Annotated in this window: 50 protein-coding genes, 1 pseudogene and 1 riboswitch (2 of these 52 only partly in view); of the genes and pseudogenes, 15 read left to right on the forward strand and 36 right to left on the reverse strand. The window is 35.8% G+C overall.

Going from position 1 to position 57,671, the window contains the following annotated elements; genetic code table 11:
* The 3 genes in view from thiM to thiE are tightly spaced (at most 13 nt apart) and all read left to right on the forward strand, a layout consistent with a single transcriptional unit that may run on beyond the window.
* Positions 1-630, forward strand: partial view of a hydroxyethylthiazole kinase gene (gene thiM, locus F5ESL0230_RS07865; RefSeq protein WP_122022306.1) — the 3' portion only. Its footprint begins 159 nt before the window's first position; 630 of the gene's 789 nt are visible here — the last part of the coding sequence; its start codon lies off the left edge, out of view; its stop codon occupies positions 628-630.
* A 13-nt stretch (positions 631-643) separates the two neighbouring features.
* On the forward strand, positions 644-1,453 hold the full coding sequence (gene thiD, locus F5ESL0230_RS07870; RefSeq protein ID WP_122022307.1) for a bifunctional hydroxymethylpyrimidine kinase/phosphomethylpyrimidine kinase: 810 nt from the start codon (positions 644-646) through the stop codon (positions 1,451-1,453).
* Positions 1,454-1,458: 5 nt separating this feature from the next.
* Positions 1,459-2,121, forward strand: coding sequence for a thiamine phosphate synthase (gene thiE, locus F5ESL0230_RS07875; protein WP_122022394.1), 663 nt, complete (start codon positions 1,459-1,461; stop codon positions 2,119-2,121).
* A gap of 182 nt (positions 2,122-2,303) precedes the next feature.
* Here the strand turns inward: thiE and F5ESL0230_RS07880 are convergent, their stop codons facing one another.
* From F5ESL0230_RS07880 to F5ESL0230_RS07890, 3 genes are all read right to left on the reverse strand, one after another.
* Positions 2,304-3,059 (reverse strand): hypothetical protein, encoded by a 756-nt coding sequence (locus F5ESL0230_RS07880; RefSeq protein WP_122022308.1) that lies wholly within the window; start codon positions 3,057-3,059, stop codon positions 2,304-2,306.
* Positions 3,056-3,514 (reverse strand): LytTR family DNA-binding domain-containing protein, encoded by a 459-nt coding sequence (locus F5ESL0230_RS07885; protein ID WP_090092622.1) that lies wholly within the window; start codon positions 3,512-3,514, stop codon positions 3,056-3,058. Before F5ESL0230_RS07885 ends, F5ESL0230_RS07880 begins: the two co-directional genes overlap by 4 nt.
* 185 nt (positions 3,515-3,699) lie before the next feature.
* The gene (locus F5ESL0230_RS07890) at positions 3,700-4,617 is read right to left on the reverse strand and encodes a helix-turn-helix domain-containing protein (protein ID WP_122025012.1); all 918 of its coding nucleotides are present in this window, start codon (positions 4,615-4,617) and stop codon (positions 3,700-3,702) included.
* Positions 4,618-4,762: 145 nt separating this feature from the next.
* Here F5ESL0230_RS07890 and F5ESL0230_RS07895 point away from each other — a divergent pair, with 145 nt between their 5' ends.
* Complete coding sequence (locus F5ESL0230_RS07895; protein WP_122022310.1) at positions 4,763-5,989, forward strand: MFS transporter; 1,227 nt, start codon at positions 4,763-4,765, stop codon at positions 5,987-5,989.
* 137 nt (positions 5,990-6,126) lie between these two features.
* Here the strand turns inward: F5ESL0230_RS07895 and F5ESL0230_RS07900 are convergent, their stop codons facing one another.
* The 8 genes from F5ESL0230_RS07900 to F5ESL0230_RS07935 form a co-directional block, all read right to left on the reverse strand.
* Positions 6,127-6,741 carry an AAA family ATPase gene (locus tag F5ESL0230_RS07900; protein ID WP_158592435.1) on the reverse strand — a complete coding sequence of 205 codons (615 nt, stop codon included), beginning with the start codon at positions 6,739-6,741 and terminating at the stop codon, positions 6,127-6,129.
* 10 nt (positions 6,742-6,751) lie between these two features.
* Positions 6,752-7,594, reverse strand: coding sequence for a class II fructose-bisphosphate aldolase (locus F5ESL0230_RS07905; protein WP_122022312.1), 843 nt, complete (start codon positions 7,592-7,594; stop codon positions 6,752-6,754).
* 32 nt (positions 7,595-7,626) lie between these two features.
* Positions 7,627-8,058, reverse strand: a complete 432-nt coding sequence (locus F5ESL0230_RS07910; protein WP_122022313.1) for a hypothetical protein — start codon at positions 8,056-8,058, stop codon at positions 7,627-7,629.
* Between the two features lie 19 nt (positions 8,059-8,077).
* The gene (locus F5ESL0230_RS07915) at positions 8,078-9,409 is read right to left on the reverse strand and encodes a PTS sugar transporter subunit IIC (protein WP_118907109.1); all 1,332 of its coding nucleotides are present in this window, start codon (positions 9,407-9,409) and stop codon (positions 8,078-8,080) included.
* Positions 9,410-9,429: 20 nt separating this feature from the next.
* The gene (locus F5ESL0230_RS07920; protein ID WP_122022314.1) at positions 9,430-9,735 is read right to left on the reverse strand and encodes a PTS sugar transporter subunit IIB; all 306 of its coding nucleotides are present in this window, start codon (positions 9,733-9,735) and stop codon (positions 9,430-9,432) included.
* A 17-nt stretch (positions 9,736-9,752) separates the two neighbouring features.
* The gene (locus tag F5ESL0230_RS07925) at positions 9,753-11,831 is read right to left on the reverse strand and encodes a PTS sugar transporter subunit IIA (RefSeq protein ID WP_158593077.1); all 2,079 of its coding nucleotides are present in this window, start codon (positions 11,829-11,831) and stop codon (positions 9,753-9,755) included.
* A 243-nt stretch (positions 11,832-12,074) separates the two neighbouring features.
* Positions 12,075-13,373 carry an adenylosuccinate lyase gene (gene purB / locus F5ESL0230_RS07930; RefSeq protein WP_122022316.1) on the reverse strand — a complete coding sequence of 433 codons (1,299 nt, stop codon included), beginning with the start codon at positions 13,371-13,373 and terminating at the stop codon, positions 12,075-12,077.
* A 3-nt stretch (positions 13,374-13,376) separates the two neighbouring features.
* Positions 13,377-14,666 (reverse strand): adenylosuccinate synthase, encoded by a 1,290-nt coding sequence (locus tag F5ESL0230_RS07935; protein WP_122022317.1) that lies wholly within the window; start codon positions 14,664-14,666, stop codon positions 13,377-13,379.
* 192 nt (positions 14,667-14,858) lie between these two features.
* On the opposite strand from F5ESL0230_RS07935, the gene F5ESL0230_RS07940 reads away from it, so the two are divergent.
* Both F5ESL0230_RS07940 and F5ESL0230_RS08590 read left to right on the forward strand, forming a co-directional pair.
* Positions 14,859-15,851, forward strand: a complete 993-nt coding sequence (locus F5ESL0230_RS07940; RefSeq protein ID WP_122022318.1) for a GMP reductase — start codon at positions 14,859-14,861, stop codon at positions 15,849-15,851.
* A gap of 257 nt (positions 15,852-16,108) precedes the next feature.
* Positions 16,109-17,107, forward strand: a complete 999-nt coding sequence (locus tag F5ESL0230_RS08590; protein WP_233551667.1) for a CAP domain-containing protein — start codon at positions 16,109-16,111, stop codon at positions 17,105-17,107.
* Between the two features lie 51 nt (positions 17,108-17,158).
* On the opposite strand, the gene F5ESL0230_RS07950 is transcribed toward F5ESL0230_RS08590, so the two are convergent.
* Genes F5ESL0230_RS07950 through lysA form a run of 7 tightly spaced genes read right to left on the reverse strand, consistent with a single transcriptional unit; the run spans position 17,159 to position 24,296 of the window.
* Positions 17,159-18,223 carry an aspartate-semialdehyde dehydrogenase gene (locus F5ESL0230_RS07950; protein ID WP_122022319.1) on the reverse strand — a complete coding sequence of 355 codons (1,065 nt, stop codon included), beginning with the start codon at positions 18,221-18,223 and terminating at the stop codon, positions 17,159-17,161.
* 1 nt (position 18,224) lies between these two features.
* The gene (locus F5ESL0230_RS07955) at positions 18,225-19,406 is read right to left on the reverse strand and encodes an aminotransferase class I/II-fold pyridoxal phosphate-dependent enzyme (protein WP_122022320.1); all 1,182 of its coding nucleotides are present in this window, start codon (positions 19,404-19,406) and stop codon (positions 18,225-18,227) included.
* Positions 19,407-19,421: 15 nt separating this feature from the next.
* A complete protein-coding gene (gene dapB / locus F5ESL0230_RS07960; RefSeq protein ID WP_122022321.1) occupies positions 19,422-20,183 on the reverse strand; it encodes a 4-hydroxy-tetrahydrodipicolinate reductase in 762 nt (253 codons plus the stop codon).
* Between the two features lie 10 nt (positions 20,184-20,193).
* The gene (gene dapA, locus F5ESL0230_RS07965) at positions 20,194-21,105 is read right to left on the reverse strand and encodes a 4-hydroxy-tetrahydrodipicolinate synthase (protein ID WP_122022322.1); all 912 of its coding nucleotides are present in this window, start codon (positions 21,103-21,105) and stop codon (positions 20,194-20,196) included.
* A gap of 22 nt (positions 21,106-21,127) precedes the next feature.
* On the reverse strand, positions 21,128-22,267 hold the full coding sequence (locus F5ESL0230_RS07970) for an N-acetyldiaminopimelate deacetylase (protein ID WP_122022323.1): 1,140 nt from the start codon (positions 22,265-22,267) through the stop codon (positions 21,128-21,130).
* 4 nt (positions 22,268-22,271) lie between these two features.
* Complete coding sequence (dapD, locus tag F5ESL0230_RS07975) at positions 22,272-22,982, reverse strand: 2,3,4,5-tetrahydropyridine-2,6-dicarboxylate N-acetyltransferase (RefSeq protein WP_122022324.1); 711 nt, start codon at positions 22,980-22,982, stop codon at positions 22,272-22,274.
* An 18-nt stretch (positions 22,983-23,000) separates the two neighbouring features.
* Entirely contained in the window at positions 23,001-24,296 is a 1,296-nt protein-coding gene (gene lysA, locus F5ESL0230_RS07980) for a diaminopimelate decarboxylase (RefSeq protein WP_122022325.1), read from the reverse strand.
* Between the two features lie 89 nt (positions 24,297-24,385).
* A riboswitch (Lysine riboswitch) is annotated at positions 24,386-24,562 on the reverse strand.
* 183 nt (positions 24,563-24,745) lie between these two features.
* On the opposite strand from lysA, the gene F5ESL0230_RS07985 reads away from it, so the two are divergent.
* From F5ESL0230_RS07985 to F5ESL0230_RS08005, 5 genes are all read left to right on the forward strand, one after another.
* The gene (locus F5ESL0230_RS07985) at positions 24,746-26,098 is read left to right on the forward strand and encodes an aspartate kinase (RefSeq protein ID WP_122022326.1); all 1,353 of its coding nucleotides are present in this window, start codon (positions 24,746-24,748) and stop codon (positions 26,096-26,098) included.
* Positions 26,099-26,115: 17 nt separating this feature from the next.
* Positions 26,116-27,096: a diaminopimelate epimerase gene (gene dapF / locus F5ESL0230_RS07990; protein ID WP_122022327.1), complete on the forward strand. Its 981-nt coding sequence runs from the start codon at positions 26,116-26,118 to the stop codon at positions 27,094-27,096.
* A 102-nt stretch (positions 27,097-27,198) separates the two neighbouring features.
* Positions 27,199-28,095, forward strand: a complete 897-nt coding sequence (locus F5ESL0230_RS07995; RefSeq protein ID WP_122022328.1) for an alpha/beta hydrolase — start codon at positions 27,199-27,201, stop codon at positions 28,093-28,095.
* Positions 28,096-28,170: 75 nt separating this feature from the next.
* Positions 28,171-29,040, forward strand: coding sequence for an AraC family transcriptional regulator (locus F5ESL0230_RS08000; RefSeq protein WP_122022329.1), 870 nt, complete (start codon positions 28,171-28,173; stop codon positions 29,038-29,040).
* Between the two features lie 51 nt (positions 29,041-29,091).
* Positions 29,092-30,273: an MFS transporter gene (locus F5ESL0230_RS08005; RefSeq protein ID WP_122022330.1), complete on the forward strand. Its 1,182-nt coding sequence runs from the start codon at positions 29,092-29,094 to the stop codon at positions 30,271-30,273.
* A gap of 160 nt (positions 30,274-30,433) precedes the next feature.
* Here F5ESL0230_RS08005 and F5ESL0230_RS08010 read toward each other — a convergent pair whose 3' ends face one another.
* The 6 genes from F5ESL0230_RS08010 to F5ESL0230_RS08035 form a co-directional block, all read right to left on the reverse strand.
* Positions 30,434-31,834 carry an APC family permease gene (locus F5ESL0230_RS08010; protein ID WP_122022331.1) on the reverse strand — a complete coding sequence of 467 codons (1,401 nt, stop codon included), beginning with the start codon at positions 31,832-31,834 and terminating at the stop codon, positions 30,434-30,436.
* Positions 31,835-31,838: 4 nt separating this feature from the next.
* Complete coding sequence (locus tag F5ESL0230_RS08015; RefSeq protein ID WP_090092647.1) at positions 31,839-32,567, reverse strand: gamma-glutamyl-gamma-aminobutyrate hydrolase family protein; 729 nt, start codon at positions 32,565-32,567, stop codon at positions 31,839-31,841.
* A gap of 107 nt (positions 32,568-32,674) precedes the next feature.
* Positions 32,675-34,225, reverse strand: coding sequence for an ATP-binding cassette domain-containing protein (locus F5ESL0230_RS08020; protein WP_122022332.1), 1,551 nt, complete (start codon positions 34,223-34,225; stop codon positions 32,675-32,677).
* A gap of 280 nt (positions 34,226-34,505) precedes the next feature.
* Positions 34,506-34,943 carry an ASCH domain-containing protein gene (locus F5ESL0230_RS08025; RefSeq protein ID WP_122022333.1) on the reverse strand — a complete coding sequence of 146 codons (438 nt, stop codon included), beginning with the start codon at positions 34,941-34,943 and terminating at the stop codon, positions 34,506-34,508.
* Positions 34,943-35,335, reverse strand: coding sequence for a cytidine deaminase (locus tag F5ESL0230_RS08030; protein ID WP_233551668.1), 393 nt, complete (start codon positions 35,333-35,335; stop codon positions 34,943-34,945). The genes F5ESL0230_RS08025 and F5ESL0230_RS08030 overlap by 1 nt, the downstream gene beginning before the upstream one ends.
* 277 nt (positions 35,336-35,612) lie before the next feature.
* Positions 35,613-36,503 (reverse strand): SDR family oxidoreductase, encoded by an 891-nt coding sequence (locus F5ESL0230_RS08035; protein WP_122022334.1) that lies wholly within the window; start codon positions 36,501-36,503, stop codon positions 35,613-35,615.
* A gap of 168 nt (positions 36,504-36,671) precedes the next feature.
* Between F5ESL0230_RS08035 and F5ESL0230_RS08595 the strand changes: the two are divergent.
* Positions 36,672-37,266, forward strand: a pseudogene (locus tag F5ESL0230_RS08595) (alcohol dehydrogenase catalytic domain-containing protein); the annotation flags it as partial.
* 416 nt (positions 37,267-37,682) lie between these two features.
* Positions 37,683-38,210 carry a hypothetical protein gene (locus tag F5ESL0230_RS08040; RefSeq protein WP_122022335.1) on the forward strand — a complete coding sequence of 176 codons (528 nt, stop codon included), beginning with the start codon at positions 37,683-37,685 and terminating at the stop codon, positions 38,208-38,210.
* Between the two features lie 49 nt (positions 38,211-38,259).
* Here F5ESL0230_RS08040 and F5ESL0230_RS08045 read toward each other — a convergent pair whose 3' ends face one another.
* From F5ESL0230_RS08045 to F5ESL0230_RS08070, 6 genes are all read right to left on the reverse strand, one after another.
* Entirely contained in the window at positions 38,260-39,450 is a 1,191-nt protein-coding gene (locus F5ESL0230_RS08045; RefSeq protein ID WP_122022336.1) for a MalY/PatB family protein, read from the reverse strand.
* Positions 39,451-40,341 carry a DUF3737 family protein gene (locus F5ESL0230_RS08050; protein WP_122022337.1) on the reverse strand — a complete coding sequence of 297 codons (891 nt, stop codon included), beginning with the start codon at positions 40,339-40,341 and terminating at the stop codon, positions 39,451-39,453. It lies immediately after the preceding gene.
* A gap of 216 nt (positions 40,342-40,557) precedes the next feature.
* Entirely contained in the window at positions 40,558-43,554 is a 2,997-nt protein-coding gene (locus tag F5ESL0230_RS08055; protein ID WP_122022338.1) for an HsdR family type I site-specific deoxyribonuclease, read from the reverse strand.
* A gap of 17 nt (positions 43,555-43,571) precedes the next feature.
* Complete coding sequence (locus F5ESL0230_RS08060) at positions 43,572-44,729, reverse strand: restriction endonuclease subunit S (protein ID WP_122022339.1); 1,158 nt, start codon at positions 44,727-44,729, stop codon at positions 43,572-43,574.
* Positions 44,730-44,747: 18 nt separating this feature from the next.
* Complete coding sequence (locus tag F5ESL0230_RS08065) at positions 44,748-46,322, reverse strand: type I restriction-modification system subunit M (protein WP_122022340.1); 1,575 nt, start codon at positions 46,320-46,322, stop codon at positions 44,748-44,750.
* Positions 46,319-46,873, reverse strand: a complete 555-nt coding sequence (locus F5ESL0230_RS08070; protein ID WP_122022341.1) for a restriction endonuclease subunit S — start codon at positions 46,871-46,873, stop codon at positions 46,319-46,321. Before F5ESL0230_RS08070 ends, F5ESL0230_RS08065 begins: the two co-directional genes overlap by 4 nt.
* A 498-nt stretch (positions 46,874-47,371) precedes the next feature.
* Here F5ESL0230_RS08070 and F5ESL0230_RS08075 point away from each other — a divergent pair, with 498 nt between their 5' ends.
* Both F5ESL0230_RS08075 and F5ESL0230_RS08080 read left to right on the forward strand, forming a co-directional pair.
* Complete coding sequence (locus tag F5ESL0230_RS08075) at positions 47,372-47,698, forward strand: PadR family transcriptional regulator (RefSeq protein ID WP_199692505.1); 327 nt, start codon at positions 47,372-47,374, stop codon at positions 47,696-47,698.
* A gap of 1 nt (position 47,699) precedes the next feature.
* The gene (locus F5ESL0230_RS08080; protein WP_158593080.1) at positions 47,700-48,221 is read left to right on the forward strand and encodes a DUF2812 domain-containing protein; all 522 of its coding nucleotides are present in this window, start codon (positions 47,700-47,702) and stop codon (positions 48,219-48,221) included.
* A gap of 328 nt (positions 48,222-48,549) precedes the next feature.
* On the opposite strand, the gene F5ESL0230_RS08090 is transcribed toward F5ESL0230_RS08080, so the two are convergent.
* From F5ESL0230_RS08090 to F5ESL0230_RS08115, 6 genes are all read right to left on the reverse strand, one after another.
* Positions 48,550-49,575 carry a branched-chain amino acid aminotransferase gene (locus F5ESL0230_RS08090; RefSeq protein WP_122022344.1) on the reverse strand — a complete coding sequence of 342 codons (1,026 nt, stop codon included), beginning with the start codon at positions 49,573-49,575 and terminating at the stop codon, positions 48,550-48,552.
* Positions 49,576-50,080: 505 nt separating this feature from the next.
* Positions 50,081-50,722, reverse strand: a complete 642-nt coding sequence (locus tag F5ESL0230_RS08095; RefSeq protein WP_122022345.1) for an SLAP domain-containing protein — start codon at positions 50,720-50,722, stop codon at positions 50,081-50,083.
* A gap of 905 nt (positions 50,723-51,627) precedes the next feature.
* A complete protein-coding gene (locus tag F5ESL0230_RS08100; protein WP_122022346.1) occupies positions 51,628-52,137 on the reverse strand; it encodes a hypothetical protein in 510 nt (169 codons plus the stop codon).
* A 241-nt stretch (positions 52,138-52,378) separates the two neighbouring features.
* On the reverse strand, positions 52,379-54,469 hold the full coding sequence (locus F5ESL0230_RS08105) for an ATP-dependent Clp protease ATP-binding subunit (protein WP_122022347.1): 2,091 nt from the start codon (positions 54,467-54,469) through the stop codon (positions 52,379-52,381).
* 198 nt (positions 54,470-54,667) lie between these two features.
* Positions 54,668-57,196: an ATP-binding cassette domain-containing protein gene (locus F5ESL0230_RS08110; RefSeq protein WP_122022348.1), complete on the reverse strand. Its 2,529-nt coding sequence runs from the start codon at positions 57,194-57,196 to the stop codon at positions 54,668-54,670.
* A 2-nt stretch (positions 57,197-57,198) separates the two neighbouring features.
* On the reverse strand, positions 57,199-57,671 hold the 3' portion of the coding sequence (locus tag F5ESL0230_RS08115; protein ID WP_122022349.1) for an alpha/beta hydrolase. The gene runs 391 nt beyond the window's last position; only the last 473 of its 864 coding nucleotides appear in the window; its start codon lies off the right edge, out of view; its stop codon occupies positions 57,199-57,201.

Consider the following 57,671-nt stretch of genomic DNA (forward strand, 5'->3'; position numbering starts at 1 on the left):
ATGGCTTCAAGCGTTACCCTTAATCTCGGCACCTTAACCCAGTTGCAAATTGCCCAAATGAAAAAAATAGGCGCTTTAGCTACCCAAGATAAAAAGCCTATCGTATTTGACCCTGTCGCTGTAGGAGCGGTTAATTATCGTCTGCAAACAGCGCAGGACCTCCTCCACAGATTTCCAGTTAGCATAATCCGTGGTAATGCTGGCGAAATTGCAGCTTTAGGGGGTTTTGAATGGAATGCCCGAGGAATTGATGCCGGTTCGGGTTCAGGTAATCTTGACCAAATCACCCAAAAAACGGCTCAAAAATTGGACTGTGTTGTTATTGCTAGTGGTGCAACAGACACAATCAGCAATGGCAAGAAGATTGCACATGTTTACAACGGCACCCCGCTATTTCAAGCCCATGTTGGCTCAGGTGATGTACTATCTAGTATTGTGGCAGCTTTTGCATCAGTTGGGGCTGATCCATTTGAAGCAGCTCAAACTGCCACCTTGGTATTTGCAGCTACTGGCGAATTACTAGCTAAAGACCATCCAAAAATTGGCCCTGGCACGTTCGGTATGCATCTGATAGACTACTTGGCTAAAGTTCAAGTTGCCGATATTGAAAAAATAGCAAAATTTGACTAAAGGACGGCTTTTTATGACTGAAAAAATTAATTCTTTCCCCCAAGTATTAACAATCGCTGGAACCGATTCTGGTGGTGGTGCTGGTATTATGGCCGATCTTAAGACTTTTCAAATGCAAAAAGTTTTTGGTACAGCAGTGGTGGTAGCTGTTACCGCACAAAATACCCTTGGTGTACAAGACTCTTTTTTAATACCATTAGAACTAATTGACGCACAATTTACTTCACTTGCCGCTGATTTTAAGATCCGTGCCTGCAAAACAGGAATGCTTGGCGATGCAGCTCACGTGCATCAAGTTGCTCTTAACCTAAAAAAGTATGATTTTGGTCCCATTACAATTGATCCCGTAATGGTAGCTAAAGGCGGTGCACCCCTGCTAAGTAAGGATGCTGTTAAAACTGTCAAAGAGGAACTTTTACCACTTGCAGATTTAGTAACACCCAACTTGCCCGAAGCTGAAGTACTGACGGGAATTAAGGCAAGCAGCGAAAAACAGTATCCCGCATTAGCTCATGCCTTACAAGAGATGGGTGTGAAAAATATTCTAATCAAAGGTGGTCATGCTGAAAATGAACTAGTACGCGACTATGCCCTCTTAGCCGATGGTACCGATTTTTGGATTAGCAGTCCACGTACCCACACCAAAAGAACTCATGGCACCGGTGACACTTTAGCTGCAACAATTACAGCTCAGCTCGCTCACGGTCAAACTTTAAGTGCTGCAATTAAACTTGGTAAACAATACGTAGCCAAAGCTATCGCAGAAACCATCCAAGTTGGCCATGGTCACGGACCACTTAATCATTGGGTAAAAATAAACTAGGAGAAATTATGCAAAAATTTGATTCCACACAGTTAACCGCATATTTTGTCTGTGGAACACAAGACCTGCCCGCAAACAAAAGTCTACCAGAATTAGTAGAAGAAGCTCTCAAAGCTGGCATTACTGCTTATCAATTCCGTGATAAGGGTCCTAAATCAACTTTGAAACAAAGTGACCGCTTATCAATGGCTGAAGAACTACATCAGCTTTGTCAAAAATATGATGTGCCATTTTTTATCGATGACGATGTTGCTTTAGCCAAAAAAGTTCACGCTGAAGGAATCCATGTTGGTCAAGATGATGAAGATATTGCCCAGGTAATAAATGAAGTAGCCGGCCAGATGATTGTGGGCTACTCGTGTTCTACTATGACAGAAATTGCCAAAGGCGACCTTATTGCTGGCATTGATTATTATGGCAGTGGTCCAATTTTTACCACACAATCAAAAGACGATGCTGATCCAGAAATAGGTCTTACTGGTTTAGCTAAACTAGTCAAGCGCACTCGTAGACCAATCGTTGCAATTGGTGGCATTAAGGTTACAGATTTACCAGCAATTGCCCAAACTAATGTAGCTGGCGCAGCGGTCATTTCAATGATTTCCCAAAGTAAAGATATTAAAAAAACGGTTGCAGCAATGCTTACCACCAATTGGCAGCGACAATAAGAACAGTTAGCTTCTTCCTCGTTATTTAAAGTCTTAGCTAACTTCAAAAAAGGCAGTACTATCTTCAGTACTGTCTTTTTTACTTCTTTAAATATACTTCATAAGAGTAGTCTTTACTTTGCTTCAAATTTTTTCAATACTAGGAGGTTTTTAATACGGCTAGGTGCATTGTTACGGCTCTTTTAAATATAATTAATCGAAATTGAGACAAATCTACTTGATCCTCGCAGAATTACCGTTGGACCATTGCCTTTTGCTGTACCATTAATTTCTACTTCACCCAAAATAGTAGCTAAATTGTCCTTAAGTTGCCATGACAATGGCAAGTAGATTGCAACCTCACTCATTAAAGCATTGACATTAATTATCACCGTATCGCCAGCCGGTTTAGCAGAATCTAGATAAACACTAGTTGTACCCATTGTTGAATTAATAGTGACCGTTTCTAAGTTTTGTGAATGAACGTAGCGCGAAATTTCCGATAATTTTTGGTTAATCACGATATGACGTTCATCATTTTCACTGTTGTCATCACCAAAATCACTTTTGGTAGAGGTGAATTCGCCCTCCGTCCAACCTCTGCTTTGACGCTTATTGAAAAAATAAGATGTGTGATAGTGATGCCAGCTTTTTGCAAAAATCAAATGTAATCCCGCATACACTAAACAAGTTGCTAAAAGTAACGTCCACGGAACAATACTAGTGATGTGTAGTGGTTCAGCATAAACAATCAATAAAAAGGCGACTGAAAATACTGTACCAAACAAATTATGATTAACGAGGCTATTGATTAAGCTTACTGCAAAAATTACTGTCCAAAAAATAGTGGCCAAGCCTAAATGAAAAGATAAAAGCTGTAATTGATTAAGAATTAAGAAAACGGCTGCTGCCACTAAACCAATGCCCCACAAAATTTCTTTAATCTTTTGTTTTCTCATGATAAGGACCTTCTCTCATTTAATTTATCACTCAAATTATGATAATAACGGCGCGAAACGTAAACAACTTTGTAAGAATCTCGAAAATGTACTTGGCAATTAGAAATTGATCTAGTCAATGCATAAACCTGTTTTAAATTTAAAATAGTCGATTTAGAAACACGCATAAACTGCCAGCTAAGCAATTTCTCTAATTCATATAATTTATAATTAACGCTAAAAGAATTACCTTTTGTATGCGCAACTACTTGACGACCTTCCGTTTCCAAAAAGAGAATATCATCTAAATTTAAATAGTATGTCAGCTCATTTTTGTAACATTCTAGTTGATTGGGTCGTTCGCTTAGTTCTTGCAGTTGCCGATAGATTTCTTCTACTTCGGCTGTTAATTCTGGTGCCTGAATAGTAACCATTGTTTCAGCAGTATCCGCATTCAAATCAATTTTAACTTTCAAAACTCTCACCTACCTCTCAATTGGTAATTTTAATTAAACCCTAATTTAAACGTAAAAGCCAGCAACATGGTGCAAGTGGTTCCTTTATCTAAGTAAGCGGTCAATTTTAATAAGTAAATATCATAGTTAGAATTTTTTCACAAGTAATTGAAAAGATTCTGCCAAGAAAGATAACCCGCTAATAATTAACCATTTTGTTTTTTAAAAAATCGTTCTAATTCTTTGCCATACTCAGGCATACCCAATAAAGAAAAATTCTCAATTGCTATTTGGCAAATTTTCAAATACTCGTTTTTAGATTCGTAATGATACTTAACCATATTTTTAAGTAGTAAAATAACATTTTTATAAAAAAACAATTCAGGTTTAGTATCGATTTGATCTGCAGCTATAATTAAAAAGTGTGTTGCATCATATTCATTCTCTTCAATACACTGAATTAATAAATTACCAATAACAGTTAGAACCATTGCCAACGTCTTCACATCATTGGATCCTTGGAATTGCTTAATTATCCTTCTAGTAATTAACATATTACTTTCAAGATCATAGAACATCATAAAATTGCAATACAGCACTAACTTAGACTTATCAAAATTAGGTCTACTAAATATTTCATCTTTTAGAGCCTTTTTTTCTGTATCATTTAAATCTTCATTATTTACATTAGCAATATAAGCATCCAGATAAAGTAAGTCAGTCTCCTTATTTGGCAAATCACTTTTATCAACAAATTTTTTTAACTTCACCAATTCGTTTTTTGAATTCCGATAATAGGCATCGTTAATCACCGTCATTAATTCACGTTCTTGATTATATTTTGATTGTTTAGAATTATTTAGTTCACCAAAAAAATCAAGTAAAGAGACAGAATTATAACTCAGTAAACTTATTAAATCTTCTGCAGAAATACGATGAATATCTTTTTCTACCTTAGAGTAATAGGAAGGACTTACAATATCCCCAATCCACTCTCGTTGAGTTTTTTCTTTATTCAGTCGAAATTTTCTTAATAAGCTACCAATAGTCATAATTTTCTCCATTCCTGTTACTTGCAATACTATATTTTTAATTTTTATTACGCCTGAATTTATTTTTCCCAATCAGTATTAATATTATATTTGTTCGGATTCACTTGCCTCTTTCTTAATTTAGCCTAAAAATTTCGAATACGACATTTTTATATTTGAAATTATAGCCTATTTATAATAAAAGTATCATCAAATTAAGAAATGAGAGGCAAATATTATGAACATCTTTTTAAAGAATAAAAACTATAGAAAATTTACTCTTGCCAGCTGGTTATCTGGTGCAGGCAACATCCTTTTCTACCTGGCCCTCATGACTTATGCCAGTAAGTTAAAAAATTATTCCTTGGCCTTATCTTTGATTGCTATTACCGAGTCACTACCAGACTTAATTCAAAGTCTCAGTGGTTACCTGGCGGATCGGACGCAAAATAAATACCGCATAATTGTCTGGCTTGCAATCTTTCGCTTTGCTTTGTACATACTGGTGGCCCTGCTCTTCGTCACCAATATTGTAGGCTGGAACCTAGTTTTAATGGTTATCGGGCTCAACTTTGTATCTGATCTATCCGGCATGTACTCTAGCGGTTTACAAACGCCTCTAATCGTTGGCCTCGTCGGTGAAAATGAAATGGCCGAAGCCCAGGGTTTTACAGGCGGCGTATCACAACTAATTACACTAGTCGCCCAGTTTGTCGGTTCCGGGCTCCTGCTCTTCATGTCATATTCAGAACTAGCCGTGGTCAATGCCCTAACTTTTTTAGCAGCCGGCTTACTCTATGCCAACATTAGTGCAAATGTTCGCAAGCAGCAGCCTGACCAGAAAGAAGAGGTCAATGACCAAAGCTTTTTTGCCACGATTGGTTCATCACTCAAGCAAGTACGGCAAGCCCACGGACTCTTAACAATTGTTTTAGTTGTAGCTATGCTTAATGGTTTGCTCAGCTCTGTTGAGCCATTAATTTCAATCGTTATTGCCGGCAATAAAAGCATGCTTATCGGCAGCTATAGTTTTACCATCGCAATTTTAGGTGCTACTGCTGCAATCGGTTTGGCTCTTGGCAGTGCAGTTGGCACCAAGCTACTTAAAAGTACTTCACTTTTTCAGTTATCTTTATTATCTACCGTTAACAGTGCTATTATGGCCATTGCAATTCTAAATAAGAGCATCATAGCTTGCCTTATCTTAATGACCACTCTTGGCTTCTTAGCTGGTACGAGCAGTCCTAAGTTAATGCAATGGTTGGTTATCTCCGTAGATCGCAAAATTTTAGCTTCTTCAGCAGGTCTTTTAAACACCATCTTAGCAATTGCTGGTCCATTAATGACTACCTTATTTACCTCTATTGCCGGTGTAATCAACGTTACCTACGCCTTATACGGTGTTTTAGCTCTTAGTGTCATAGTTTTCATTGTTACTCTAATCGTAATGACAAAAGTTAACTAATACATAACTTAAAAATATATTTTTAAACAAATAAAAAGCGAGTTCTTAATACACTCGCCTTTAATATATTTAGCTTTAATACGGTACAAAAACTTAACTAGAAATTGACTTATTGGCTTACATTTATTTAAATCCAATTAGCTGTATCCTACCCATTTTTTAATTTTATTAATTAAAGCAGGATAATTTGCATGAGTAAAATCCGATACATCAAAAACTAAAGTTTTTCCCAATTTAAATTTGGCATAACCCCGTTGATCATTAAATTTTGTAAATTCAGCTTTTGTTTTTTGAATATCCATTTTTGTTCGATCAGATAAAGTATCACCCTTATGATAATGATTCATTATAAATCCTAGTGGGCGTTCTGGATCTAGATCACGTTCTTTTTGTCGCTGATATAAAATATCTAAATCACAAATAAGAGTAATTGTTATTATTTGAAATTTATACTTATCAGCCAAAATTTTTAAAGTATCATATTGCCGATAAGAAAAAGGGTAATCTGCAATAATCGATTGCCCTTTTTGCATTGATTTTTCAATACTTTGATAAAAAAGGGTATATGCTAAATTATCTAAGTTAGTTTTTTCCTTAATATTGTCAAACCCATTTTCTTCATAAAGCTTTTCTTTAAAAAAATCTATTGAAGTTTTATTAAAAAAATCAGGAATTTCTTTACAAATTATATTTCCTAAATAAGATTTCCCTGTACCTGGACTACCTGCCAGTAGCAACATTGTCTGTTTCAAAAAAGTCTCCTTATTTTGCATTCATAAATAAGCTAAGCTTATGTTTAATAATCTTTTTTACCTCTTCATTACATGGAATAATATTGTTACGGAGCGAATTATTAACTTCTGTTCCACCAAATTTTTCTTTAGCTGTTTCAGTCCATGCAACCAATAATTCTGTACCAACATTAAACTTGCGAACACTATTTTCAGTTAAGCGGTGGTAATCTTCTTCCTTAACACCCGTTCCGCCATGGATTACCATTGGTTTGTCAAGTTTATCATGCAATGTTTCGATTAAAGGAAAATTCAATTTTGTCTTTGATTGGAATTGTCCATGGTGTGTACCAACTCCAACAGCCAAAGCATCAACATCACACTCTTTTAAAAACTTAAGTGCATCTTCTGGTCGAGTGTAGCTACCTTCTTCAACAGTATACCCTTCTTCGGTACCACCAATTGTACCAATTTCACCTTCAACCGATACACCACGATGATGTGCATATTCAACTACTCGTTTAGTTTTTTCAATATTTTCCTTAAGTGGGAGTGCTGAACCGTCAAACATCACTGAACTATAACCTGCTGCAATAGCCTCCTCAATATCTTTGATATTACGGGCATGATCCAGATGAAGAACTACATCAACTGCCTGTTTTTCTGCCATACTCTTACAGACAGCAACAAAGTTCGCCATTCCTTCTGTATTGGCTGTACTGACCGAAGTTTGAATAATAATTGGCACACCTACTTCATGAGCAGCTTCAATCATTGCTGGCATCATTTCAAGATTATGTGCATTAAATGCACCAACTGTAAAATTTAATTCTTGTGCTTCTTTTAATACTTCATTTAAAGTTTTATAAGTCATCTTTATCCTCTTATAATTAATCAAATATTTTATTACCTTGAACGCATTATTTTCTTTGATAATGCCGTTAATTCATCACTTTTATTCAACCATTTTTGAATTTCTTCATTATCTTTTTTATAAGCTGCTACTTTGCGCTTTTCATCGTATAGGCTCAGCAAGCCGTCAAAAGCTGGACCAAAATCTTCATTACATTTTAAGCTATCTTCATAAGCTTTAATTGCTGAATCAATATTATTTAGTTTTTGATAATTTTGACCTAGTTCTGTTAATAAATCAGCATTTTGTTTATTTGAATCTGGTGAAGCTGTTTTTGCCGTACTTATTTGACTAGACAGTTGTTTTATTTTAGCCTCAATTTTTTGCCTTTCTTCCTCAGAAAGATTTACTTCATTTTTTTGTTCTTCTGTTTTAGTGTTATGCACTAAATCATTCGCTTTAAAAATTTTTGACCAAAACGACATTTTTAGTTACCCCCATTAATTAGCCAAATACGTGAAATGCAGGAGTAATTACCCAAAGATACAGTAATGCCGCAACAATCGTATCCACATCTGTTGCTGTTGCATTAACAAAGCCAAATGAAGATAGAGCTCCTACTAATAAAGCTGGCAGAAGCGTGATAAATAAGCCATGAACAATTCCACCAATAATAGCTCCTCGCTTCCCACCTACTGCATTACCAAAAATACCAGCAGTACCACCTGCAAAGAAGTTTGTAGTCATTCCTGGTAAGATTACGGCTAATCCTGCTAGAGGTGATAAAAACATACCAATTACAGTACCAATTGTAGTAGTAATAAAACCGATAATTACTGCATTAGGTGAATATGGAAACAGTACTGGACAATCTAAAGCCGGAATTGAATTGGGTACAATTTTCATTGCAATGCCACGAAATGCTGGTACAATTTCACCTAACATCAGTCGAACACCAGATAGCATTACATATACGCCTACAGTAAATTGAATTGCTTGCAAAAAGGCATAAATAATATAGTTGACTCCCCCGGCTACTCCACCCGCAGCTTTAAGTGACCAATACGGGCCTGCAAAAGCCGCTGTAATAACATACAATGGAATCATTACAACCATGATTGAAAGCGAATTGTCTTGTAAAAATGACATACTTTTAGGTAATTTGACATGCTCCCAGGAATCAGTTCTTTCCTTAATATTTGTAACTTGCTGATCAACTTTACGATCTCTAACTAGCCAAGCAACGCCGGCTTCTACCAAATAACCGATTGTACAAAAATGACCTAAAGCAACAGAGTTATTACCTGTAATTTTGCGCACAATTGGTTGCGCTAAAGCTGGCATTGCTATTGCAAAAACTCCACCAACAATGCTACCGATTAATATTAACGGGAACCCTTTTAACCCCGCAAAATGACCACCAATTACTGTCATCGTTGCCATCCAGAGTAAAGCCTGTCCTGTTAAAAACACATATTTCCATTTGGTAAAGCGAGCGATTAAAATATTAACTATAAAAATTCCTAAAAGAGTCAAGGCAATACTATTACCAAGTCCCAACTTATTCATTGCCTGACCATTAATTGCTTCAATACTGGGAACTATTCCCTTAGTATGAAAGCCATAATGGAAGATTACCGCAAAATAAGCTAAGCTTTGTTGAATTATTGCCGATCCAGCAGATAAAACTTCAAATCCTAGTAGGGTCTTTAAAGTTCCGCTAATCACTGCGCCTAATTGTTTTCCTTGTAAAATCAATCCTAGCATTGCAATTAAAGAAATCAAAATTGCAGCCTGTGTTAGGATATTATCAATTATCCATTGAATAACGGTCATTTTTCTCACTCCTTAGTTACTTATTTTCCTGCCATTTGCTTTACAATCGGCAATACTTTTTTCTTAATTTCTTCTTTATCAACAATGTTATCTAAATAAACAATTTGCGTATGTGGATCAATTTGTGTATTGTCAAATTGAGACTTAAAATTACTTGCAGAAACAATTACATCAGCATTTAAAGAGGGTGCAGCTGATATTGAATCATGATTTGAATTGACATCAATCCCCGCTTCTTTAAAGGCATCATCTGCTTCCATTTGACAAGCTAAACTTGAACCTAATCCATTTCCACAAATAAAGAAAACACTTGGAACTTTGGCCATAATTGTTACCTCCCTGGTTATTTTGTTACTCCTAATAAAGTTTCTTTAAAACTTTGCTTATCATTCTTATCAAATAATTCTTCAATTTTATTTGGTTTATTAATTAAATTCACAATTGCTTTTAAAATATTTAAATGCGAATAACTATCAATTGCTGATAATACAAAAACTATCTTTACCGGATCATTAACTTCATTGCCAAAATCGATTGGTTTTTCCAACGATGCAACACTAACATCTAATTTTGAAACTCCATCTTCTGGTCTAGCATGAGCCAATGCAATTCCTGGGCCAATAACAATATAGGATCCAAATTTTTCAACCGATTCTTCCATTGCAGCAATATATTGATAACTAATAGAATGGCTATTTAAAAGAGGCTGACTAGTCTTTTCGATTGCTTCACGCCAATTAATAGCTTTAATATGGATTTGTATTTTTTCTTCAGTTAGTAAGTCTTGTAGCATCGGCTTCACCTCACTTTCTTTTATTTTAATTTGATACTTTGCAAGTATATTAATCAATTGATCCACTGTCTGTGCCGAAACATCGTGTTGGCTTTGTGACTCAATTAAAGAAATAATGTCTTTGATTAAATTACCAGTAGAATTATTATTCTGTCTCAGCAAAGACGTGTGTTGCTTAATATTCCTTTGAACCAGGAACTTCTTTAACTCTTGGTAATCATGTTGACTAGGTAGTGGCGGCATTTTAAAACTAGGCACAGAATTAGTCGGCTCATCAATGGTTTTAACAACAAAATCAATATTCAACTTTTTGAGTGAATTAATATCTTGTAGCCCTAAAACTGCAACCACCTCAACATTCATATTTCTAACAATATTAGCCGCCAGTAATTGACCAGTAGCCTCACCATAATTGCATAGAACGGCAATATAATAAAAATCCTGGTCCTTACTCTTTTCTTCATAATATGTGCTGAAATATACCGTAATGTAAGCCTTTTCGCCTTCTGAAACACTTTTGTTATAGTTAGTTCTAAAAAAATTAGCCACATCTTGATAAATCATGGAATAACTTGTTTTTAACATCTCTGTCAGTGGATTGAAAATTTCAATGTGATTGTCTTGCCTTTGCAAGAACGCAGAAATGTGATAGTTTAATTGTTCATATAGTTGTTCCGACTCATTGTAATTTATGTTTTCCACATCGCTCATGTAATCGATTATACGTAATGTGAGTAATTCTGATTCATTCCATTTATCAAGGCGGACTTCCTTTTCCCCCAAAAAGGTTTTAAGTAGAAAAACCATATAACTTAATTCATTTTTAGGAACAATTAAGTTAAACTTTTTTTGCAAATATTCGAGAGATTGCAAAAACTTTGTATCCTTTACTTCCCAGTTAAAAGCTTGACTATCATCTATATATTGCTTTTCTTGCACACGCTTAATCCAAATTGTCATTAAAATAGAAATTTCTGCTTCTCTTGCGGATACGCCTTCATAGCGACCACCATGTATTAATTGCTTAGCAACTTGGTTAGTTTCGCGCAAAATTTGCAGGTTTAAATAGCCTGCTATAATCTGATAACTATCACTTCCCTCAATGTTACTTTCTTTAGTTAGTTTTGAAATATCAATATTTTCAATAACTAATTGTTGAATCATTGTTCTAATATTTCTTTCGGCGCCTTCAATTTTAGCTCCTTGCTGTGTGCTTATAGTCAAGGAATATTGGGCAAGAAATTCTCTGACTTGTCTCATATCCTTGTCCATCGTACTTTTACTGACATGCAACTTCTCTTGCTCTTCATATATTTTTACCTGCTGCGGCGCCTTAAGAAAACTAACAATGATGTCCAACTGCCGTTTTTTGGGATCTAAAAATGGATCAGTGCCAATTTCTAAATGATGGAATAAATACTCTTTTTCTTTGGAATCAAGGTTAAAATATAGCTGACCACGCTTATTAGAAATTAGGGGGATTGCCAATTTACTTAGATACTGATTAATTTCATCAACATCATTTCTGATAGTTCTAGCTGAAACCTTTAAGACATGACTCAATTTATTAATTGCTAAATATTCTGTATCAAGCAGTTTACTTATTACTAATAACTGTCGGTCTTTCATATTCCTCACCTCAATTTTCATAATACGTCAGCGCTTACATTAAAAAAAGGGTTTATTAGTTCCACTTTAATTGGAAATTTTTGACACGTTGCACTTATTTTTTCCTAAAATTAATGAAATAATAAATACTTATACAAAAATGGATTCCTAAATTTAATAATTTAGGAATCCATTTAATATTTTTAGTTATCGTCTAATAGCTACAGCAAATAAACTAAGTTAAGGTACTTGTTTAGTTAATTACTATTTATCCAGTCCCAGCTTTTGAAAAATTTCATCGACATGACGTAAATGATAATGATAATCAAACGCATCGTTCACGTCTTCTTGTGAAAGATAATTCATAATTTGACTATCTTCAACTAGCTTTTTAAATGAAAGACCTTTATCCCAAGACTTAGCCGTCAATTTTTGCACCATGTCATAAGCTGTTTCACGTGATAATCCTGCTTCATCAATTAATTTAAGTAATAATCTTTGAGAATATATCAAGCCATAAGTTTTATCCATATTCTGACGCATAGTGTTGGGAAAAACATCCAGGTTAGTTAAGATACGATTGAATCTAGTTAGCATATAGTCAATGCCACTTGTTGCATCAGGTAAAATAATTCGCTCAGCACTAGAATGGGAGATATCACGTTCATGCCAAAGAGCAACATCTTCGTAAGCAGTAAGCATTTGCCCTCTTAAAACTCGAGCCATCCCACATAGATTTTCTGAACCAATCGGATTACGTTTATGTGGCATCGCCGAAGACCCCTTTTGACCAGCACGAAAATGTTCTTCAACTTCATGAATTTCTGATCTTTGTAAACCGCGTATTTCCGTGGCCCAATTTTCAATACTAGTTGCAATCAAGGCCAACGTTGCAATATATTCTGCATGTAAGTCACGTGGTAAAATTTGGCTTGTAATTGGTTGCTGCGTCAAATCTAACTGTTTTAAAACACTGGTCTCAACCGCAGGTAAAACATTAGCAAAAGTACCAACTGCACCAGAAATTTTCCCCGATTCAACGCCATGGGCAGCATGTTCAAAACGTTCAATATCTCGGTTAATTTCAGCATACCACCGTGCTAATTTTAAACCAAAAGTTGTCGGCTCAGCCTGAACCCCGTGAGTCCGTCCCATTTCAACTGTATTTTTATATTTAATAGCTTTTTGGGCAATTGTTTGCCGTAACAGTAGTAAATCTTGCCGGATCAATTCATCAGCTTGTTTTAAAAGGTAACCTTGAGCCGTATCTACTACATCAGTAGAGGTCAGCCCATAATGGACCCACTTTTTTTCTGGTCCAAGACTCTCGGAAACTGCCCGCGTAAAGGCAACCACATCATGATGAGTAACTTGTTCCAATTCATGCACTCGTTCAACAGTAAAATTAGCATTTTGAGCAATTTTAGTTGCCTCATTTTTAGGTATCGTACCAACTTCACTCCATGCATTAGTAGCAGCAATTTCTACCTTTAACCAGGCTGCATACTTGTTTTTAGTTGACCAAATTTTACCCATTTCTGGGCGTGTATAACGTTCTAACATAATTTATTTTTCCCAAGGATTTTGTAAAACAATAGTTTGTTCCCGCTCTGGTCCGACCGAGACTGTTACTAAAGGAACCCCCACCACTTCTGTTATCCGTTGCAAAAATTTTTGGGCATTTTCTGGCAAATCTTGCCAAGTTTTGACGTTGGTAATATCTTCTTGCCATGCTGGTAGCTCTTCATAAACTGGCTTGCAGCGCGCCAGTTCTTTTAAGCTTGCTGGATAATAGTCAATTTGCTTGCCGTCCAATTCATATGCAATAGCAATCTTAACTTTATCAAAGTCACTAAAAATATCTAATAAGTTCAAACTTAAGGCATTAATGCCCGCAACTCGCTTTGCATGACGCAAGGCAACTGCATCAAACCAGCCAATACGGCGTGGTCGACCAGTAACTGTACCATATTCATGCGCCGTTTCGCGAATACGATCACCAGTCTGGTCAAATAATTCGGTAGGAAATGGACCGGCTCCGACTCTTGTAGTGTAAGCCTTACATACACCAATTACGGTATCTAAACGATTAGCACCAACACCAATGCCACTAGTTAAACCACCTGAAATTGTATTTGAAGATGTTACAAAAGGATAGGTCCCTTCATCAAGATCAAGCATAATTCCTTGTGCTCCTTCAAAAAGGACTTTTTCATTTTGATTAAGTGCTTGATTGACTAAAACTGAGGTGTCAGTTACATATTTTTTAATTTTTTGTCCATATTCATAATAAGTAGCAAAAATATCATCAAAGTTAAGTTCTGGCTTGTGATAAATTTGCGTAAATAAGGCGTTCTTTTCCTTTAAATTAGCACTTAATTTTGTGGCAAAAGTATCTTTTTCAAGTAAATCACAGACGCGAATTCCAATTCTAGAAGCCTTATCCATATAGGCTGGACCAATTCCATTTTTAGTTGTACCAATTTTATTGGCTCCTTTTGATTCTTCTTGGTATTCATCTTGCTTAATATGATAGGGCATAATGACATGTGCACGGTTAGAAATTCGCAGTTTACCAGTATCAATGCCATTTTCAGTTAAATTTTCTAATTCTGCTAATAAAACTTCTGGATTAATAACTACCCCATTACCAATAATGGCTCCTTTATCTGCTGCAAAAATTCCGGACGGGAGTAAACGCATTTTAAAAGACTTATCATTAATTTCGATTGTATGTCCTGCATTATTGCCACCATTGGAACGAACTGCATATGAAGCTTCTTTACTTAGAAAATCCGTAATTTTCCCTTTTCCTTCATCGCCCCATTGACTACCAACTACTGCAATTGCTGTCATTTTTATCCACCTCATACAAAAATATACCAATATAACATGAATAGTTTAGCAATTTACTTTATGATAGTCAAATAAAAATACGAATTATTATAGATTATTCATTATAAATAGTTCGATTTTTAATTGACAAAATTAAATAAATTTATTATAGTTGCTTTGGTTAATAGATATTTATTTAGGAGCATATTTTTTATGAGTAATTATTTTAGCATAGAAGCCTTTGATTATGATGATATTCAGTTAGTACCAAATAAAGGAATCATCAAAAGTCGTCACGATGCTGATACTAGTGTTAAATTTGGAAACCGAACATTTAAAATACCAGTGGTTCCAGCAAATATGGAAAGTGTGATTAATGAAGATTTAGCAATCTGGCTCGCTAAAAATAACTACTATTATGTAATGCATCGCTTTCAACCAGAAAAGCGGCTTAGCTTTATTGAAATGATGCATCACATGGGCTTATTTGCATCTATTTCCGTGGGTATCAAAAAAGAAGAATATTCTTTTATTGATCAATTAGCTGAAAAAGATATTATCCCTGAATACATTACTATCGATGTCGCACATGGACATTCTAATTTTGTAATTGAAATGATTAAGTACATTAAAGCCAAATTACCAGATACCTTTTTGACTGCTGGTAATATTGCCACGCCTGAAGCTGTACGTGAACTAGAAAATGCTGGTGCTGATGCCACCAAAGTTGGCGTTGGACCTGGTCGAGCCTGTATCACCAAACTAAAGACTGGATTTGGAACTGGCGGTTGGCAACTAGCAGCGCTTAGAATGTGTAGTAAAGTTGCCAGCAAGCCAATCATTGCTGACGGCGGTATTCGTTATAATGGTGATATTGCCAAATCAATCCGCTTTGGCGCAACAATGGTCATGATTGGTTCAATGCTTGCTGGTCATGAAGAATCACCGGGCAATGTTATTAAAATTAATGGTAAAACATACAAACAATATTGGGGATCAGCTTCTGAAGTTCAAAAGGGCGCTTATCGTAACGTTGAAGGTAAGCAAATGCTAGTTCCGTTTCGCGGATCAATTACTAATACCTTGAAGGAAATGCAAGAAGATTTACAGTCCGCGATTTCTTATGCAGGTGGCAACAATCTTAATTCCATTAGATTAGTCGATTACGTTATTGTAAAAAATACAATTTTAAATGGCGATAAATAACTCTCAAAATATTTTTTTGATAAACTTTTATTTTAATGTGGTAATATAAAAAAAATTCCGTTAAAATAATATTTATCTCAGTATTGTTAGGTAGTCAGTACTGAGATTTTTTTTGCAGTTTTTAATTAAAATCTATAAATAACAACGTAGCAATAAAACCACCCTGCCAAAATTATACTTATATATGTTATTGTTTTCATTAAATTCATTTGCTAAAATATACACAACAAGTTTAAGTATAGAAAGATTTGACAGATATGAAAACTACAAAAAAAGCTTTAGAATTTTTAGCTGTTAATTTTATTTTTTTATTAACAATTGGATTAGTTGGCTTTACCCCGAAAGTAACTGCAGCTACCAAAAGTGACGTCAAGGCAAATGTAGCCAAAAAAGAAAATAAATATATAACTGATGAGCAAATTAAGAAGATATTTGATATACTAAAACCTTCATATGGTAAATATTTTGACGATTCAAAAACTAATAAGCAATCGAATAAAACTACCCCTTCTAAGTCAAAGAAAAATAAAACACCTAATAAAAAGCCAAAGCAAAATAACAATGCTACTACCTTTATGGACTTTCTTTCTACTAATAATTCACTGACTGCCGCCCAAAAAGCAGCTGCTAAAACAGCTGCTACTCTGCTCAGAACTGGTAAATTAGGTAATAAATCAGCTCCTGTTTGGTTTAAAACTTACGTTGACTTGAATAGCGCAAAAGATGCTACCAGCATTAGTAACATTCAGGCTACCCTTAAAAATTTGAGCAATGTTAATAAAGTACGCGCTCAGCTTAAAGAAAAACAATTAAGAATTTCGCCCATTTTAACCGCACTTTCAATGATTGATGCAGATTATCAAAAGCGTGGCACCTTAACTGAACCACAATATTATGAATATACGAATAATTTAGAAAACTTAGCTAGTGGAACTGATCCCGTCAAAAAATGGCTAAGTGAACAAGCTAATTGGAAAGCAAATGTCACTAAAACACCAAGCTTAGCACCTTACGAATTTTCTCCTAACTGGAAGAACAATAAATATGGATATGCCGTTTATGGCGCTAATGGTTATAAAGAGTCAGGGCATTATTTAAACTTAGTGAACAAGAATCATTGTATCATGGGCATGGCGCATATGATTCCAAACGGTAAGGGATATGTCGATGTTTTTAATGCTGCAGATACCGGAACCGCAAGTTCTTTAAAAGTTAGTGAGTATAAAAAATTAATCACTGAATGGCTACATAAGTAATTAAAAAAGCATTCATTTTAAAAATGAACGCTTTTTTAATACCATTTTTAGCTATATATTAGGGACTCTTACTAAATTTTTACGTACTAAACATTCCGCGATTTCAACTGTATTAGTCGCAGCTCCTCTTAATAAATTGTCGGCTACGACCCACATATGAAAAGCACCCAAGTTTTCCTGATCTGCTCGAATCCGACCAACGAAGGTCTCCCTCTTACCTGCAATCTGCAATGGTTGCGGATAAAGTTGTTTTTTAAAATCATCCTGTAAAATTAGCCCAGCTGTTTTTTGAATTTCAGCTTGGATTTCCTTAACCGTCACCTGTTTATCTTGCAGTATAAAATAAACCGCCTCGCCATGACCAATTTCTACTGGAACTCGAACACAAGTAGCCGTTACTTTAATTTGATTCGAATCTTGGTCATTAAACAAAATTTTTTTAGTTTCATGAATCATTTTCCATTCTTCATGAGTATAGCCATCAGCTTCAAAAATATCGATTTGGGGCAAAAGATTAAAAGCTAACGGATAGTGCTTCTTAGCTGCTGGAGTAGGTAAAATAGCCGCTGCCACCTGCTGATTGTCTAGCCTAGCTTGGGCCTGCCCCAGCATTTCATCCCAAGCTTTTTTACCTGCTCCTGATACTGCTTGATAGGTTGAAACTACAATCTGCTTGATACCCCAACATCTATGAAGCGGATATAATGCAGCAACCATTTGAATAGTAGAGCAGTTAGGATTGGCAACAATTCCTTGATGCTGGGCTAATTGCTGGTCATTGACACCTGGAATTACTAACGGGACGTTTTCTGCCATCCGAAAAGCACTAGTATTATCTACACAAACTGCTCCCCGTTTGACTGCTTCGGGTAATAATTTTTTCGAAATTGCTCCACCAGCAGATGATAAAACTATGTCAACGCCAGTAAAAGAATCTGGTTGCGCCTGCTCCACTACTATTTCTTGGTTCTTAAATTTTAGCCTTTTACCAACCGACTTTTTCGAAGCAAGTAACTTAACTTGTTTAATTGGGATATTTGCTTGAGCTAATTCTTTGATCAAGCGTTGGCCAACGGCACCAGTAGCCCCCAGAATTGCCACTACATACTCTTTCATTCTAATTCTCCTTAACTAAAAAATTTTGGATACGTAACATCGCAAGTTGTAACTCAGTCTCACTAGCTGCATAAGAAAAGCGAATGTACCCTTGACCTCCAACGCCAAAAGCACTACCAGGAGTACCACCAACTTTAGCTTGATCAGCTAAGTCCAAGGCAAATCTTAAATCATCTTTGCCGTACCGCTCAGGAATTTTCACAAAAACATAAAACGTACCTTCATTAGCTACTGTTTTTAAGCCCATTTTATTAAGACTTGATCGCACGTAGTCACGCCTGTGGCGATAAATTTCTCTTGCTATTACCGGATCCTGATCGCCATGTTCTAAGGCTTCAGTTGCTGCTGCTTGGGCTGGATTAGACGGTGCAGTTACCATAAAAGCATGCATTTTAGCAACTAAATTAATTATTTTTTTAGGCCCTGCTAGATAGCCAATCCGATAGCCAGTCATTGCATGTGATTTAGACAGACCATTAATTATTAAAGTACGTTCAGGCAAATAGCGAGCAATAGAAACATGTTGAAAATCATAAGTCAGTTCACTATAAATTTCATCAGCAATCACATAAAGATGGTAACGGGCAATGATTTTTGCTAAGCCTTTTAATTGTTCCTTTGAATATGTCCTTCCAGTTGGATTAGTTGGGTAATTCAATAAAATCGCTTTAGCCTGTGGATATTGTTGTAAAGTCTGTTCTAAAAGACTAGGAGTTAAAACAAAATCACTAGTCGCTGTATTAATCGGTATTAAATGAGCCTTAGTATATTTAATTAAGGGAAAATATAGTGCATATGATGGCGTAGGAACAATAATTTCATCTCCTGGTTGAAATAAAGATAGCATACTAGCTGCTATTGCTTCGGTAGCACCAACAGTGACAATAATTTCACTATTACAATCATAAATTAAGTTCTGTTTGCGCTTTAGGTAATTACTAATCGCTTGCCGCAACTCTAATGTACCTTTTTGCGCTGAATAATGGGAATCGTTAGTAATAATACTTTTAATTGCCGCTTGTTTAACATGTTCAGGTGTATCTAAATCTGGTTCACCTAAAGTTAACTTAATTAAATCAGGAATATCATTAATCTTTTGGGCAAATTCGCGAATACCCGACGGGGGAATTTTTTCAAGTGGCGTATTAATAATTTCAGCTAAATCAGCAGCTAATTGAGGCATTTTTTCTCCTTCTATTTATAATATTTTTTCTAAACCAACCACTAATTCTGGTAATTCCATAATATGTTCCAAAGCTAGCTTCACCCCTGACATAAAAGAAGACCGGTCAAAAGAATCTTGTCTAAGCGTAAGGGCTTCGCCTAATCCACCAAATAATACTTGTTCATGCGCAACATAGCCTGGCAGGCGAACTGAATGTATCGGAATCCCAGCATAATTTTCCCCTCTTGCTCTTGACTCATTGCTGCTATTTTGGTCAATTGCTTGCTCTTGGTTAGCAGCAATCAAACGCGCTGTAGCAATTGCCGTTGCCGAGGGTGCGTCTAATTTATCAGCATGATGCATTTCTATCACTTCTGCATCGGGAAAATAACGAGCAGCTTCTTGGGCAAATTTCATTAACAATACAGCAGATAAGCCAAAGTTAGGCGCAATCAGACCACCAATTTTTTGTTCCTGCGCCCTTTTTCGCAATTGCGTAATCTGCTCTGTCGTCAAGCCACTAGTACCAATCAGTGGACGTATCTGATGCTCAATCGCAAATTTAGTATTTTCAAAGACCGCCACTGGGGTCGTAAAGTCTATCCAAATATCAGCTATCAGGTTATTAATATCACTTAAACTTTTATAACATTTAACTGACTGCTTAAAATTTGAGTTACTCGCCATATTGGGCGCTAAAACAGCTACCAATTCACAGTCAGACTGATTTTCAATCAATTTCACTACTTGCTGCCCCATTGATCCGGTAGCACCAGCTACTATAATTTTCTTCATTAATCTTCTCCTAAATACTTGCCAGTGGATGTAACAAAGCAGTTTTATTCAAGCCCAAGCCTAAGGCTAGTTGCTGCTTTTCTTCATTATTTAATTCAACTATTGGTAGCCGACACCCACCGGCTGCTAGTCCTTGCGCAGTTAAAACTGCTTTAACTGGGGCTGGCGAAGGATACATAAATAAGGCTTGCATTTTAGGCATTAACTGTCGTTGTAATTTACCCGCTTCTGCTAAATTACCTTGCGCTAAATTGTCATACATTTGACGCATCGCTTTACCATAAATATGCGAAGCTACTGAAATCACACCTTGTGCACCCAAAGCTTTAGCCGCTAAAGCCTGTAAGTCTTCCCCTGTATAAACTAAAAAGTCATCATCAGTATGCTCAACTATGTATTCTAAGTCTTCTAAATTAGTGCATTGTTTAACGCCAATAATTTGTGAATTACGCGCTAAATCTACCAAAGTTTCTTTAGCAATCTTTATTCCCGTTCGACTCGGAATGTTATAAATTAATACTGGCAACTTAACTTGACTTGTAATAGCTTCAAAATGAGCTTTAATTCCCCGCTGATTAGGCTTGTTATAATAAGGAGCAACTACTAGGGCAGCATCAATTCCAGGTATCTGCGCCACCTCTTGCGTAAATTCGATTGCTTGAGCGGTATCATTACTGCCAGTGCCTGCAATCAGTGGTACCCGCTTATTAATTATCTGGGCAAAACGAGTATACAGTTCAATTTTTTCATCATGTGTCATTGTTGCTGCTTCGCCAGTTGTGCCTCCAATTACAAAACCTTTAGTACCCGTTTCAATTAAATGCTCCGTTAACTCTTCTAAGCCAGGATAATCAATCTTTCCCTGCCGATCAAACGGCGTAATTAGTGCTGTTAAAATGTCTGCGTGTGTCAAATCTATCATTGCAAGTGCTCCTTTTAATTACTTACATATGTTCCTGTAAAAAACCTATCATTGTTTTAACTCCAGTCATAATTGCTTTTTCTTGGGGGGAAAATGTTGCTGAATGCAGCTGTGAGGTATCTCCTACTCCCAACCAAAACATAGTTCCGGGAATTTTGGCTAATAAATAGCCAAAATCTTCTCCCGTCATTGCTGGTGGAGTTGCTTGATAGTTCACTTCGGGGTTTTTTTTCAGATAATCAATAAATTCAGTCGTAATTTCTGAATTATTTTCTACCGGCCAATAACCACCTTGATTAAATTCAATTTCTACTTTTGCCCCAAAGCTTTGCGCAATTCCTTGTGTAACATCTTGTAATCGTTGTTCAATTTGCTCAATCATTGTTTGAGTTAAACCGCGAATAGTTCCTTCTAATCTAGCATGACCAGCGATTGCATTCCTAATTTTCCCCGCTCGTAGCTTGCCAATAGTAATTACGCCACCTTCAATTGGGTCAATGCTACGTGAAACAATCGTCTGAATTTGCCCAATCATAGCAGCTGCTGCAACAACCATATCATTACCCCTTTGGGGATAGGCCGCATGCCCATCTTGACCATAAAGATCAATATTTACTTCAGCTGCCCCAGCAAATAAAGTTCCTAAACAACAGCCAATTGTGCCCACCGGTAAATCCGGAGTAACATGCAAGGCAAAAAATTCATCTGGGCGCCATTGACCGGTAAAAATTCCTTGTTCATAAGCAAGTTTACCGCCATTTTTACTCTCTTCTGCTGGTTGAAAAAAAAATAATAAATTATCTTGAGGTTGATGCTCGCTATAATAACTTAAAATTCCTAAAGCTACCGTCATATGTATGTCATGGCCACATGCATGCATCTGACCCGGATTTTGTGAAGAAAAGGACAGGGCTGTTTTTTCTTGAATCGGTAAAGCATCAATATCGGCCCGATAACCAATTGTTTTTTTAGGATTGCTGCCTTGAACATGGACTAATAATGCTGTGGGCATTGCTGGACAAGTTTTAATTTGTAAATATTGCTGGTTAAAGCGGCTGATTATCTTAGCTAAATATGCTTGCGTTTTAAATTCCTGTAGAGCCACTTCAGGAATTTGATGTAAGTTACGTCTTATCTCATTTAGTTCATTTACTGATAGCATAAAATCACAACCTTCTTAAATCTGCTTCAATCTTTGTTTTAGCAGTAGTTTTTTGTGTTTTTTGTTTAATGATTTTTGCAGGAACGCCCGCAACGACTGCATTTTCTGGTACGTCCTTAGTCACCACAGCTCCGGCTGCAATTACTGCATTATCGCCAATTTTAACCCCCTCTAAAACAACCGCATTAGCTCCAACTAACACGCCATTTCCCACTCTAACTGGTTGGGCAGATGCTGGTTCTATAACACCAGCTAGGACTGCTCCAGCCCCAATGTGACTATTTGCTCCCACAATTGCGCGGCCCCCTAAAACAGCATTCATATCAATCATGGTTCCAGAACCCACTTGCGCTCCAATATTAATTACCGCGCCCATCATAATCACTGCATTATCACCAATACTTACTTGCTCTCTTATTAAAGCTCCAGGCTCAATTCGAGCAGAGATATTTTTTAAATCTAATAGTGGAATAGCGGAATTACGACTGGCATTTTCTACTTGATAATCAGTAATCAAATCAGCATTATCTCTTAAAAAAGGAGCAATTTCTTGCCAATCGCCAAAAACAACTCCCATATGACCTTCAATAAAAGTTTTTACTTTATCAGGCCAGGTCAATTTATCTAGTTCACCTTTAAGATAAATTTTAACTGCAGTTTGCTTAGGTGCTTGAGCAATAAAATCAATTATTTCGCTTGCTGACATATTCTCCATACTAAAATCTCCTTTTACCTAATAAAAACAATCATGACTAACTAAATCAGCATAAGTCTCCCGCCTAATTACTTCTTGAGCATGTCCAGCTTCTGCAAAAATCACTGCTGGACGCGGTACACGATTATAATTAGATGCCATACTATAGCCATAAGCACCAGTAGCTAAGACTGCCACTACATCACCTGCTTCAACTTGTGGCAAGGAAGCTTGCTTAATCAAAATATCACCAGATTCACAATAGCGACCAGCTAGGTGCACTACCTGCTTGGGTTCAGCTTGTGGACAGCGCGCTAGTACTGTCTCATACTCAGCTTGATAAAGCGCCGGTCTGATATTATCACCCATACCACCATCTACCGTTATATACGGCATAAGGCCAGGAACTGTTTTACTTGAGCCAATCGTATATAAGCTGTAGCCTGCTTGGCCTACAATTGAGCGTCCCGGTTCAATCCAAATTTCAGGCAGTTCCAAGTGATATTTTTGCGCATAAGCACGCATTGTCTGGACAATTTCTTTAATAAAGATGTCCGGTGCTAAAACTTGATCTTGCGCGGTGTAACGGATACCAAAGCCGCCACCTAAATTTAAAATTTGTGGTTGATAAGCATATTTTTGGGCCCACTCATGTATTAAATGCATGAGCTTTTTTACTTCTAATTTAAAACCGCCTACCGCTAAAATTTGTGAACCAATGTGAGCATGAATACCAATTAATTTCAATTGTTTATTAGCTTGTACTTTAAGCAATGCTTGTTCAGCTTGACCCGAAGAAATATCAAACCCAAATTTGCTATCTTCTTGACCTGTCTGTACATATTGATGAGTATGAGCTGTAATACCGGGCGTTACCCTAAGCATAACTGACACACGCTTAGACGTATTATTCAGAATCTGCTCAAGTAGTTCAATTTCATGAAAATTATCAAGAATAATTACACCAACTTGATTTTCAACAGCCAATGCTAATTCTTCTTTAGTTTTATTATTGCCATGAAAACTGATTCTATCTGTCGGAAAATTTGCTTTAAGCGCGGTATACAATTCCCCCCCAGAAACCACATCAATATGTCCTTTTAACTGATTAATCAGTTGATACATAGCGATGGCAGAGAAAGCTTTACTAGCATAACTTATTACGGAATTTACTTTTAGGTTGGTAAAAGCTTGCTGAAATGCTTGAAATTGTTGCCTAATTTGGGCAACATCATAGACTACTAATGGCGTACCATAATTTTTAGCTAGCTCTAAAGCATCAACCCCACCAATTATTAAATGTCCTTGGTTATTGGTTTGGTAATAATTATTCATGCGTAAAATCCTCTCTATGTAAAAAGGACTCTTTTGTGCGCACAGTACACAAAAGAGTCCTCAGATTGAAATTATAATTGGATTCAATTTTGGCCGATAGCGCTCCGCAAACTTACATTTGCGACAGTCCGTAATCTATTAAATTACGTCCCAGCTAATTAATCACTGCAATAATTAATGCTTCGGCAACTTCCCCTTTTACTAGTTTCATTGTTTATGCAGAAACTCGGCTAGCTACTCATGTTAGTTGCAACCTCTTCGATTCAACCTCTTCGATTTATTAAGAATATTATTATTAATTAATATTAATGTCAATACATTTCAGCAAGATTTAATATTTAAAAATATAATTAGCAATTAACTAAGTCATTGTTGCATATTTAAATTAGAATGTTAAAATGCAAAACTAATAAAACTAAAATTAATTTAATTTAAGAAAGGGATTAGGAATGAAAGTCGTTAAATTTGGTGGTAGTTCGCTAGCTAATGGAACACAATTTCAAAAAGTTATTAATATTATCAAGGCCGATCCTGCACGTAAAATTATTATTACCTCTGCTCCTGGTAAAAGATTTGCTGATGATTTTAAAGTAACAGATTTATTAATAAAATATGCTAAACAATATTTAACCAAAAAAAATTATCAGCCTGTAATTAAAGAAATTTGGGCAAGATACCAAGAAATAGCAGCTTATTTTAAAATAACACCTGCCTTACTACAACCGCTAAAACAGCAACTATTTGATTTACCAAAAAATAATTATCGTAATTCTGATTTTCTAATTGCTGCTTTTAAAGCTCAAGGAGAAAAATTAAGTGCTGAGTTATTAGCCTTAATTTTGCAACAAGAAAAGCTACCAGCCCACTTTTTAGATCCTCAAAATATTAAATTCATGGTCACTGATAGTGCCAATGATGCTCAAATCTTACCTCAGACCTATCACAATTTATATGAATGGCATCACACTAATCAATTATTAATTTTTCCAGGCTTTTATGGTATTACAAAAAAAGGGGATATTGCCACTTTTTCTCGTGGTGGTTCAGACATTACTGGAGCAATTTGGGCGCGTGGAGTACAAGCCGATTTATACGAGAATTTTACTGATGTTAATGCAATCTATGCAGCCGACCCCCATATTGTTAATAATCCTTGCGCTATTAAAGTTATGACTTATCGCGAATTAAGAGAATTATCCTATGCTGGATTTTCTGTCTTTCATGATGAAGCTCTTATACCAGCCATTCAAGGTCAAATACCAATTAATGTTAAAAATACTAATTATCCCGAATTACCTGGGACTAAAATTGTACCCGCAAAAAATTTCCTAGCACAAAATATAGTTACAGGCGTAGCTAGTTCTAATCATTTTGCCGCTTTATACTTACATAAATATTTATTGAATAAAGAATTGGGTTTTACGCTTAAATTACTCCAAATATTTTACAAGTTTAAAATTTCATACGAGCATATGCCTTCTGGAATTGATGATTTAACGGTTATTTTTGATAAACGGCAATTTACAGCAGCAATTCAGCAAAATATGTGTGATGAAATCCAAAAAGTTCTAAAACCTGACTATCTTGAATGGATTGATGATTATGCCATCATTATGGTAGTGGGAGAAGGAATGCGAAATAAAATTGGCGCCATGAGAAGCATTACTGCACCATTAGCCAAAAAGAAGGTTGCAATCCATATGATTAATCAAGGTGCTTCGCGTATATCAATCATGTTAGGCACTAAAAAAGCTGATGCCCCGATAGCCGTTAAACAAATTTATCAACAATTTTTCAATTAATTTCCGGAGGAGTAAAAATGGTACAACTATTAAAGGTTCATGGTTCACAAAATAGCTTTTTTTTACTTGATCAAACACAACTTAATCAAGCATTTACCCAACTGGAACTAGTCAATTTAACAAAGCAATTAACTAATTCGCACAATCTTTTAAATGGGGCTGATGGTCTTTTAGTCGTGAGCCCATCTTCTCAACCTAGTGCTTGTGGCAAAATGCAGGTAATTAACGCTGACGGTTCTATTGCCTCAATGTGTGGCAATGGATTACGAACAGTCGGGCGCTATTTAGCAGAAAAATATCAGCAGCAAAATTTAATCGTCGAAACTGCCCAAGCTAATTTAAGAGTTAGTTGTCAGCCAGATTGGGCACCACACGTCAAAGCAGTTAGTGTGGAAATTAGCCCGGTTAGTTTTCAGCAGCAAGACTTACCCTTCAGCAATTTAGGCAAAAAAGAGCTAATTAATCAACCCGTTCCCGAATTTGCTGCTAACTTGAAATTTACGGCAGTTGCTGTTCCTAATCCTCATCTGATTAGCATAGTATCAGCCGATCTGATGCAAACAGATTTATTAAAACAATTGGGAACCCAGCTTAATCGATCTAATCCTTATTTCCCTGATGGCGTTAATGTTAGTTTTGCCCAAATTATTAATCCTCAACGCCTTTTTGTCCGCACCTTTGAACGTGGCGTTGGTTTTACCAATGCCTGCGGAACTGGCATGTCGGCAGCTAGTCTAATTCATGCCCTAACTTATCCCCAAAACTGCCTGTTTAATAACCTAATTACTGTCACTAATCCAGGAGGCTTTGTACAAACTATTGTTCATCAGGATAATAATCATTATTGGATTGAACTAATTGGTAATGCCACTTTTACTCACTACATCGAAGTTGCTGAAAATGAGCTGCATCAAAATGTAATTGATTTTACTAAATTTAAAGTTAAATCGACAGTTGAAAATCAGGCGTATCAAGAATTTATTACTAAACATTCTTGATTAAATTTATTACTATTTGCCATTTTAAAGTGCCTTTATGCACTTTTTTTTTGCTTGCAATGGATTAAAATTAAATAAAGCGATTTCATAAAGGAGTAAAAAATGACTGAACCAGACTATCAAAAATTAGTTAATAAAATGCGTACTGAATTTAAACAAGGAGATGATAAACGCGATGCAGGATTACCAACACAAATTCCTGAAGTTGAGCGCTTTGACAATCTATCCTACGGGGTCGTACCGCAATTTCAGTCGCTTGATGTTTATCTACCCAAAAAAAGAACCGACCAAAAATTGCCTGTAATTGTTAATATCCATGGTGGCGGTTGGGTTTATGGTACAAAAGAAACATATCAATTCTACTGTCTTGCTTTAGCTAAAGCGGGCTTTGCCGTAGTCAACGCCAATTATCGTTTAGCGCCCGATGTAGTCTATCCTGGTGAACTTGATGATCTAAATTTAGTTTTTCATTGGATAGCAGACAGTACAAATGCCAACAACTACCAGTTTGATCTTAATAATGTCTTCATTGTCGGCGACAGTGCTGGCGGACAGATGGCAGAACAGATTTTAGCAATTTATACTAATAATGAGTATCGTAAATATTTTGGCTATGCTTTACCCAATCTAACCATTAAAGCAGCCGCACTAAATTGTGGTCTGTACTTTTTAACAGAAACTAACTTAATAGTTGGTGCCCCAGAAGCTTACTTTCGTCCAGAAATTCGTTTAACTAAGCATGATCAATTGAACGTAGAACGCTACTTAACTCAAGCGTTACCACCAATTTTTTTAATGACTAGTAATGGCGATTTTTTACGAAACAGTGCCTTTACACTTTCTGGGTATCTATCTGCTAAAAATATTTTTCATGAAATGCATTTCTATGGTGATACTGACCATCTGCGTGGACATGTATTTCACATTAATCAAAAAGATGATTTAGCCAGACAATGCAATTTAGACGAATTAAACTTTTTCCGAAAATACATAAATTAATGCATGAGCAAGCTAACGAAATAATGGTTGACATAGGAGCTAAGTGTTTAATCATTTTTTATAAAGGTAGAAAATATGAACACTGATATACACGAATTAGTCCAACTAGATAAATTACCAATTTATATTAAAGTGCATCAAAAGCCAGGAAAAACTGAAGTTCCACCTCATTGGCATCAAAGCATTGAATTAAGCTTTACCATGAGAGGTAAAATTGATCATTTTATAATTGAAGGTCTAGATTACCAAACACACCCAGGTGAAATTCTAGTTATTAATACACAAATCGTTCACAGTATACAAAACATTAACAATAAACAAACAGATTTGATGTTAACGATACTTTTCCCTTATTCACTAGTTTTGAGTATGTTTCCCGAAATAAATCATTATCTGATTGTTTTAAAAAATGTATCAGAGTTAGCATTTAATCAGCTAAGCCAGTATTACCGCCTACAAACTCTGCTTAGTCAAATGATAACCATCAGTTTAAATAATAGTGACACATTTAAAAATTTAGAACTAACTATCCTGAGCTACCAAGTTCTCGAAATTTTACTCAAATATTTCCTAGAGCCGCGAGATAATAACAGTCGTCTATCTGATAACTTAATTATTACTGGTCATTTACGTAATGCATTAGATTTTATTCAAACTCATTATCAAGAACAAATTTCACTACAAGACATTGCAGATAATTGCCATTTAGCACGCCAATATCTACAAAAAATTTTTAGGCAAAATATGGGGATTACTTTAGGAAAATATCTTAAAAAATATCGAGCACAAAAAGCTTATCATGAACTTTGTAATACCTCCCATACATTAACTACTATTGCAAGCAATACTGGTTTTAGCGGCGTCCGCTCAATGAATCGAGCACTAGTTGCTAATTATGGAAAAACAAGTATGCAAATAAAAAGAGTTACTCAACGCCATATCTAAGTTACTAAAAATCAAAATAACAGTGTATCTATTTTAGAAAAGAGGAATTATATGAAAAAAGCAAATCCCCAATCTGGATTATTCAAGATTGCCCTATTATCAATTTCACTATTATTAATGATTGCTCCCCAAATTTCACCAGTATTGCCTTTAATGTATTCGTCCTTTCCTACTATTTCTAGAGCCGGCGTCGAAACCTTAAGTACTATTCCTAATATTGGAATTGTTATCGGCTTAATACTAAGCCCATTTTTAATAAGACTAGTTGGCAGTAAACCGACAATTATATCTGGATTATTAATTATTTTATTAGCAGGTACTTATCCTATATACTCTACAAATTATTACATGATTCTAATTTCCCGTTTCTTATTAGGTTTAGGCATTGGTTTATTTAATTCATTAGCGGTTAGCCTATTAGCAAAATTTTATCAGGGTAATGAATTATCAACCATGCTAGGATTTCAAAATTCAATGGGAAGCATTGGTGCGGCACTTTTTTCATTCTGTGTAGGATGTTTAGCTGGACAGGGTTGGCACACTACATTTTTAATTTATTTAGCTGCATTACCAATTTTAGTTTTATTCAGTTGGTTAGTGCCACTGCCTCGTGAGCAAAATCAGATAGCTGCATCACAAAATCAGATGACTAAAAATGATAATAGATTAAATATTCAGGTAATAAAAATTGCTTTACTAATGTTTTTTATGTACATCTTCTTCATGCCAATGACTTTTAAATTACCACAATTAGCAATTAGTCAAAAAATAGCTGATGTTAGTCAAGTTGCTTTTGTTTCTTCAATGATAACTCTTATCGGCATTCCGGTCGGGTTAGCTTATGGCTATTTAAAAAAGAAATTGCAAGATTTGATTTTACCAATTGGTTTATTTTTACAAGTTGTTGGCTTATTAGCAATTGCTTTTTCAGCAAATCTTCTAATGTTAATATTTGCTGCTATTGTCTTAGGTACCGGATTTGGTCTATCGGTTCCCTATATCTTCAACTGGCTAGGTAATGTTGCCCCCAAAAACTCAATTAATTTTGCAACAACGATTACTTTAATTTTAGTTAATATAGGTTGTGCTGTTTCACCAACAATTATTAATTGGCTAGGTAATACTCTAGGTAATGGATCCGCACGTACCGATATAATAATTGCTAGTTTAGGTATGACAATCTTATTTTGTTATAGTGGCGTTCATTATCTACAAACTAAAAATAAGCATTAGTTATTAGGTACTAACGGTTTAACTAATAACAACAGTTAATTACTTTCTAAAATATATTTTATGAGTCCACAATAAATACCCCCTTTGAGCTACTACTCTCAAAGGGGGTATATTGTAATTAAAGATAAGATTATTTAATTACATAATATTTATCTATAAATTACTGTTGCCGCCGTTCTTTTCTGGAAAACCAGAACATAAATAATGGTAAAATAACAAAACCAAAAATCATCATCAAGATTGCGTACCAATTAATCCCGATAACTTTTCCATTTGCAATAATACCAAACTGTGCTTGCCAATTATAATTAATCAATAAGAAGATAACTAAGATAATTGATAAAACAGGCACAATAATGTCAGTTAAAAGATTTTTAGCAGCAGGTAAAATTGCCTCTTTATTTTTACCATAATAAAAACAAATAACGGCCAATGGAACAATGATAAAACCCAGAAAACGTACCATGGCGCTCAAGGTAATTAAGTTGCCCATATTATATTGAAAAGCCAACGGTACTAAAAGAGCTAAAGCTGCGGAAATGAAAAATGTTCTAATTGGAAAATTATTTTGCGTTCTTTTAGTCAACGAGATTGGTAATTGATGTTCACGGGCCATGGCCTCTAAAATGCGGGGCGCATTGAAACTAGATGCGACATTAATACCCAACATTGAAATTAAGGCACCTACTAAAATTACATCTCGTAAAATTTCATTATTAAAGATTGCACTAATTGCAACTACCTGATTAGTCGTCATCAGTGCTCGCGGATTCAGTACCATCGCTACCGCTACAACGCCAATGTAAATTGCTGCAATCACAAAAATTGCCAAGGGAATCGCCCGTGGTAGATTTTTTTCGGGTGCTTGCATATCGTCTGAACCTGAAGCAACTGATTCAAACCCGGTAAAAGCATAAAAAGCAGATACAATTGCCATTACAAAACTAGTGGTTGTTAATGTTGGGACAATTTTTTGACCATTTTGTGTAATTTGATCAACTTCTGCTAAATTATGGGATGCACCACTTGTGATCAAGAGTGTCACACCTGCAACGATAATCAAAACTAAAGCAGCTAACTTTCCAGCTGTAGCAAGATTCATTACAAATTTAACAAATTTTTGCCCGAATATATTAATGACCGTAATTGCTACCATCAAAATTACAAAGCCAAGGGTCACTGCACTAATATTATCTGGATTGCCACCAAAAATAGAAATAGCTGATTTAATTACCCCTACTGCCATTACGCCCCAAGCAACACTAGCCGAAAAATAACGTAAAATACCAACATAAAAGCCAATGTTATCCCCAAATGCTGCTTTAGCATAGGCATATGATGCCCCCGATTTGGTCACATACTTAGCCGCTGCCGAAAATGAAATAGCTAAAATTGCCGCAAAAGTTGCCGCAATCAAATAAATAAGTAATGCCTTACTACCTGCTTGTTTAACCACACTGCCTGGCGTTAAAAAAATACCTGAACCAATAATTGAATTAATTGCTAAAAAAACAATTGACCAAAAGCCTAATTTATCATTTACAGTTTTATTTCCTTGCATCCAATCACCTAGCCTTCTCAATCACAAATTTAAATAAATTATTCATAAACTTAACATGTTGATTGCGATGTAACATTTCTGGATGCCACTGCACTGCTAAAAGATTACCAGTTTGATTTTCTAATCCTTCAACTACACCATCGTCCGTTTTTGCAACTGCTTTTAAATCAGGAGCAACTGTTTTAATTAATTGATGGTGAAAAGAATTAGTTAAAAAGTCTGTCTCACCTAAAGTCTGTGCCAATAAACTAGCTGCTTCAACTTTTACCCGATGCGTTGGTAAATCTGGCGTATGCCCTTGTTCATGCTTAAAAGTTTTTTCTGACCGATATGTAATATCCTGATAAAGACTACCACCGTGGGCAACATTAATAATTTGTGCCCCACGACAAATGCCAAGAATTGGTTTACCCATTTTTTCTGCTATTTTCAATAATAACATGTCAAAATGATCACGCATTGGCCAAATTTCGCCAATTTGTGGCAATAACTCTTCACCGTATAAATGCGGATCAACATCGTGCCCACCAGACAAGATTAAACCTTGAACATGTTCCATTTGTGCTTTAATTACTTCCTCATCAGCTGAATATGGAATAATAAAAGGCACACCACCATTTTGCACTACTGAATCAATATAATCATCATTAACATAACTGCGCCGATAGCCAGGAAACATTCCACCAGAATCAATTATGATTGAACCGGAAATTCCTATAATTGGTTTTTTCATTTTTTATCTCACTTCTTTTGCTACACAATTCATTTTCTTACTAATAACATTATAATAGTAATCCGTTTATTTAGGGGGTTATTTGCCTTCTTCCTTATCTCTTTTAACTATTTTGTCCGCGTTAAGTCAGTTATTTTTTGCTTTAGTTGCTGGACTTTAGCGATTGCCACATTAGGGTCGGAAATAGCTTTAGCTAACTTAAACTTTAATAATTCTAATTCATTATTTTGTATACTTTTTTGGCTAAAATCGCTTTCTGGTAGAAGCAATTGCTGCTTTTTGATTTTCCAAGTTGGAAAATTCAAATTAGTTAAAAATTGTTGATCATGTGAAACCAAGATTACTGCAAAAGGATAGTTATTCAAAAAATTCTCTACCGCTTTAATTGCAGCAAGATCTAAGAAATTATTCGGTTCATCCAGAATTAATAAATCATGTTGCCCCAATAACACCCGTGCCAATTTATAACAAACTAATTGTCCCCCACTCAGAGAACATATTGTTGTTTTTAAAAAGGGTTGTAAATGTAAATCACCTAAAAATTGAAGCGTTGCTGTTTTATCAAATAAACTAAGTTGCATTATTTCACTTAGAACAGTCTTCTTATTTTTAGTTTCTTGCCGAAAATCTTGCCGAAAAAAGCCAATTTTAGCTTGAGGATTAAGCCATTCAACCAAAGTTTTCGCAACTAACTGACTTAAAAAAACAGACTTGCCACAACCATTAGGACCCGTTAAAGCCACTTTTTGGCCAGTTTTAAGCTTTAGTTGCGTTGCGATTGTAAATAATTCACGCTGGGCAATAGTTATTTTTTGTGGCTCAATGCGGAGTAAGTTATCTTTTATAGAAATAGCTGAAGATTGCCACTTCAAATTATTTAATGTCATTGGTTTATGAATATATGGTCTTGCTATGTTTGTAGTTTCTTCTTTAATCCGTTGCTTAATTATCTTTTGTGTATGCGCCAAATGTTTTTCTTTACCACCATAATCTCGATTTTTCCATTCTGACCAAGATAAAGGTTTTTTCTTACGATTGGCACGATTGACTTGTTGTTGCTTTCGTTGCTGCGCCTTTTTTAATTTTTGAATTTGCTTTATTTGATTATGATACTGTATTTTCTCATTTTCTCTTCTTTTTTTGAGATCTTGTTCAAAATTTAAAAATGATTCTTTGTACGCAATAACTTTTTTATCATTCAAATACCAAATTGTATTGACAGTTTGTGTTAAAAAATGGCGATCATGACTAATTACAATATATGGGGTTTCGAGGTGATTTAAAATTTCAATGAGCCATTGCTGTTGACCAATATCTAAATTCGATGTAGGTTCATCCAATAATAGTAAAGTATTCTTACTATGGCGCATTTGCGCAATTGCCGTCATAATTTCCTGTCGTTCCCTTTCACCACCACTTTGTTTACCGTAACTTATAATCTGTGCTACCGTTGCCAATTGACAATTACGTTGAATTTGGCCCGTAACGCTAAATATCACCGGCTTTTGGCTGATTACATTAAACAAAGTCGTTTTACCCGTACCGTTTTTACCAATCAGGCCAATCCTCTGCCCATCTTGTACATTTAGTTTGTCAACGTATAATAGTTTTTCTCCTTGGTATTCAAGTTGCAATTGATTAATTTTGAGATATTCCATACCTAATAACTCGCTTTCTCGGGTAAAGAAAAAGCACTGATAACAGTTGCTTCCAACCTAAATTAGCAGTGCACAAAAAAGCCAGTGTCAGATACGACTACCTAAGCTAAATTCAATACTAATTTCTGATTATCAGCAAAAAAACACACACCGAAATGTATGGGTTATCAATCTTTTTCGCATAATAATATTTCAGAAATTAATTTTTCATTTTAGTAGTAGTCTCTCTTTCTTCATCTTTTAATTATTATATCATATTTGTTAAAAGATTAAATAAAAACTAATCAATCTTTTCAAAAACCTCACAAACCATTGGTGCTTGCGGATAAAATTCCTTATTTCCTTCTTCTTGATATTCTTTAGTAAAATACTCATCATGAATTCGGCGCCAATTTTGATAACTACCATCACCTTCATGATAGGCATGCTCAGCTGAAATTTGCTCATAGGGAATTATTTCAACTACTTTATCTTGAACTACACAAACTGGCCTAGCAGCCTGATCAAGGATGATATTCCAATCCCCAACTTGTGGCAATGGCTCATCTTTTGTGTAAAGTTCATATGCAGAAGTCGTCGCCGTTTTAAGCCCTTGCTTTACTAAATTAGCTAATTTATCACTAGTAGTGCCAAACGACCAGGCCGTAACTGGCGTATTTTGAGGTAATTGATGTTTTTGACAAAAGTCTTGCCAATATTTAATTGTTTCTTCATTCATTAGAGCCACCATTGTGGTGTTAATTCACCCATTGTCATTACATTTGCTTGCTTATAATCTAGCATTACTTCAACTTTTTGATAATCTTTTTCCATTAATTGAACAATAAATTCACGGCAAGCGCCACAGGGGGCGCCATTTTGCCCATTTGACATAATCGCTAGCACTCTAGTAATTCTTGTTTCGCCTTGAGTAAGCATACTCATTAAGGCGTTTCTTTCCGCACATAAACCTAACCCACAGGCAGTATCAACACAAACGCCAGTATAAATTTTACCAGACTCCGATAAAACAGCGGCTGCTACACCGCCAACTTCCATGTGATTACCAATTAAGCGCAAGCCTTGGACTTTCTTTGCTGCCGCAAACATTTCTTGCCATTGCTGATCCATTTTTTGCTCCTTCCAGCTTCTTTGCTAAATAATAGAGTTATTTGTGGGCTTTTTCTAAGTCAATCACTCTGACCCTTTTAATATACTTGCAATGCAAGTTTGTTAAATTTGCCGCCAAAATGCTGGCAAAACAAAATGAAAGTTTTTAGTAAAATCGTCTTGTCTTATTTTTTCTATTTTATTAAATATAGTTTATCAAAAAATTAAATAAAAATAAAGCCCCAAATGTTACTTGATAGATTTCAAATAGCATTGGAGCTTCAAGATAACTTTTAAGCTAATTAATTGATTGACCACCAGTCACACCATAAACTTGTCCCGTGATATAACTAGCCATATTAGAAGCTAAGAAAATATAGACTGGGGCTAATTCATCGGGTTGACCCGCCCGATTCAATGGTTCTTCTTGACCAAATTTCTCTAAAGCGTCGGTCGGTTGTCCCCCGGCTACTTGAAGTGGTGTCCAAACGGGACCGGGCGAAACACTATTGACCCTGATCCCCTTAGGTGCCAATTCTTGCGCCAAGTTAATTGAAAAGTTAGCAATAGCTGCTTTAGTTGCAGCATAATCAAGTAAAATTGGTGTTGGACTAAATGCCTGCAGTGAGGTCGTCGTCAAAATTACACTGCCTGGTTTCATCTTAGGTACAGCCGCTTTAACCATTTCATACATTGAAATAATGTTAACTTCAAACGTATCGTGAACTTGGTCCATTGATAAATCTGCCAAGCTAGCAGAGTTTTGCTGGATTGCTGAATTCATTACCAATAATTCTATACTGCCAAACTCTTTAATTGTCTGTTCACTCACCCGAGACGCTTCACCACGCTTGCGAAAATCGGCCGGTATCAGCACTGCCTTTTGTCCTTCTTGTTCAATTAGCTTTGCAACTTCTTTGGCATCATCAGCTTCTTCTGGCAGATACTGAATAGCAACATCGGCACCTTCTTTGGCAAATCCAATCGCTACCGCTCGGCCAATACCTGAATCACCTCCAGTAATTAAGGCATGGCGCCCAGTAAGTAAATTATGCCCCTCATAGTCGCGCATATCACCATTAGGTAACGGATCCATCTTACTTTGAATTCCCGGATATTTTTGTGACTGTTTGGAAAAATCATCAGCATGATAACGAGTTAACGGATTTATTAAGTTGTTGTCCATCATTATAATCTCCTTTCACTAACCTATCTTTAATTTATAGCGCTTACAATAATAAAGCAATATATATGCCTATACCTAATTCCAACTAACAATTTATTTGCCTTGACAAATATTTGACTTAGAGTAGCTTTAGGGGAATATACTTTTAATTAAGTTATAAATTAACAGGAGATGGAAGTAGGAACATTTATTAAACCCGGACTGATAGTTGCAAAAGATTATCCGAAGCTCAAATCACCAGCTGATGCTCTTTTAAAAATAGTTCGTACCTCAGTCTGTGGATCAGATTTATGGTAGTTCAGAGGACGCGCACAGCGTGAACCTAATACCACAACTGACCATGAAGCAATTGCAGTCGTTGAACAAGTCGAAGAAACCGGCACTGAACTAAAGCCTGGAGACTTTGTAATTGCGCCATTTACTCATTGCTGCTTGTTTAGCTGGATTTGACGGCGATTGTCTTAATAAAGGAAATTAGCCAAATGGTGGTTATCAGGGGGAATAGTTAGCGTTTCATAACGCTAACTGGGTATTAGTTAAAATTCCTGGAAAACCACAAGACTATACAGATGATCAATTAAATGATTTATTAACTTTATCTGATGTTATGGTCACCGGTTACCATGCTGCCAAATTACTATGAGCTAAAAAAATTATTGCTATGCGCCGGCATGAAGAACGGCAAAGATTGGCGCTAGAATTTGGTGCAACCGATATCGTATCAGAAAGAGGAAAACAAGCAATCGAGCGCGTACTGGAATTAACCAAGCAGGAAATACTAGTCGAATGGGCGCAGCTTAGCTCCAAGGGAAAAAATTTGACCAAATCAATTTAGTTGATTATAAAATCTATCAGATTAACCTGAACTTGACAGCTTAGCAGGGAAAAAACTTTCAGTCTTCATACAAGGTAGCGACACAATTACGCCTGTAACAAAAATTGTGCAAAGATTTGCCCAAGTGGTACATATGAATTATATCGGTATTTCAAACTTTAATTAATGGCTCAAAATTAATAAAAAATGGCTTTGATCTAAAGTAATACGTGCAACTAACTTAACCATGGCCAAACTAAGTTTAATACTAACGCTATTTTACATTAACTATTATAATATATACTAAGTATATTTAATTCATTTAACTAATATCCCTGTTATAATGTGCCCATCTAGGAGGTAGAGTTATGGACATCAAAAAATATTTTGTTGATTTTCCTTTAGAACTACTTGATCAAGTAAAAAAAACATCTAACCATTTTCCTAAAATTTGGCAAAAATTACTCAATCGTAATTACGCTTGGACTCAATCAGGCTTAGAACAAGTGGAAAAATTACTACTTAATTTTGCTAAAAGCAACAAACATGTACAACAGCAATTAACTCAATTGTCACATAAAGCAAGTGCTGAATTAGTACCTATTTTTAAAAATCAAACTTTTTTAAGATTACTAGCTGACAAAATGAAACTTTCACCCAAAACAATTAACATAATTAAAAACTTATTAAATCGTTTTGATCAAAAAAGCGGTCCATTTTCGGCAACTAATTTATTAATTATTGTCCTTTTTATTGCACTTAGTACGCAAGCACCATTGATTTTCAAAGGCACTTTTAGCACTAAAAAGGCAGTTGTCTCAGTTGTTTCTGGTTTGGATTATGTATTAACCGCTATTGATTTAGCTACAAAATTTCAAAATAGCCAACACAAATAATACTTCTACTTAATAAAAAAGCCTTGTTCTTAAAAGAACAAGGCTTTTTCTATTTTTTCGTATTACATAAAGTTAGCCAAGAATTAATCCCTGTTTTTAAACGGTTCAAGCCATCTTGAAGCATGGTTAACGGACACGCCAAGTTTATGCGCAAAAACTGACTGCCATTTCCACGATAAACATTGCCTGATGCTAAAACTAGTCCTGTTTCTTGCCGTAAATAAGCCGCTAATTCTGAAGAATTGCTACTTAACTGTCCAACATTTAACCAAAGTAGGTAGGTTGCTGACCCTGAAACAACTTGTATACTAGATATTTCTCGGGCAATAAAATCTGTTGCATAAGCAAAATTAGCTCTTAATTGCGTAAGTAAAGCTTGCCGCCACTCATGCCCTTGCTCGTAAGCAGCAATTGTTCCGGGAATTGCTAATAAATTTGGTTCTGCTACTTCATCACTATTTATTCCGCGATTAACCTGTGCTCGCAAATTAGCATCAGGCACTATGATTGTAGCAGCATGGAGCGCAGCCACATTAAAAGTTTTACTTGGGGAGACTAGCGAAATAACTTGAGTTAGACTTTCGCCATTAACTGCAAAAGCCGGCGTATAATCTTCACCATTTCTGACTAAATCGCCATGAATCTCATCTGATAGTAAGATAACATGATGTTGATAGCAAAGATCTGCTAAATGTTGCACTTCCGCTTGCGTCCATACTTTGCCAATAGGATTATGCGGATTACAAAAAATCATTACACTGGTCAGCGGCTGGGCTAATTTTGCTGCTAAATCCTGCCAATCAATGTGATATTCATTATCAGCAAACTTTAAATCGCTACTCAAAACATGTCGCCCATTATTTTCAATCGAATTATAAAAAATATTGTAAACTGGCGCTTGTACTAGAACGTTGTCACCAATTTGCGATACACGACGCACAATTGCAGAAATAGCTGGCACTACTCCAGTAGTAAAAAGCATCCACTCAGTTTTAGGACGCTGATTGTGTTCTTTTTCATACCAGTCAGCAACAGCCTCAAAATAATTATCTCTTGGCCATTCATAACCAAAGCAACCTAAGGAAATTTTTTCTTTCAGTGCTGCAATAATTTCGGGAGCTGTCTTAAAGTCCATATCAGCAAGCGACATGGGTAACTCCCCAGCTTGAACAGCCCACTTTACTGAATCAGTTTGGCGCCGATCAGGGGCATTAATAAAATCATACTTATTTTCCATCATTTAATCCTCGGATTTCTGATTTAAATCTGAATGAACAGTTCTTATACCGATCTTATCACATACAACCTGAGTCTTATCTGGAGAGACTTTATTGGGATCAATAATTAATGTACCTATTTCTGGGGCAACAATTTTGCCGGAGATAGGATTTTTGACACTGTCAATCTTAGTCGTCACTTCAACATCAAGCTTTGATACATATTCAAAAGCTAAGTCTGTATGAAACAAGCTAGTATTTTTCATTTTAAGTTGATTAATGTAATTTAAGCCTTGATTGCTTTCAATTTTACAATTGATAAACTTAATATTTTTACTATTCCAAGCCAAATATTCACCAACAATTGTGGAATCATAGACAGTCACATTTTCACAATTCCAGAAGGCATCTTTTGAAATTAAGGTGGAATGATGTACCTCAACATTTTTTGCGCCATCAAAAGCATAGTTGCCAATAATACTTACCTGATCAAGATAAATATTCGCACTATCTTTACCAAAATAAGCGCCATTAACCTGACAATTGGTCATTTTGATATCTTGGCAGTTCCACATTGTTTCTTCAGCATTAGCAAAATGAACGTAATCTAACTTAATACCGGCTGACCTTCTAAACAACTTAGGAGCCTGAAGGGCTGAATTCGTCATTTTAATATTTTGGGTATACCAGATGCCGCTGCGCGCCATGGTTTCAAACGTAGTATTCTCAACTTCAATATCGGTGTCATACCACAAAGGATATTTCCATTTGAAAATTGAATTTTTAATATTCAGATTATGCGCTTCTTTGAGCGGTGACTCACCTTCTCCAAAAACAATACCTGCCAATTCGGTTTTTTTAAGTCCAAAAAGGATTCGTTCGCCTGTAAAGTAGTGGTTCTTAATACTATTCATTATCCCTCTCCCTATCATAATCTTTGCATATTTTAATTATTAAACAAAAATCATTTAATTTAAAATACCAATTACTTAATACTAAGTATTACTAAAAGTTATCGTCAGGGGGATAGTAAAATAGAAAATACTATTATTAATTATTTTAAAAAACTTGCTTAAATTAATAAAAGCGATACCTAGTTATATACTCGACATATAGGCATCGCTTATTTTTTAATTTTCTGTTTCTAATGGTTTAATCTTCGTGGTATAGACAGCTTTGACACTTTCACGGACTTCCGCCTTCCACTTCAGCCAATTAGTTAATTCACTAGCAGGATTATTTGCTCGATACTTTTCAAAATATTGTTTGCTAGTTAAATCGCTCATTCCCTTGGATGTTTTAACATCAGGGTCATAGTTCTTAATGACATATTGCAGATTACTGTAATTTAATCCAAATTGTTTTGCAAGCTGGCGTAAGGTCTGCTCGTTTTCCTTAGCAATTGACTGTTCAAGAACATCCTCAACTTGGTCAGCCGAATATTTTTGCGGTTCACGTTGAATATCGCTCCACAGTGAACGAATGTGCGCGGCTCGCGGTTTGTTCGTTTTTTCATATTGGTCAAGATAGCTATCAACTTGAATAGACTCATCGTCAGTTTGAGCAGAAGCTGACTGCTTAATACTATCAGAAAGATACCTTTTGATTAAAGCCATAATGTAGCCTTCATCGACTTCTTTAGTATGGAAGGATTCAAGCTCGTAATCTTCATCAAGGTCAAGATCAGCCGGTTCGTCAGGCCCGTTATCTGCTTTCATTTTATCAAGAAGGTTTTTATACGTTCCCTGAAGTTTAGCTAATGTATCTGCTGGGAGATCATCAACATCTATTTGTTCAGCTGGTGGTAGATTATCTTGCTGGTCCAGTTCATCATATGTTTCAACAGCTGCACGAGCTTTGTCATATTCTTGGAAGGTTTTGATAAATTCCTTTTGCTCCTTAGCAGATGCATTATCAAGGTAACTTAAAGCTGCCAAATCATCTACATATTTATCCATCTTGGCTCGCGCTTTCAAATAACGCTTGCGCGATATAGCCCAATCAGGTGCCAGAACATCATTACTGCCACCAGCGGCATAGAGTGCAAGTGCATTATCAATTGCTTCATTATACTGTTCTGGATCTTGAAAGGTTACTACTTGACCCCAAGTTTTATTATCAGTATAAATGCGATTAGTCCTTGAAAAAGCCTGAATTAAGTTTTGGGCATTCATTGGTGGTCGATCAAGATACAGCGTCGAAAGACGCGGCGCATCAAAACCGGTTAACAGTCGGTCGACTACAATGACCAGATCAAGGTATTGACCTGGTTTTTGATATTGCTTTTCTTTACCGGCTAAACGGTCGTTGACGTTGCGATTATAGCTGCCAAGTTCTGCCATTGAGAAGTTAGTTTGAAACAAGTTGTTATAATCGTTTAAGGACGACTTCATTTCTTCTTGGTTAGCCTTTGATTCAGTTTCATTCTGCGAAATAGAATAGGTAATAGCAATGCGGGGAAAATCAGGGGCAATTTTCTTAATTCGGTGTGGAACTTCACCATTGGTAATAGCTTCGCGAAATAGACAGTAGTATTTTTGCGCCTGCTTAATTGATGATGTAGAGAAAATGGCCGCGTAACGCTGACCGTTACTGAGTCCTTGTTTGCGATAAGCTAATTTTAAAACTTGTTGGACAACAGCTTGCATATGCCCGGTAGTCAAATAACGAGCGTCATTGTCACTTGAGTTATTGTCACCTTGATTATCAATGTTAAAACCCAAAACCTTATGGTCATGAATAGCATCTTCAATAGTATAAGTATGCAAGATGGGGCCATATAATTGCTCTGTCGTCCGCGCTTCTTGACCATTTTCTGCGCGAGCATTTTCTGCAAAAATTGGCGTACCGGTAAAGCCATACCATAATGGTTCACGATAGAAAAATTTATCTAATTCCCGTTTTTGCTTTGGGGTCACTGCCCGGTGGCATTCATCAACAATAAAAGCCAATTGTAAATCTTTTAATTTTGCATATTGCTTAGCTCTTTTAGAATCTCTTTCCATTTGCTTAAAAAGGGCTTGCATTTTCTGCTTCGTTGTTACAATCACGCTGCGATTGCCATCCCCTAGCTTGCGCGCTAATTCATAACTATTGGCAGTATCATTAATATCAATGGTATCGTTATTGGCGTAAGTCTTGAAGGCAGTTGTTGTCTGCATATCCAAGTCTTTCCGATCAATAAGAAAAATGGTCTTGTCAATTGCTGGAATCTGCAATAAGTTACGGGCCACTTTATAAGAAGTCAACGTCTTACCAGAACCTGTTGCGTGCCAGATAAAACCAGATTGCCGTTTTTTAGAAGCTGTAAAAATAGCCTGAATCGCTTGAATTTGATACGGCCGCAACATAATCAGTTTTTGCGCTTTATCATCTAAGACCGTATAATCAGCAATCATGTGATGCGCCATAGGGATTGATAAAACTGCATGAGCAAAATCCAAGTAGTCATCGACTGGCTTTTTAGTTTCATCCAGCCAAGTAGTTAAAAAGTTCTTATTCAGCTGTGGTCCAGCGGAAATATAGCGCGTGCTCGTCCCGTTAGTGACGACAAACATTTCCACAAAGTTAAAAATGTCACCAAACTTACCTTCATCAATGTATTTTTGAATTTGTCTAACGGCATCCATATAAGGGTATTTAGGAGTCTTTAACTCAATCTGAATCAGTGGCAAACCATTAATGAGCAAAGTAACGTCAAAGCGGCGATCTTGGTCCAAAGGAGAAATATTTGTGGCATTAACTTCAACTTGATGAACCACCTCATAGACAGTTGAGCCCCCAGCAATATTAGTATTGTCTAGAATTAACAAATCGGCATCTGGTAAAGCAGAATTATCACGCTTTAAGTGGTGGCGTACTTGCCGATTAGCACCTGACAAAAATTTAGCGGCCTGGTAAAAATTAGGTTGAGTAATCTGCGTGCGAATGGTTGCTTTTTCATTAGGAGTCAAAGGGACATCATGCAGTTGATTATGATTATTCGCTTCTAGAATTTTAAAGAAATTAGCCCACAATTGGGGAATTGTTTTTAAATCATCCCGCAAATGCCATTGATTAACACCTCGAGTGAGATGTTCAATCAAGGCGTCTTCCATTTGTGCTTCATTACTTAATGTTACTGCCATGTTAACCTTCTTTCTCGTTATTCAACAAACATATTTTGTAAAAGCGCCTTTTTGACTTGTTTCATCTTAGCCAATTTCTGTTGTTCAAGTTCAATTAAGTGATCGAAGTGGGTAAGAAAGGCTCCAATTTTTTGCTGTTCTAGTTTTATTGGTACTTCAATCTTTTTATTTTGAACAATGGATATATAATGACGTGCATGTCCTTCCTTAATAAAAGTAGTAACTTTTATAAGATTATAATCAAAATAGATATCAGAAAATCCATTCGGAGTTAATATTTTTATAGCTGAAGACTTAATCATAAATGGAAAATTAACAAGTTTATTATCAAGAGTAAAATCGTCAAAAATTATAACAGGTAAAGTCTTTTTATAAATATTAGTTTCATTTGTGTAACCTAAAACAAAAGTTTTATTTGCAGTTAATACTGGTGTGCCTTTATTCAAATATTTATCTGAATCTACAATATATTTATCAGGTCTTTCATAATTAAGGATATCTTTTATTTGCTTTTCTTCCCACTCATCCTCGAAGCCTTGGAACCGCAGTGCTGGTATCTTAGCGCCCCGCGCCGGGAACAAATCTTGGAGTAAGGCCTTTTTCAGCAAGCCCAGCTGGTCGAGTTTTTGCTGTTCAAGTTCAAGTAACTGATCCAGTTTGGCAAACAAGTTGCCAATTTTTTGTTGCTCTGTAAATGAAGGAAATTTTACTTTCATTTTAGAAAAATCTTTCTTATTAACTATTTGCATTATTCCTGAAGCAGCTATTGTTTTCATTTTTTTAGATAATCCAATACTTAAAGTGTAGATAAAATATGAATCAAAATCATCAATAGGTGTTACAGCATTTATTTGTTGATTAAATGCTGTGTTTTCTTTAACCAAGGCATTCTTTCCAATGCTAGCTATGGATGTAATCAAAATAGAACCTCTAGGGACTATTCTAGCTATTTTAGCACCCTCTTTAGACAAATGCCTTTCATCAATAATTCTTCCATCATTACTAATATTACTTGGTGTCACCCACGAAATTCCTTTTTCAGAATAATATTCTTTTTTATTTGTAGGCGGTGTATTCCCTATACTTACTAAAGAAATATTGGAAATTTTATCTTCTTCCCACTCTTCCTCAAAGCCCCAAAACCTAATATGCGGCACTAATTGATGTTCATTCATTTTATTTCACCATATATTCTATAAAATATCTTTTAATTGCTCAAGCAACTGTTGCGCTGCCGGATCAGTACCAACTAATTCAGCCATTGCCTGCTTAAGTTCGGTTGTGACCTTGGTTTCCTCTTCTTTAATAGTCTGCATCTCGGCGGCTAACTGCTTAACATCAACCGGTGGCTCTTCTTCAAAAGTATCGACATAACGGGGAATATTCAAGTTAAAGTCGTTCTCTTTAATTTCGTCAAAACTAGCCAGATGAGCATACTTATCAACATCTGCGCGTTTAGCATAAGTTGCTAAGATACGTTCGATATCTGCTTCACGCAATTTGTTCTGCGTTTTGACTTTTTCAAAATCCTTAGAGGCATCAATAAACATTACATCCCGGTCTGGTTTATCTTTCTTCAACACTACAATGACGGTCGGAATACCGGTACTATAAAACAAGTTTGCTGGTAAGCCAATGACAGCATCAATGGCGCCACTTTCCAAAAGTTTTTGCCTAATTTTACCTTCAGCAGCGCCTCGGAATAATACTCCGTGCGGTAAAACAATCGACATTACGCCGCCATGCTTTAAGTGATAATAGCCATGGAGCAAAAAGGCATAATCAGCTTTAGATTTAGGTGGTAATACTCCAAAAGAAGAAAAGCGCGGATCATCTAAAAAGCCCTTTGTCGCAGCCCATTTTTGTGAATATGGGGGGTTCATGACTACGGCGTCAAAGTTATTAACTTCTTCAGCTGGCCAATCTTCATCTAACGTATCACCATTACGAAGACGGCGGTTAGCTTGATCAATATTGTGTAAAATCATATTCATCTTAGCTAAGTTGTAAGTCGAAGTGTTGATTTCTTGGCCATAGTAGGTAATGCGCTCAGGGTTGGACACATACTTTTTAAAGTTCAAAAGTAACGAACCTGAACCCATTGCCGGATCGTAAACCGCCATGCCATTACGATAATCCTTCCCTACTAAAGTTAAGCGCGTCAGTAATTCCGAAACCTGTTGCGGAGTATAAAATTCACCGGCCTTTTTACCAGATTCAGAAGCAAATTGACTGATTAAGTATTCATAGGCGTCGCCTAAACTATCACCTGGTGTCTTAACCAACTCGATTTTGCCAATTGCTTGGAGCACATTAGCAATCGTATCGGTTCTCTTCTGCGCAGTACTACCTAAACTATTGGAGTACAAATCATAATCATTAAACAACCCGTCAAAATCTGGCGCGATACTTTCTAATTTATTAAAGGCATCGCCTAATTGATTAACTTGAAAAGAATGATTATTAACAGCCTGCAAAATACTGTTATAGGTATACTTAGGCTCAATAACATATCCCAATGATAGCCGCAATTCATCGATTAACTCTTGGTCTCCAGCATTTTCTTCATAAATTTGTTGTGCTTGTTCTAATGTTCCATCTGGCTGATCAGATAGTAATTCCAACACATAATAAAGCATGCGATCAGATAAGTACTTATAGAAAACTGTTCCTAATAAGTAATTTTTATATTGGCTTGCATCCATTTTTGAACGTAATGCATCAGCTGCACTAAACAATCCTTGTTCTAGACTAGTTGTAGTTGTCATTTTTGTCCTCCATTAATATCGTTTTTATTAAGTAAACTAATAATTGCTTGCTTTTCTTTCTCTTGCCGCTCTTTTTGCAAGCCCTCCTTAATTATCAACAGGCGATATAGTTCCCCTATTTTTTGTTGCTTGCTTAATGCTGGCAAATTGAGTTCAAGTTGCTTAAAACTGGTTAGCGTTACGCGGCGTAAGACTGTACCTTCCATTGTACTATATAATTGTCGTTTAATTGCTTGCGCTTCATTTAATAAGTAACACAAATACCAATTATCACCACGATTCGTAAAAGTTAATTTAATAATATGCTGGGGAATCACTTTGCCTGCGGAATGAGGCGAAACTATGGCCGTTTGATTAGTCATCATGTTGATTACTAGGTCCCCAGTATTTAAGATTGGTGACTTTTGTGTTTTTACATTATTTGTACGATAACCTTGATAAAGATCAAACTCTAAATCTTCATTGGTATAAGTTTCGTAACTAGCATATTTCTTCTTAAGCTCAATACTATTGGGACCAGAAAAGAAATTAACTGCTTTTTCTAATTTCAATTTAAAACTCTCCCTTCTCTTGGTTAAATTTTAATTTGTTGTTTTAATATACAAGGCTTCTAAGTTACCATGCTATAAAAAAGATCCTAAATGATATTCTTCTCTAAAAATTATATTTCAGCTGAAATATATTACGAATAAATTATACATATTTCAGCTGAAATATGTATAATTTTTTTGAAATTAATTTTCTCAATACCATAAAAAGCCACCAAAACATTGGTAGCTAAGCTTTTGTATTGATCTTTTAAACGATTACAAATAAATAGGGTAATGGTTAAAGTTCCCTCACTTATTCCCTAATTTCTTGTACCCAACCTTCTGAGCCTTCTTCATTACCATATTGAATGTCAACCAATTCTTGATATAGCTTGGTCATAATTAGGTAATGCTAGTTTTCTGTATGTTAACCAACCTCTACTAGTGAGTACTTACTAAAATTTATTTTATACTTTACTTATATATCGGATGCCGATATACTAATAATAAAAAAGAATCGTGTCAATTTTGCATCCTGAACATATCATCTTAACAGAAGCCTATTACTACATCCTATTATCATTATTTAAACCATTACATGGCTATGGCATTATGAAGAAAATTGCTGAGCTATCTGACGGCAGAGTCATGCTAGCTGCAGGTACATTGTATGGGGCACTAAATAAATTAGAGCAAAATCAATGGATTAAAGCCTTGCCCGTAAACAACTTTGATCACAAAAAACAATACGTTATTACTTCCCAAGGAAAAGAAATTGTAATCAATGAACTTAAGCGATTAGAAGAATTGGTAAATAATGGGCACAAAATTATGGAGGATAACTAAATTGGAAAAGAAGAAGTTCCGGCTATTTTTTAGTGACAAACAAGAAGAAACTTGGCTTAATCAAATGGCAGCTGCTGGCTGGCAGTTAACCAAAATTAAGGGGTTACTCTATTATTTTACTAATCAAAAGCCCAAGTATATTTATCGCATTGATTTTCTTGATCCTCAAGCTTCTAAAACGAAACAACAAGATTATATTAATTTTATTGAAGAGACCGGTGCAGAAAAAATTGCTCAAAGTGGCCAATGGATCTATTTCCGGCGTCCCGCAGTTCAAGGAGACTTTCAACTTTATTCAGATAACGACTCCAAGTTAAGCTATTTAAAACGCATTCGCAGACAAATATTACTCACAACGCTATGGCCATTACCACTAATTCAAGTGCTCATAAGTGATATTAGTAATGACAATAGTGGCTGGGCAAGATACTTTAGTTTAGGTTTCCTTACCCTATTTGAATTATTTTTACTCGTCAAACTAAGTACTTTATCAATCCGTATTAAAAAATTAATTGCTAGTTAATTTTTTCAATTTATGACAGTAAATAAAAGCGGCAACTATCATAATCGTTGCCGCTTGTTTTTTATTAAGATACCTAATTTTTTCGAATACGTTTAAAAAGTACCAACCATTCATAAATAAAGGCAATGCTTGCTATTACATAGTCGTACCAATGGAAAGCATTCGCAAAACCAAATACGGAAAGTAGTAAAATCAAAATCAGCAATAAACTATAGCAAATAGGGGTAACATAGATTAGATTATGCTTATTAAGCCAAGAGTCTATTGGTAAAAGTTCAAAAGCTAAAATGAGAAAAATAATCAATAGCGTATCCATTTTTTTATTCCCTTATTCACTAATTTCTTGTACCCAACCTTCCGGTCCTTCTTCGTTACCATATTGGATGTCAACCAATTCTTGATACAGCTTGGTTGTAATCGGACCGGTTTCTTTTTCACTATAAATCACATGCTTTTTCCCCTGGTAAGTGATTGACCCAACTGGCGAAATAACAGCTGCTGTACCCATGGCGCCTGCTTCTTTCAATTCAAAAGCCTCTGCTAAAGTAATCTGACGTTCAACTGGATTTAAGCCTTGCTTTTTAGCCAATTCCAGCAATGATTTTTTAGTAATGGAAATCAAAATCGACGGGGATTTAGGTGTCACAAATTGTCCTTCTGACGTAATGCCAAAGAAATTGGCCCCACCAAATTCATCAATATATTTATGTTCGCGGGGATCAAGATAAAGACAATCAGCATAACCCTTTTGATGCGCCTCAACTGACGGCAATAAACTACTGGCATAATTGCCAGCAGTCTTAGCTTGACCTGTCCCAGCATAAGCAGCCCGATCATAGTCACTGACAATATAAGCCGCCGGATTTAACCCCTTAATGTATGCGCCAACGGGTACGGCAAAAATACGAAAAGTATATTCATTGGCGGCTTGAACGCCCAAAACATTGGAAGTTCCTACCATGAATGGCCGTAAATATAAGGTGGCGCCACTATCATACGGTGGTACAAATTCTTGGTTAGCCAAAACAACTTGCTTAACTGCAGCCACAAAACGATCTTCTGGAAATGGTGGCATCGCCAAGCGCTCCGCCGACAAAGTAAAACGATAGGCATTTTGCTCCGGACGAAATAAATTGATCTTACCATCTTTTCTACGATAAGCCTTTAGGCCTTCAAAGATTTCCTGGCCGTAATGTAAAATTTCAGCTCCTTCAGACAGCGTCAAAGTTGAAGCTTCGACTAATTTACCTTCCTGCCATTGACCATCTTTGTACTTTGCTTCATAGCGATATGGCAAATCGCGATACACAAAACCTAAGTTTTTCCAATCAAGATCTTCTACTCGTTGTTTCATAAAAAGTTCTCCTACTTGTTTTATTTAATCATAATTTAATTATTGATTAATTTATGCTATAAAACTCCTAATGTCAATAGTCAGGAAAGATTATTCTTAAAACAATTTGACTATTTGCTTAGTTAAGCCTCATACTTTATCCACCTATTATTAATTATTTGTATAAGTTCAAGACTTATTGATACAAAAATAGCAAAAAAGAAGCAATCAGTAAACATCAGTATCGTAAGCCTCCTATGTAAAAATTTAGAAAAGCTAAAAGGTCAAAGCCTGCTGAAACTAGCTTAAATAACCGCTCTTGGTTACTCCAATCACTATTTAAGTAACTAAACCTCAACATAAACTGTCAACTCTATATTGTTATGCGCAGTTTAATTAAATACAATTGTATAAAAAATACCTTAAGTTCAAACGAACTTAGGGTATTTTTCTATTTTTACAATACCGCTCTACGTTGGGCAATTAGTTGTATATTTGCTAATTCAATTATTAATCTTCCTAATCATTAATAAGGGGTAACAACGTTAGCGACTTTGATATATCTATTATGACCAATACGATAATATTTTTTGCCTTTAATAGTGTAAACTTCACGATTACTCATAACTGTATTTTTCTTGGAAAGCAGACTTTTTAGTACACGTTTACCTGTCTTAGTATACTGATATGACGCTCTATTTAAATATAACTTAAGTAGTTCATCATGCTTTTTACTATATGGGAGCACGTTAACTGCTTTAATATATCTATTATGACCAATACAATAATACTTTTTGCCTTTAATAGTGTAAACTTTACCATTACTCATAACTGTCTTTTTCTTGGAAAGTTTGCTTTTTGGTACACGTTTACCTGCTTTAGTATATTGATATGAGGCTCTATTTAAGTATAACTTAAGTCCAATTTTTGGTGTTGGTAGTTCACCTGGTGTAGAAGTATCATTACCTGCATCGGGTGTAGAAGTATCATTACCTGCACCTGGTGTAGAGGTACCATTACTTACACCTGGTGTAGAAGTATCATTACCTGCACTTGGTGTAGAAGATACGGCAGCATGAACCGGTGTTACTTGGTTGTTAGCTGATATACCAAAGCAAGTTAGTGCAATTCCACAAACCATAGTTGCTAATTTTTTTCTTGAGTTCATTTTATCTCCTTTAATATTTATATAGTAAAATATTACATAAGTTGTTTTATTATAGCATATTATCTTTTTTTGGTTTACATATATGTTAAATTAATTTCTAATATCTATATTTTGATGTCCTATAGCTTTTATTTATATTTTGTATAAATCATATCAAATACAAGTACACATGTAATCATATTTATAATTGTACTAAAAAACATGATTATGCGTATTAATTATTATAAATACAAATATACTTATATTGTATCAACTATATTTTTTGCTTTTTAAAAATTTATTTTAAAATCAAAATAATGTTTTCCCCTTAATAAACGTAATTTTTACGTTTTTCAATTACTGAATATGGTTTGCCACTTTTACTAGTAGCTTGGCCGATAATTCCCTCGCCTGCTAGCAACCGTTTAATTTCTGGTGGAGAAAAAACATGAGTACTAAATTACTTTTTAAAGCTTAATGCTTGAATTATTCCTAAATCAGTTAGACTGTATTTCTTTTTTTATTTTCAATTAATTATAGTTCAAAGTGATATTCTACATGGCCTTTATCTTGCCACTCTATTTACCTCGCTAACAAAATAAAAACATCGCTTGGTTTCCCTAGCGGTGTGAAATTAGTATTCTGATAGTTAATTAAACGACCTATAACAAAAGGTGAATTAATTTAATTTTCCTTCAGCGATAAGTTTATCGTCACGCTCAGCAAGTTTTTGTTATGTGCTTTGTAACCCTGATTTCCATTAAATTTGCAGCCACGCTTCTTAAAAGTTTTAAATTTCTCGTCCAATTAAAATTTTATTACCATAAATTGGCTACTTTTTATATTGTGGATAGTCATTCAAATAATTACTATCACCGTAACTATACAGATGGCTTCCATCTCCATCATTAAAAGTATCTTTTGCCTTAAATGACTTCTTTTGATGTTTTTGCTGATTTAGGTTTTTCAGGCTTATTTGTATTATTTACTGCTTGATAAGGCAGGAATTCATCATGATCATTTGCTAGTAAAATCTGGGTCTTTAACCATTTAATTTCTGCCTTTAACTGCTTAGTAAACCTCTTAGTATATTTAGTATTAATCAACTCAAAGTGTTTTAAACATTTTTGGTAAAGTACAACTTGTTTCTGTGGTGATAGCTTTTGCCCTTGCTTAACTAGCTGGTTAAATGCGCGATTGGCACGTTTATGTTGCTTTGACCAGTTTGCTTTCTCTCTAATGCTATGCAGCTTTGGTTCTGGTTCAGCTTTCTTGGGATTAGCTGAAGTGACAGCTGCCTTGTTAGTATTTTGCTTATTAGTGTCTGTTTGCGTATTAGCCGTATCTGCTGAAACTACAGCAATTTGGCTAGTTATAGGTGCAAGCATTGCAACACCAGCAATGGCTAACGAAATAATTTTCTTATTTATTTTCATCTCATTACCTCTTGGATATCAAACATTTTAAATACTATACAATTATAGCATATGTGCTAATAATAACAGATTTAATTTATTAAATTTTGCTACTTTAGTAAGCAGTATAGTCATTTTCTTTTACTTTCACCCATTAAGCCGCGCATAAAAAAAGAAGGCTGTTGTTACCAGCCTTCTTTTTTGTTATCCACAGTAATTACCAAGGCGCTATTTAGTTTCTTAGCGCTTTGTACTTACAGCATTATTTTGTCTTACTTTCTGCCTGGTCATCCTTATCTACAGATTGTACATCAATATCAATAATGGCATCCCCGTTTAAGTAGACATGTGCCCCATCAGCCGTGAAGTTAACTTCCTTAGTGTCTGGCGCCTTCATTAATAGTTTAGCAATTGGTGTTTCCATTTCCTGTTCCACCACGCGCCGTAATGGTCTTGCACCAAATTTCTTGTCATAACCTTTTTGTGCAAAGTAAGCTTTAGCCTCAGGTGAAACCACCAATTTGACGTCTTTTTTAGCCAAGACATGCGTCATTTTCTTCAAGTAAATATCGATAATCTTTGTCATATCGGTTGGCGTAAGTGCATTGAACGGAACAATTGCGTCTAAGCGATTCAAAAATTCTGGTCTGAAGTAAGCCTCTAGTGCCTTGATCAACTGCTCATGGTCAACTTGACCATCCTTAAGTAAGTTATCTGAGTAACCTGCATTTGACGTCATGATTAAAATCGTATCCTTAAAGGAAACAGTTCGCCCTTGCGCATCGGTTAAGCGACCATCATCCATAATTTGTAATAAAGCATTAAAAATCTGGGGATTAGCTTTTTCAATTTCATCAAATAAAATCAAGCTATATGGTTGGTGGCGTACTTTTTCGGTCAATTGACCACCTTCACCATAGCCAACATATCCTGGAGCTGAGCCAATGAGCTTATTCACAGCCATCTGGTCTTGATACTCCGACATATCTAAGCGAATTAAATGATTTTCACCCCCAAACAATTGAATTGCTAATTGCTTAGCAAGTTCTGTCTTACCAACACCAGTTGGACCTGTAAGTAAAAATGAACCAGTTGGACGATTATTATCTTTGAAAATTTGCTTACGAGCAATCGCATCAGTAATAACTTCAATTGCCTTGTCTTGATCAATCACTGTTGCCTTTAATTTTGCCGCTAAATTTAAGTTTTTCTGTCCTTCACTGGCATGTAATTCACTCATTGGAATCTTAGTTTTAGCCTCAATTAGAGCATAGATATCTTGATCTGTAACCCTAGGCGTATCTGCATCATCAAGATGGTCTAATTGGTCACGTAATTTTTCAAGCTGCTGTTTTAAGTCACTGGCCTTAGCATAGTCTTCATTTTGAGCAGCAACTTTTTTGTCATTTTCTAAAGTTTTAATACGCTGTTTCAGTCCTGCTTCATCGCTAGGGGTTGCATCAAGTCCTTTCTTTGCTCCAGCTTCGTCAAGTAAATCAATGGCCTTATCTGGTAAGTAACGACCTTGAATATAACGTTGTGATAATTCTACGGCAAGCCGCAGAGCGCTAGCACTATATTTTACATGGTGATACTCTTCATACTTTTTCTTTAAACCTTCCAGAATCTTCACGGTCACATCAGTTGAAGGCTCTGGCACATCAACTGGTTGGAAACGCCGTGCTAAAGCCGCATCGTTTTCAATTTGGCGATACTCACTAGTAGTTGTCGCCCCAATCAAATTTAAATCTCCACTAGCTAAAGCCGGTTTTAAAATATTAGCTGCATCGCCACTATTATTTTCCGAATCAGTCGAACCAGCGCCAACAATATTATGTAATTCATCTATAAATAAGATAATATTAGGATTTTTCTTTGCTTCATCAATAATTTTCTTTAAGCGTTCTTCAAAGCTACCCCGTAAACTTGAGCCAGCAACCATATCATTAATATTAATGGCAATGATATGCTTATCTTTCATTTTTTCAGGAACGTCCCCTTGGGCAATTTTTTGGGCTAAACCTTCAACAATTGCGGTCTTACCGACACCTGCTGGTCCAACTAGAACCGGATTATTCTTCTTACGTCGACTTAAAATCTCAATTACTGCTTGAATTTGCTCATCGCGCCCAATTACAGGGTCGAATTTATTATTTTTAGCTTGTTCAACTAAGTCAATCCCAATTGGTTGCTCTTTTTGAGTTGGAACGTTTTGCTTAAGGTTTTGTGGTGCCATATTCATACTGCTTGAATAGTGAATAGGAATCGAACCGTTATTATCACTCGAACTATTAAAGAAAGAATTGTTTAATTCGTTAAATAGGTTATCAAATTCGTTGTCAAAATATGTCATATCTAAACACCCCTTGTATTCGTTATAATTTTTTAATTAGCACTCAAAAGCATTGAGTGCTAATTTCTTATACTTGTAATTATAGCAGGTTATCCACAGATAGCAAGAAAAGTAACTTACTTTTCCACAATTATTTTTCAAAAGCAAAAAAGCCTTATCTATTAGGATTTAAGGTCCTAAATAAGGCTTACTATTTAGTTATTTTTGGTATAACTGAAACTGGGCACGTAAATATTTTGCTGTCAAACTCTGCCTATTTTGCGAAATATCCACAGGTGTACCACAAGCAACTATTTGCCCCCCATTCGCTCCTCCGCGCGGGCCTAAGTCAATCATATAATCACTGTTAGCCATAATATCTAAATCGTGGGTAATCGTAATGATTGTCGCCTGCTTATTTAAAAGTTGTTGAAAAACTTGCAATAGCGTTCTAACATCTTGCGGGTGTAGTCCTACTGTCGGTTCATCAAAGATAAACAAGCTGTCTTTTTGTTGCCGGTGCAAATGACTAGTCAACTTTAGCCGCTGAGCTTCACCTCCTGATAAAGCGGGTGTTGCTTCACCAAGATGCAAGTAGCCTAAACCCATTTGACTTAAAGTTGTTAATGTTTTTTGAATTTTAGGCTCTGTTTGAAACAAATTGTGCTGAAGTAGCTCAGCTACTGAGTAGTCGAGTATCTCGGCAATACTTAATCCTTGCCATTTTACCCTTAACACATCTTGATTATAGCGGTGTCCTTCACAAAGTGAGCAAGTTTCAACCATATCGGGCAAATATTGAATATCAAGCGATATTACACCACTACCCCCACAAGCTGGGCAAGCTCCCTCTTTATTATTATAGGAAAAATGACTGGCACGATACTTATAACTCTTAGCTTGCGGTTGTTGGGCAAACAATTTACGCAAATTATCCATAATATCCGTATAAGTAGCTACTGTAGAACGTTGATTTTTACCTACTGGTGAAGAATCAACACTAATTACATTTTTAATTGTCTTACCCTTAAACTGCTTAATCCATTTAGGCATTGGTTGATGTGCTTTTTGCGCCTGCAAAGCCGATAACAAGGCATCAAGAATTAACGTGGTTTTCCCTGCTCCAGAAAAACCAGTAACTGCCGTCATAAAGCCACACGGAATTTTAACTTGTACGTCTTTTAAATTAAAACGCTGGGTGATTGCTAGGTCAATTTGTCCTAATGAAAAAAGTTCTCTACTAGCCGCTGGACGAACAAGCAGCGGTGCATTACCAGTTGAATATGGGCCAATTAACGAATTAGAATTTTGCTTTATTTGTAACGGGGTACCCTGAGCAATAATTTGTCCTCCCTGACTACCAGAACCAGGGCCAATTTCAATAATCCAATCAGCTGCATTGATAATTGCAGTTTCATGATCAACTACTACTAAAGAATTTCCTTGATTAACTAATTGGTGAAAAATATCAATTAAGCCAGCTACATTATCAGGATGCAATCCTACTGAAGGTTCATCTAACACATATAACACCCCAGTAGTTTCCGTCCTTAAAGTTCGGCCTAATTGTATGCGCTGTAATTCGCCAGTCGACAAACTATTAGCTGACCGAGCTAAACTTAGATAATCTAAACCTAACTTCAATAAAGGCTTAACCTGATGTAGTAATTCATCGCTTAAATTTGTAGCTAAGTCTTGCATTGACTCCGGCAACCAGTCCTTTATTGCTTGCATATACTGGGGCAACTCACCTAAAGTTAATTGCTCAGCTGTCACAATATTTTTCCCAGCAACTAATTGTTGCCAACGGGTCGGATCAATACGATAGCCCTGGCAATGCGGACACGTATTGAAATGATAAAAGGAATTTATTCGTTCAAGCCCGCGTTCAGACTTAGTAGTCTTACGCGAATTAATCACTGCATTATAGGCATTTTCATATAAGGCATCAAGATGATAAATACGTCCAGTCGAAGTTGGAACATCTACTGGTACTTTTCTCTCTTCACCATGAAGTACGATTGCTTTTTCTTTCTTAGTTAAGTCGCGGTAAGGAATATCTGTACGAACCCCTAATTCACGGGCAATACGCCACATCCAATTGCGTCCAGGAATTTGCCAAGTAGCAATGGCTCCATCAGCAATCGTTTTATTTTCATCAGCAATAATTTTACTATCATCAAGTTGTTCAACCTTCCCTAAACCCTGACATACTTGACAAGCACCATCTGAATTAAATGCAAAATCTTCCGCGCTAAAGGCATAAAATTCCACTCCGCATTCTGTACAATGAATCTTACCCATTTGCTCGCCGGTTAAATCCATGGCCTGCGCTATTTCAATAGTGGGGGCATTTCGATGTCCCTTAGGACAAACAGGTGACCCGAGCCGGGAAAAAATAAGGCGTAAAATATTAAAAATTTCAGTCACTGTTCCTACTGTTGATCTTATTCCAGGTATATCAGGACGCTGGCGCAAGGCAAGAGCCGATGGAATATGGCGCACTTCATCAACAGCTGCGCGTCCTACTTGATTAATTCGTCTTTTCGTATAAGTAGCCAAGGAGTCAAGATAGCGGCGCGCGCCTTCTGCATATAATATTCCCATTGCCAAACTAGATTTACCAGAGCCACTAAGACCCGTTACTGCTACAAATTGATGCAAGGGAATCTCAACATTAATATTCTTCAAATTATTAACCCGGCCACCAATTACTTCAATCTTTGTTGGTTGTTCTTTATATTTCATGATTAATCATCTTTTCTTTTATTTGTTTTCACCGATTTGTTAGGCTTTTTCAATAAATACCGGCGAATCACTTGAATTACTTGTTTATTTTGGGGCAATTCAGAATGATCTGCTTGCTTACCGGTCACGATTATGGCCGTATAAGCTTTAACTTGATTTTGAAAAATAAACTTACCCGCTGCGACACTACTTTCAGGTACAATGCCGTCAGATTCATAATTTTTACCACCAGTTAACGAATAAACCTTTAAGCTTTTCGGTAATTTACTACGTCCTTTAATAAAGTCTGCTAACATCTGAGTTCGATTGGCTATGTTTTTTTCAGTAAAGTTATAAGGCGTCCCCAAAGTCATTAACCGTTTAATCTTAGCATCGCTGTCATATTGTGAATAGTAATGTTCTAACCAATAGGTCCAAATAAGTCCTCCATTAGAATGACCAAAAGCATTAAAGTTATTAAATTTATAGTTCTTCA

The sequence above is a fragment of the Lactobacillus sp. ESL0230 genome (genome assembly GCF_003692805.1).
Lineage (GTDB): Bacteria > Bacillota > Bacilli > Lactobacillales > Lactobacillaceae > Lactobacillus > Lactobacillus bombicola.

Excerpts from the sequence above, each read along its gene's own strand:
- thiD (WP_122022307.1), top strand. The coding sequence starts at position 644 with ATGACTGAAAAAATTAATTCTTTCCCCCAAGTATTAACAATCGCTGGA.
- F5ESL0230_RS07880 (WP_122022308.1), bottom strand. The coding sequence starts at position 3,059 with ATGAGAAAACAAAAGATTAAAGAAATTTTGTGGGGCATTGGTTTAGTG.
- F5ESL0230_RS07895 (WP_122022310.1), top strand. The coding sequence starts at position 4,763 with ATGAACATCTTTTTAAAGAATAAAAACTATAGAAAATTTACTCTTGCC.
- F5ESL0230_RS07905 (WP_122022312.1), bottom strand. The coding sequence starts at position 7,594 with ATGACTTATAAAACTTTAAATGAAGTATTAAAAGAAGCACAAGAATTA.
- F5ESL0230_RS07910 (WP_122022313.1), bottom strand. The coding sequence starts at position 8,058 with ATGTCGTTTTGGTCAAAAATTTTTAAAGCGAATGATTTAGTGCATAAC.
- F5ESL0230_RS07915 (WP_118907109.1), bottom strand. The coding sequence starts at position 9,409 with ATGACCGTTATTCAATGGATAATTGATAATATCCTAACACAGGCTGCA.
- F5ESL0230_RS07920 (WP_122022314.1), bottom strand. The coding sequence starts at position 9,735 with ATGGCCAAAGTTCCAAGTGTTTTCTTTATTTGTGGAAATGGATTAGGT.
- F5ESL0230_RS07925 (WP_158593077.1), bottom strand. The coding sequence starts at position 11,831 with ATGAAAGACCGACAGTTATTAGTAATAAGTAAACTGCTTGATACAGAA.
- purB (WP_122022316.1), bottom strand. The coding sequence starts at position 13,373 with ATGTTAGAACGTTATACACGCCCAGAAATGGGTAAAATTTGGTCAACT.
- F5ESL0230_RS07935 (WP_122022317.1), bottom strand. The coding sequence starts at position 14,666 with ATGACAGCAATTGCAGTAGTTGGTAGTCAATGGGGCGATGAAGGAAAA.
- F5ESL0230_RS07940 (WP_122022318.1), top strand. The coding sequence starts at position 14,859 with ATGAGTAATTATTTTAGCATAGAAGCCTTTGATTATGATGATATTCAG.
- F5ESL0230_RS08590 (WP_233551667.1), top strand. The coding sequence starts at position 16,109 with ATGAAAACTACAAAAAAAGCTTTAGAATTTTTAGCTGTTAATTTTATT.
- F5ESL0230_RS07950 (WP_122022319.1), bottom strand. The coding sequence starts at position 18,223 with ATGAAAGAGTATGTAGTGGCAATTCTGGGGGCTACTGGTGCCGTTGGC.
- F5ESL0230_RS07955 (WP_122022320.1), bottom strand. The coding sequence starts at position 19,406 with ATGCCTCAATTAGCTGCTGATTTAGCTGAAATTATTAATACGCCACTT.
- dapB (WP_122022321.1), bottom strand. The coding sequence starts at position 20,183 with ATGAAGAAAATTATAGTAGCTGGTGCTACCGGATCAATGGGGCAGCAA.
- dapA (WP_122022322.1), bottom strand. The coding sequence starts at position 21,105 with ATGATAGATTTGACACACGCAGACATTTTAACAGCACTAATTACGCCG.
- F5ESL0230_RS07970 (WP_122022323.1), bottom strand. The coding sequence starts at position 22,267 with ATGCTATCAGTAAATGAACTAAATGAGATAAGACGTAACTTACATCAA.
- dapD (WP_122022324.1), bottom strand. The coding sequence starts at position 22,982 with ATGGAGAATATGTCAGCAAGCGAAATAATTGATTTTATTGCTCAAGCA.
- lysA (WP_122022325.1), bottom strand. The coding sequence starts at position 24,296 with ATGAATAATTATTACCAAACCAATAACCAAGGACATTTAATAATTGGT.
- F5ESL0230_RS07985 (WP_122022326.1), top strand. The coding sequence starts at position 24,746 with ATGAAAGTCGTTAAATTTGGTGGTAGTTCGCTAGCTAATGGAACACAA.
- dapF (WP_122022327.1), top strand. The coding sequence starts at position 26,116 with ATGGTACAACTATTAAAGGTTCATGGTTCACAAAATAGCTTTTTTTTA.
- F5ESL0230_RS07995 (WP_122022328.1), top strand. The coding sequence starts at position 27,199 with ATGACTGAACCAGACTATCAAAAATTAGTTAATAAAATGCGTACTGAA.
- F5ESL0230_RS08000 (WP_122022329.1), top strand. The coding sequence starts at position 28,171 with ATGAACACTGATATACACGAATTAGTCCAACTAGATAAATTACCAATT.
- F5ESL0230_RS08005 (WP_122022330.1), top strand. The coding sequence starts at position 29,092 with ATGAAAAAAGCAAATCCCCAATCTGGATTATTCAAGATTGCCCTATTA.
- F5ESL0230_RS08010 (WP_122022331.1), bottom strand. The coding sequence starts at position 31,834 with ATGCAAGGAAATAAAACTGTAAATGATAAATTAGGCTTTTGGTCAATT.
- F5ESL0230_RS08015 (WP_090092647.1), bottom strand. The coding sequence starts at position 32,567 with ATGAAAAAACCAATTATAGGAATTTCCGGTTCAATCATAATTGATTCT.
- F5ESL0230_RS08020 (WP_122022332.1), bottom strand. The coding sequence starts at position 34,225 with ATGGAATATCTCAAAATTAATCAATTGCAACTTGAATACCAAGGAGAA.
- F5ESL0230_RS08025 (WP_122022333.1), bottom strand. The coding sequence starts at position 34,943 with ATGAATGAAGAAACAATTAAATATTGGCAAGACTTTTGTCAAAAACAT.
- F5ESL0230_RS08030 (WP_233551668.1), bottom strand. The coding sequence starts at position 35,335 with ATGGATCAGCAATGGCAAGAAATGTTTGCGGCAGCAAAGAAAGTCCAA.
- F5ESL0230_RS08035 (WP_122022334.1), bottom strand. The coding sequence starts at position 36,503 with ATGATGGACAACAACTTAATAAATCCGTTAACTCGTTATCATGCTGAT.
- F5ESL0230_RS08040 (WP_122022335.1), top strand. The coding sequence starts at position 37,683 with ATGGACATCAAAAAATATTTTGTTGATTTTCCTTTAGAACTACTTGAT.
- F5ESL0230_RS08045 (WP_122022336.1), bottom strand. The coding sequence starts at position 39,450 with ATGATGGAAAATAAGTATGATTTTATTAATGCCCCTGATCGGCGCCAA.
- F5ESL0230_RS08050 (WP_122022337.1), bottom strand. The coding sequence starts at position 40,341 with ATGAATAGTATTAAGAACCACTACTTTACAGGCGAACGAATCCTTTTT.
- F5ESL0230_RS08055 (WP_122022338.1), bottom strand. The coding sequence starts at position 43,554 with ATGGCAGTAACATTAAGTAATGAAGCACAAATGGAAGACGCCTTGATT.
- F5ESL0230_RS08060 (WP_122022339.1), bottom strand. The coding sequence starts at position 44,729 with ATGAATGAACATCAATTAGTGCCGCATATTAGGTTTTGGGGCTTTGAG.
- F5ESL0230_RS08065 (WP_122022340.1), bottom strand. The coding sequence starts at position 46,322 with ATGACAACTACAACTAGTCTAGAACAAGGATTGTTTAGTGCAGCTGAT.
- F5ESL0230_RS08090 (WP_122022344.1), bottom strand. The coding sequence starts at position 49,575 with ATGAAACAACGAGTAGAAGATCTTGATTGGAAAAACTTAGGTTTTGTG.
- F5ESL0230_RS08095 (WP_122022345.1), bottom strand. The coding sequence starts at position 50,722 with ATGAACTCAAGAAAAAAATTAGCAACTATGGTTTGTGGAATTGCACTA.
- F5ESL0230_RS08100 (WP_122022346.1), bottom strand. The coding sequence starts at position 52,137 with ATGAAAATAAATAAGAAAATTATTTCGTTAGCCATTGCTGGTGTTGCA.
- F5ESL0230_RS08105 (WP_122022347.1), bottom strand. The coding sequence starts at position 54,469 with ATGACATATTTTGACAACGAATTTGATAACCTATTTAACGAATTAAAC.
- F5ESL0230_RS08110 (WP_122022348.1), bottom strand. The coding sequence starts at position 57,196 with ATGAAATATAAAGAACAACCAACAAAGATTGAAGTAATTGGTGGCCGG.